This window comes from Mariniflexile sp. (genome assembly GCF_041583155.1).
In the GTDB taxonomy this organism is placed as follows: Bacteria; Bacteroidota; Bacteroidia; order Flavobacteriales; family Flavobacteriaceae; genus Mariniflexile.
The window spans coordinates 1-53,831 of the sequence record NZ_JBFHGK010000027.1 but is presented as its reverse complement, the minus strand read 5'-3'; the positions used below and the strand labels follow the sequence as shown (position 1 = coordinate 53,831).

Below are 53,831 nucleotides of genomic sequence, written 5' to 3'. Positions count from 1 at the left end.
GTGTAAAAACCGATAGCGAGCAGCTATGACTTAAGGTGGTTATAGCGACGGGGCTCACCTCTTACCATTCCGAACAGAGAAGTTAAGCCCGTTAGCGCCGATGGTACTGCATTGTGGGAGAGTAGGTCGTTGCCTTTTTTGGAAGCCCTTCATTAAAAAATGAAGGGCTTTTTTGTGCTTGTATGTTTCTGGGATTGCTTGGTTCTGAAGGAGAGATTTGAGAATGACTTCTGTATTCTTTCTAATTTGAAATCAATTGGAATAAATTAAGTTCTTTGAGTCGAAGCCTTAATATTTATTGGTTTTCTTTAAAAGTAGTAGGGGATTAATCTCAATTTTTGCATAAACACAACAATTGAGATTGATCCACGATTGATCCAAAGTAAATGAATAAACGTAGGAATATTATAAAAACAAAAAATCCCGTAAACATTGAAGTTTCGGGATTTTTTTGTGGTATCTCCAGGAATCGAACCAGGGACACAAGGATTTTCAGTCCTTTGCTCTACCAACTGAGCTAAGATACCTTGCCTAAGCGGATGCAAATATATGTCCCTTTTTGTTATTCACCAAATGAAATATGGAAAAAATTACATTAAATTTTTATTATAGGCGTTGTAGTACTATATGTGTTTTGTAATCAATATAATAAGTTAAATTCAATTAATTATTATTTCACATTTTGTAAATTGGCGCATTAAAATACATGATGAATTTAATAATTGATGTAGGGAATACCTTTGTGAAGTTGGCCGTTTTTAATAATGCTATACTAATTCATAAGGAAGTTGTTGAAATAGGTTCTATATTAACACATATACAATCCATTAAAGAAGAGTTTCAGCCTATTAGGAAGGTGATACTGTCTTCAGTAGGGAAATTAGGGGAATTCGAAGTTGCTTTTATTAAATCAAATTTTGATTTGTTAATTTTAGATTCTGAAACCAAATTGCCATTTTCGAATCTTTACGAAACGCCTAAAACTTTGGGAGTTGATAGAATAGCACTTGTTTGTGCTTCCGTTAAGGAGTTTCCAAATAAGAACGTACTTATTATAGATGCAGGAACATGTATAACATACGATTTTGTAAATGCTAAAAATGAATATTTAGGAGGAGCCATCTCACCTGGACTTGGCATGCGTTACAAATCGCTACATAATTTAACGGCAAATTTGCCGTTATTAGATATTAATAGGCCAACGACCATTACTGGGAACTCTACAAATACATGCATTCATTCTGGTGTTGTTTATGGAGTTTTAAAGGAAATCGATGGTGTTATAGAAGATTATAAATGTAATTATTTAGATTTAACAGTTATTTTTACTGGAGGAGATAGTAATTTCTTGTCTAAACAATTAAAAAGTAGCATATTTGCGACTTCTAATTTTCTATTAGAAGGACTAAACTTTATTTTACAATTTAATTCAAACGAATGATTAAAAAACTTGTATTAGTTTTTATTGCCGCTTTTTCAGTTAGCGCATACGCACAAGAAGGTACAGCCTCGCCTTATTCTTTTTATGGTATTGGAAGTTTAAAATTTAAAGGGACAGTTGAAAATAGAAGCATGGGTGGTTTAAGTATATACACCGATAGTATTCATGTTAATTTACGCAATCCGGCCTCCTATGCTGGGAAGAACTTAGAAATGTTGAATGGCGAAAGCAGGCCAGTTAAGTTTACGGTAGGTGGAAGCTATTCTAGTTTAAACTTAAAGAGTGATTCTGGGAGTGCCAATGCCAATGCTACAACATTTGATTATTTAGCAATATCTATTCCAATGGGGAAATTTGGCTTCGGATTTGGCTTGTTGCCATATACTTCTGTTGGCTATAAACTGGAGTCACAAGATAGCGACAACAATAATAGAGTTTCTAAAAGATTTAGAGGCGAAGGTGGATTAAATAAAACGTTTATCGGCTTTGGATACCAACTTTCCAATAGTTTAAGCTTGGGGTTTGATGCACAGTATAATTTCGGTAATATTCAGAATAGCACTGTTGCTTTTGGATATGATGATGATGGGATTATGACGCAATTACAAACCAGAGAAAATAATAGATCGGATTTAAGTGGCTTAAATATTAATTTAGGTTTATCATATAAAGCCATGCTTAATGAAAATTTAGAATTTGTTTCCGGACTAACCTATACGCCTAAAAGTAGTTTAGTTTCTAACAATGAGCGGTCTATTTCAACGATTATAGTGTCGTCTACAGGTTCTGAATCTGTTTATAGAACGATTGATGCAGATTTAGCAGCTTCAGGTTTAGATGAGTCCGATTTAATTTTGCCTTCAAAATTCTCCATAGGTGCAGGTATTGGAAAACCTAGAAAATGGTTTGTTGGTGTAGAATCAGAATTTCAGCAAACAAGTCAATTTTCAAACGAATTGTACACAAGTAGTGCTGTTACTTACGAAAATTCATCGCGCTTGTCTCTAGGAGGTTTTTATATTCCACAGTATAATTCATTTACAAGCTATTTTAAACGTGCTGTTTATAGAGCAGGTTTACACTATGAGAATACAGGCTTAAATATAGAAAATGAGTCGATTAAAGAGTTTGGCATGTCTTTTGGTATAGGTATACCAGTAGGGAGTTTTTTTTCCAATGCTAATTTAGGTTTAGAGCTTGGGCAGAGAGGAACTACGAACAGCAATTTAATACAAGAGAATTTTATAAATTTCCAAATAAGTCTATCTTTGAACGATAGATGGTTTCAAAAACACAAATTTCAATAACAGGACCTATAATTTAATTATCATGAAAACAAAAATTACATTATTATTAGCAGCATTATTTATTGGCCTTAATATAGGGTTTGCACAGCAGGATGAAGAATGTATGACGAAGCTTTCTATATTCCATGAATATGTAAAAGCTAAAAATTTTGATGCAGCCTACCAACCTTGGATGGATGTTAGAACAAAATGCCCTCAATTTAATAACGCCATTTATATTGATGGAGAGAAAATTTTAACCGATAAGATTGAAAAATCTACTGGAGCTGATAAAGTAGCAGCCATCAACGATTTAGTAAAATTGTGGGAAGAAAGAGGTGTTAATTTTCCTGAAAAAACACCGAAAGGCGAATATGGTGCACAATCTTGTCAATTATTATATGATAACCGTGCTATATTAAATAAAACAAACGAAGAATTATACGCTTGTTTTGATGCCGCTTATCAAGCAGATAAAGCAACATTTACAAACCCACAAAGTTTGTACACTTATTTCTCTTTAATGGTAGATTTATTTGATGCTGGTAAAAAACCTGCCGAAGATTTATTCAATAAGTATGATGACATTAATGAGAAGATAGAGGAAGAAGTTAAAAACTATTCTGAAAGCTTAAACGTACTTATTGAAAAAGAAACTGCTGGTACTGAGTTAACAAGTAGAGAAAATCAATACAAAGCTTATTATGAAAGTTATTTAGCTGCTTACGATCAAATTGCAGCAGGTACTGACGAAAAAATGGGGACAAGAGCAAATTGTGATATTTTAATTCCTTTATACACAAAGAACTTTGAAGCTAATAAAGAAAATTCAGTTTGGTTACAAAGAGCAGCTGGTAAAATGTCTGAAAAAGAATGTACTGATGATCCATTATTCTTTAAGTTAGTTAATGCGTATCATGAATTAAGCCCATCAGCTAACTCTGCGTTTTATTTAGGTATATTGAAGGATAAAGAAGGTAAATCAAATGAAGCGATTTCTTTCTATAAACAAGCCATTGATTTAGAAACTGATAACTTCAAAAAATCTAATTTAAATAACAGAATAGCTTTGAAGCTTAAATCTAGAGGTAGTTATTCACAAGCTAGATCATTCTTTAGAGAAGCATTAAGATTGAACCCTTCAAATGGTCGTCCGTATTTATCAATAGCAGCTATGTATGCGGCAAGTGCTAATGATTGTGGTGATACTAACTTTAATAAAAGAGCTGTGTATTGGTTAGCTGCCGATGAAGCTCAAAAAGCGGCAAGAGTGGATCCTAAATTAGCTGGTGCAGCAGCGCAATCTGCAGCAAATTACCTAGCTAAGGCACCTCAAAAAGCTGAGATATTCAGTGCAGGTAATTCTGGTCAAGTTATTAAAATTTCTTGTTGGATAGGTGCACAGGTAACTGTACCAAAAATGTAATGAAACAACAAAGTTTATATAAAACCATTAACATAGTCATCATATTTATGATGACTATGTTTTTTTCATGTAATGACAGTTTTAAGCAAGTTCAAAAAATAGGTGTTTCAGAAAATGAACCTATAGGAATTGCAGAAAATATCAATTTGAAGCATACCGATTCTGGTCGTGTTACTGCAAATTTGTTAAGTCCAAAAATGTTGGAATATACTAACAGGGATTTTCCGTATAGGGAATTTCCAGAAGGCATTGTTTTGAATTTATATGATGAAGAAAATAAAAAAAGTGTAGTTGTTGCCGATTATGCTATTGTTTACGACAAAACCGATTTGCTAGATTTGCAAGGTAATGTTGTTATAACTACAAACGATAACCGCGTCTTAAAAACTGATCAGCTATTTTATGACCAAAAGAAGGAATGGTTATTTACAAATAAGCCTGTGTCATTCAAAACAGAATCAGATATTATAAATGGTACCGGATTCGATTCTAATTCTAAATTTACCAATGCTGAAGTTCTTGAAGTAACTGGCATTATAACCGTGGAAGATTAAAACTTTTTTCGTGGTTTAAATTTTAAATACACTTCTTCAAATTTAATTATCTTTACACGATATTTTACAAACAAATAATATTCATGAAATATTCTAAATTTTTCCAATACGCTTATTTGGTTTTTGCAGCCTTGTTTTTATACGATGGTATAACGAAATGGAATGCGGGCATTAGCGGTGCCTACCTATCTATTGGTTTAGCTGCGCTAGCTATTTTCATGTTTTTTTTCAGAAGAAAATTTACAAAAAAATACGATAATAGTGATAAATCAAACTAAATGAGTGTTGATGTTGTCATCATTATTGCTTCCCTATTATTATCTGCTTTTTTTTCGGGCATGGAGATTGCCTACATTTCTTCCAATAAAATTCATATTGAAATAGAAAAGAAACAAGATGGAACTATCTCTAAAGTTTTAACAAAGCTAACGGCGAAGCCTTCCAAATATATTGCAACCATGCTTATAGGTAATAATATTGCATTGGTTATATATGGGTTTTTTATGGGCGATTTGTTGGTTGAATGGTTTTTAACTTTCATGCCAACTCCTTATGGGTTTTTAAATGCCATGCTAACCGATTTTAGTTTGTTAACACAAACAATTATTTCAACATTGGTTATTTTAATTACTGCCGAATTTTTACCTAAAGTTTTTTTTCAAATATACTCCAACACGCTTATAAAAGCATTGGCTATTCCGGCTTATGTGTTTTATCTTCTATTTTCAGTTATCTCCGATTTTGTTATTTGGATTTCCGATTTTGTATTGAAGCATCTTTTTAAAACGGAAGGAGACCAAATTCAACTTGCTTTCACAAAAGTTGAGTTAGGGAATTATATTAGTGAACAAATGGAATCGGTAGAAGCGCATGACGAAGTTGATTCTGAAATACAAATTTTTCAAAATGCCTTAGAATTTTCAGAAGTAAAAGCGCGTGAAGTGATGGTGCCAAGAACCGAAATAACGGCTATAGAAATAAATGATTCTATTAAATCGCTTAGTGCCCTTTTTACAGAAACAGGTTTTACTAAAATATTGGTTTATAAGGATACGATTGATGATATTTTGGGATACGTTCACTCTTTTGAATTGTTCAAAAAACCCAAAAATATTAAATCGATGATGCTTCCTGTGGAATTCGTGCCAGAAACAGTACTTATTAAAGATGTACTAAGTGTACTTATAAAAAAGCGAAAAAGTATGGCAGTTGTTTTGGACGAATATGGAGGAACAGCAGGTGTTATGACCGTGGAAGATATTGTAGAGGAACTGTTTGGGGAGATTGAAGATGAGCATGATACCATTGATTTAATTGAAGAAAAAATAGGTGATGATACTTATACCTTTTCTGCTAGACTAGAGGTAGATTACATAAATGAAACCTATAAGCTGAACTTGCCTGAAAGTGAAAATTACGAAACACTTGGTGGTTTAATTGTAAATCATACAGAAGAAATTCCTGAACAAAATGAGGTGGTGAGAATTGATGAATTTGCCTTCACTATTTTACAGGTTTCAACAACTAAAATTGACTTGGTAGAACTTAAAATTATAGGGGAATATTAGGTTTCTTCTATTCAACTTTTAATAATATTATCAAGATTTATTAGTTTCTGAAATTGGTGGTTAAATACTTCTTAGTTGATAAAGTTTTGTAAATTGATATAGTTAGAAATTGTGTTTTCCAATTCAAAAAATGTAATTCGAAAATCGAAAGCATAAATAGATAATAACACTTTTATTATTAAATAGAAAATAGTATTTTCGCCCACGATATTTTTGTCAGGCAAAACCTGGCAACCAACTTAACAAATTAAATCTTAACAATAGGTTTTTTATAAAACATAATTTCAAATGGCAGTTTTAAATAAGATTAGACAACGTTCACTATTTTTAATCGTAGTTATAGCATTAGCGTTATTTTCTTTTGTGTTAGCAGATTTGTTTAAAAACGGTAATGCGTTTTCGGCAAAATCTCAAAACATAGTAGCAACAATAAACGGGAAGGATATTAGTCGAGAAGAGTTTATGCAAAAGGTTGAAGCAGCTCAGCGTCAAGCGGGATCAAATGCTACAAGTTCACAAGTTATTAATCAGGTTTTTGAACAGGAAGTAAGGCAGGCCATCATGGAAAACCAGTTTGAAAAACTAGGTATTTCTATTGAGAAGGACCAGATGAGAGATTTGTTAAAAACGGCATTGGCTTCAAGCCCAGAATTTTTAAATGAAGCTGGAATGTTCGATGAGAATAAACTAAATGAATATATTGCTAATTTAAAAGAAACTTCGGCTGAAGGTTATCAAGGTTGGGTAAACTACGAAAAATCTATTGCCGCAAATGCATTACAGCAAAATTACTTCAATATGGTGAAAGCTGGTTTAACAGCAACGTTAAAAGAAGGTGAATTGGAGCATAAGTTGGATGGCAATAAAGTGGATATAACGTATGTTCAAATTCCTTACACATCAATTGATGATGCTAAAGTGAAAGTTGAAAAGTCAGATATTTCCAATTATATTGAAAAACATAAAAAACAATTTGAAGTTGAGGCTTCAAGAGATATTAAATTTGTTCAGTTTAATGAAGTAGCGTCAGATGCTGATGAAAAAGCAATTAAAGAAAGTTTAAAAAGTCTTTTAAAAGATAAGGTAGAGTACAATGAAGTTTCAAAAAACAATGAAGCTATTGTGGGCTTTTTAAATACGGATAATAATGAAAATTTTATCAACTCAAATTCGGATATTAAATTTGATAGCCGTTATTTGTTTAAATCGGATTTACCAGCTAGTGTTGCCGACAGCATTTATAATTTAAATGTTGGTAAAACCTATGGCCCTTATAAGGATAATGGTTATTTTAAAATATCTAAAGTTTTAGCTGTTAAACAAATACCAGATTCAGCAAAAGTAAGACACATTTTAATCCCATTCTTGGGTTCTCAAAGTGCTAGTCCAGATGTTGTACAAACGGAGGCTCAAGCAAAAGCAACGGCAGATAGTTTGTTGGCTGTTTTAAAAACAGATCGTAGTAAATTCTCTGAGTTTGTAACTGCGTATTCTTCAGATCAAGGAAGTGTGAACAATGAAGGTCGTTACGATTGGCATCCTTATAATTCTATGGTTCCTGAATTTAATGATTTTGAATTTGAAGGTAAGACTGGAGATTTAGGAGTTGTTAAAACGGTATTTGGTTTTCATATTATAGAAATTGAAGGTCAAAAAAATAGTAAAAAAGCCATTCAGGTAGGAACAATTGCCAGAAAAATTGAGCCATCGGAAGAAACGGTTGATAAAGTCTTTAGAGATGCTTCAAATTTTGAAATTGCTGTAGAAAGCAAAAGTTTTGAAGCAGCAGCCAAAGAGAAAAAATATGAAGTGCGTCCAGTTAATAAACTTAAAATTTTAGACGAGAATATTCCAGGAGTTGGTAGCCAAAGACCAATTGTACGTTGGGCATTCGAAGAAGATTCTAAAGTAGGAGATGTAAAACGTTTCAATGTTACAAATGGTTATGTGATAGCACAATTAGTTGCTAAACATAAAGAAGGACTTATGTCGGTAGAAGATGCATCCATTACAGTTACTCCAATAATTCGCAAAGAAAAGAAAGCTGAGATGATTAGAAAGCAAGTAACTGCTACTAGTCTTGAAGGGGTTGCTAAAGCTAAGAATCTTACTGTTCAAACAGCAACTGGTCTTAATATGAAAAACCCAACCATTTCGGGAGCTGGAAGAGAGCCATTAGTTGTAGGTGCTGCTTTTGGATTGAAAGAAGGGAAAACTTCAAAATTAATTGACGGTGTTAATGGCGTGTATATGATTAAAGTTACAAAAGTTGAGCCAGCTGTTAAATTAGATAGTTATCAAGCTGTAGCTAATAGAGTAGAGCAACAAAAATTAAATGTTGTAACTTCTAAACTTTATGCAGCATTAAAAGAAGCTGCTGAGATTGAAGATAACAGAGCGAAAAATCAAATTCAATAAGAATACGATTTTGATATACTAAAAAAGGAGCAAATTTAATTTGCTCCTTTTTTTTTGATTTATAATAAAGAGATGACATTAGAATTGAAGGATCATCTTATTATACGGAACTAAGGTGTTGAATCCTTTGTCTTTAAAATAAGATGTTGGATCTTTCTTAGAAGCTACTAAAACAAAATCACCACCCCAAGCCCCTAAACTTTTAACGCTGCCCTTAAAGTCTTTAAATATCATGTCTTTTACGGTTGGCTGCTTGGTGATTTTAGAAATGATCATTTCGTGATGGCTTATCAAATTCTCAAAATCTTCTAAAGTAGTAGCGTTAATTACTTGGTTTGTTATGTCGCTAATTTCAGAAACAACCGAAGTAATATTTTGTTTGTTTGCATTGTATGTTGCTATGCCTTCTCTACTGTTTTGTTTTTTGTTTAAATATATAAAGTATAAATGCTCTTTAAATTCAGGATCGAAATCGACCTTTTTTATGTTTATACTTTTTTGAGAGTCCCTCAAAGTATCTATTTGGTACGTAATTGGATTACTATTTTGAGCACATGCAATATCATAACCACTACCTCCAAAGGTAAGTTTTAATAAATCAAAAGGATTTACATTAGCCCATTGAGCCAGATTATTTAATAATGTAGAAGAACTTCCTAAACCCCAATTTTTAGGAAAGGTAAGTTTAGTTGAAATTTTATAACCATGGTCTGAATTTAAAAACTCTGGATTCAATGTTTTTGCAGCCTTAAATATTTCAATCACTCTTTTTGAAATCTCGTTAAGTTCGTTTTTAGAGTTTGCATTAAAATCAGTGAGAGAAAAACTGTCTTCAAACCAAACAGAATCATCACTATTAAAACTTTTCCAAAAAATTTCTTTTTCTGCTATAGGTTCAACATTTAACGATTGTCCAAATATTGTAGGTAATGCGAGTGATAGAGCTCCATCAAGTACTACATACTCGCCAGTAATTAATAGCTTCCCGTTACTATAATAATTAGTCATTATTAATTTATCATTCTTAATTGATTGATAGCTTCAACTACTGCACTATGTGTTACTACTTTCGATTTAAAATGTTCCGTTAAAGCTGATTTTTCAATTTCATTGGCTCCAAACTGATTCAAAATATTCATTAAATGCATTTTCATATGTCCTTGTTGAATACCTGTTGTGGTTAGTGAACGAAGTGCAGCAAAATTTTGTGCTAACCCAGCTACAGCAACAATTTGCATCAATTCTTTTGCAGTTGGATGATGAAGTAATTCTAAAGAAAGTTTTACTAAAGGATGTAAACCTGTTAGCCCACCTATAGTACCTAATGCAAGTGGAATTTCCATCCAAAAACTAAATATATCATTTTCAATTTTTGCATGCGAAAGGCTACTGTATTTTCCGTTTCTTGAAGCATAGGCATGTATGCCAGCTTCTACAGCTCTAAAATCATTACCAGTGGCTAAAACAACAGCATCTATACCATTCATAATCCCTTTATTGTGTGTTACGGCTCTAAAGGGTTCTACTTCAGCAATATTAACTGCTTGAATAAATTTTGTTGCAAATTCTTCGCCGGAAATTGAAGCATCGTCACTTAACTCATCAACTTTACAACTTACTTCAGCACGTACCAAACAATCTGGGACATAGTTGGAAAGAATACTCATTATTATTTCAATATCCCTTTCTTCTTCAGTGAAGGCATCAAAATGCAATGCTTCTCCTTTGAATGTTTTTGCAAATTGTTCTAAACAAGAATTTATAAAATTGGCTCCCATCGCATCTAGTGTTTCAAATGATGCATGCAATTGATAATAGCCTTTTATATCATCCGTTTTATCACGAAGTTCAATATCTAAAATGCCTCCACCACGCTTTTCCATATTCTTGGTTATTGGTTTAGCATCATGAATAAGCTGGGGTTTGATATGATTAAAGTAACTTTTTAACGTTTCAGGATTACCATAGTATATAAAATGTACTTGACCAATTTTAGTTGTAGAAATTACTTTTGTTTTAAAACCACCTCTATCCATCCAAAATTTAGCTGCTTTACTGGCAGCTGCAACTACCGAACTTTCTTCGATAGCCATTGGTATGGTATATAATTTTCCGTTAATTGAAAAATTTGGGGCAACCCCTAATGGTAAATAGTAATTGGTTATTGTGTTTTCAATAAACTCATCATGAAGCTGTTGTAGTTTATCATTAGTGTTCCAATATTGTTTCAAAATGCGTTTGGCATCTTCAGCATTAGAAAAATAAGTTTGAACTATCCAATCAATTTTTTTCGATTTCGACAATTTAGAGAAGCCAGAAATAGATGCGCACATTATTTTTAGATTTAAAAAACACAAAGATACTACATCCTTTTTTTATATGAACTAAGGCGGATTTAATTGTTAATATTTGGTGTTTTTTGAAGAAATTTTAGTAAACTTGAAAACTTTTAAAAAAACCGCAAGGATTGATTGAAATTGGCAAGATTATTTAAACTTTAAACAGTTTTTGTCAATCTGGTTTAATAATACTTTTACTACAAATACATGGCATTAAGCACATTAAAACCACATCAAAAAGAACTTTGGGGACAACCAATAGGATTATACATTTTATTTTTAACAGAAATGTGGGAACGCTTCTCATATTATGGAATGCGTGCCTTATTGGTTTTGTACATGACAACCTCCGCTTTAGGTGATGATCCTCGTGGTGCTGGCTTAGGATGGACAAGTAAAGAAGCATTGGCTCTTTACGGCTGGTATACTATGTTGGTTTACGTGATGTCCATTCCTGGAGGTATGATTGCAGATAAACTCATTGGTCAAAAAAAGGCAGTTCTTTTTGGAGCAATTATTTTATGTATTGGTCATGGCGTGTTAGTTCTTACAGATATTTGGGCGTTTTACACTGGTTTAGGCTTAGTTATTTTAGGTGTTGGTCTTTTAAAACCTAATATTTCTACAATGGTGGGTGGTTTGTATCAAACAGGCGATATTAGAAGAGATAAAGGTTTTAGTATTTTTTATATAGGAATAAATTTGGGCTCCTTATTAGCAACTTTAATGGTTGGTGGTGTTGTAGCAAAATGGGGTTGGCATGCTGGTTTTGGACTTGCAGGGATAGTAATGGTATTAGGATTGATTAATTATGTTTTTGGTCAGAAATATTTGAAAGAAGTTGGCAATTTTGTGCCAAATAGCAACGATGAAAATGAAGTTTCCTATGGGAAATTGTATTCAGATTTATTTAAATCACCAAAGCAACTTCTAATAGTTGCTGTGTTGTTATTAGCTTCCATTTATGGTTGGTTTACCTTGGATTGGGGCTATGGAATGCTTTTTATATTTTTAACGGCAATAGCAGCTTTATTAATTATGATATATAAGGAATTAGATACTCAAGTTTATAAAGACCGCTTTTTAGTGCTTTTATTGTCTTTCATAATGGTAATTATTTTCTGGGGTGCTTTTGAGCAAGCTGGAGGTTTAATGAACTTATACACGGATACTAAAACGGATAGGGTTTTATTTGGTTGGACCATACCTACAGTAATGTTTCAAAGTTTAAATGCAGGATTTATAATAATTTTTGCAACTATAGTTGCTAGTATTTGGGCAAAACGAAAGTTGAAAGGTAAGGAAGCCTCGTCTTTATTTAAAATGGCTTTAGGAATAATCATTATGGGATTTGGCTTCATTTTTATGGTGTTTGCAGCCATGGAATTTCAAAAATCTGGTACATCAAGTATGGCTTGGTTGGTTTTGGCCTATTTGTTTCATACCATAGGAGAATTATGTTTATCTCCAGTAGCCTTATCATTTATTACAAAATTAGCTCCGGTAAAATATGCGTCGTTAATGATGGGGGTTTATTTTGCCGCATCAGGTTTAGGAAATAAGGTTGCAGGTATAATTGGAGAATCGGCTTCAGATTTTGGTGAATATGCTGTTTTTTCAGGCATTTTAATATTTACCGTAATAATAGGAACCTTGTTTATAATTCTATTAAAACCTTTAAAAAGATTAACTCACGGTGCTGAGGATAATGAACGCGTAATGCACTAATATTTCAATATTCAATATTTTTTCTAAAATTCTAATAATGAGTGAGAATTCAACTGATCAATTTTTTAAAAGTACCGTATTAGGTCATCCTGCAGGATTATTTGTTTTATTTTTTACTGAGATGTGGGAACGTTTTTCTTTCTATGGAATGCGTTCTTTATTAGTATTGTTCTTCATGGCTTCTTTTGTTGATGGTGGTTGGGGTTGGGATCAAGCCACAGCATCATCATTATTTGGGTCTTACGTAGGGTTGGTGTATCTATCAACTATGTTGGGCGGATATTTTGCTGATAAAAAAATAGGCTATCGATGGGCGGTTGTTATTGGGGCTTTGTTAATGACCTTAGGCCACTTTTCTATGGCATTTGAAACCCAATTTACAATTTATTTAGGATTGGTTTTGTTAGTTTTTGGTAATGGCTTTTTTAAACCAAACATGACTTCCATAATTTCTGAAATGTATAGAGATAGACCAGAAAAGAAAGATGGAGCTTATACCATTTTCTATATGGGTGTAAATGCAGGTGCATTTTTTGGGATTTTATTGTGTGGTTATTTAGGTGAAAAAGTAGGTTGGGGATTTGGATTTGGACTTGCTGGAATATTTATGTTTTTGGGCTTAGTTCAGTTTTGGTTGTCTCAAAGCATTTTTGGAGATATTGGAATTAAACCTGTTAAAAAGAATCCCGTAGAAGAACTTAAACTTGATAATGATAAAAGAGTGCCATTTTCTGCTTGGCAATTGGGATTAATTGCTGTGTCTATTATTTTGGGCTTGCTTTGGATTATAAATGCCCCAGTAACAAAAATTTCAAAAGGAGCAGTTAATGTGTTTAATTTTGAGATTTTTGGATTGTCCGGTAACAGTTTTGCCATTCTTACCGCATTAATACTTTTTGTTATATTGTTGGTTTATAGATTAATGCAGTATTCTAAAAATACAAGAGAGAAATTAATTGCGGTTACGTTTTTTGCATTTATAACCATATTTTTCTGGGCAATTTTTGAACAGTCTCCGAATAGTTTAACTGTTTTTGCTGAAAAGTACACAAATAGGATATTAACGGGTAATTCAAGTCTTATCTTTTTGATAGTTAATTCATTAATGACAATTGTACCTTTGCTAATTATTAACTGGGTAATGTATTTGTTATTTAAACAAACTTTTAAAAAGTATTCAATAGCAAACATAACATTGTCCATTAGCTTTGTTATAGTATGGGTAATCGCACTTTGGATGTTGGTTAAAGATTATTATACTGCTGGTTTATTAGATTTATCAGATTCCACTTTGGCATTTTTAAAGATTGAAAAAACAACAGTAGCCCTAACGGAAGTTCCCGCAACATGGTTCTCCACATTAAATTCATTATTCATAATTACTTTAGCTCCATTATTTTCGAAAGTTTGGGAAAGTAGATTTAATCCTAATGCTAACGTAAAATACGGTATTGGAATGTTTTTATTAGGCCTAGGAATGGTAGCAGTGGCGTTTGGATCTAATGGAATTGCTCCTGGAGCAGAATCTGCTAGTGTTAGTATGATTTGGTTAATTCTAGTGTTTTTATTCCACACCATGGGCGAATTATGTATTTCGCCTGTAGGACTTTCTTATGTTAGTAAATTAGTGCCAGCACGTATGATTGCTTTTATGTTTGGTGTTTGGTATTTAGCTGTTGCCATTGGTATGAAAGGAGCTGGTATGTTTGGAGAAGAAGTGGAAGTGATTGCAAACGAGAAGGGAATTAGTTACTTCTTTTGGATGTTGGCAATTGTGTCTTTTGTGCTTGCAGCCTTCTCTGTGTTAATGTCTCCAGTTATTAAAAAGCTAATGCACGGTGTTCGTTAATCTTAAAAAAAGTTAAATTGATAGTAAATGCGCCATTTTTGGCGCATTTTTTGTAAGTTCGATATTCGTATTACAACAAAGTGAATTATGAAGAAATTAGTATTTTTATTAATGTTAGCTGTTTTAACCTCAGTTAGCATCAATGCACAAGAGATTAATTGGGTAACGCTTGAGAAGGCCATTGAGCTTCAAAAGAAAAATCCTAAAAAAATAATGATGGATGTTTACACCAATTGGTGCGGACCATGTAAAATGTTAGACAAGAACACGTTTCAAAATCCTGATGTAGCAAAATACGTTAACCAACATTATTATGCGGTAAAATTTAATGCTGAAGGGAATGAATCGGTAAATTATAAAGGTAAAACGTATACCAATCCAAATTATAAAGCAGAATTAGCTAATAGACGTAATTCGGCACACCAATTGTCTAGTTATTTGCAAATTCAAGCTTATCCAACCATTGTTTTTTTAGATGAAAAGGCAGATGTTATTGCGCCAATTAGAGGGTATCAATCACCTCCTCAATTGGAGTTGTATTTAAAGATGTTTAAAGCCGATGACCATAAAACTTTAGATACTCAGGAAAAATTTAACGTTTATTATACAGCATTCAAACCTGAATTTAAAGGTTAAATGAATCTTAACAAAAGGTTCGTCTAGAACTAATAATTAATAATGAAAGCTCCTTTTTTACCAGTTGGGTAAAAAGGGAGTTTTCGTTTTTTACACGTACTTTCCCATTGCTCAATGGATGATTTGTAGTTGCTGCCATCTGCAATTATATATTTGGGTTGGATGGAATCAATCAATCTGTTCAAATTTATTTTTGGTGATTGTCGCAATAAAACATAATCTGGTTTAAATGATTTTATATTGTAAACTCCTAAACTGTCAATCACCAATAACTTTTTTGAATTTAGTATATAAACCGATTGCAATCGGTCTTCTTTTATGGTTTTAATGTGGTTTCCAACGGTATAGTCGGTAATGATTTTTGTTTTTCGTTTTGTTATGCTGTCTAAATCGCTAGCTACGGAAATGCTCTTGTTTGATGTGTTTCCTAATAAGGTATTTCTACTTTTATGAAATACAATAAATTGATTTTCTGGTGAATTGTTTGAAGTGTAAATAATGGAAGATTGTACAATTAAAACACTTATTAAAAGCCATTTTAGAGATGTATAGTTCCGTTTAATACAGTAACGTACAAGTGTAATCGTGAAGATGTAAAAAGCAAAGACATACAGTAGATTAAAAGGGATATCTTTGAAAAGAAAAGCTTCTTGTCTTGAAACCCAACCTATAAACCAATTCATTGCCCAAATAACATGCCCGTATGCAGTTGCTATTATTTGTGGTAAAACATTTAAAACGGCTAATAACATAACTGCTAAACCAAGCCCTAAAATAATCCCTAAAATAGGAATGATTACTAAATTTGAAAGAAAAAATAATCCTGGAAATTGGTGAAAATAATATAGGCTCAAAGGAATAATTCCTAATTGAGCAGATATTGTAACCGTTAGTGTGTGCCAAAGTTTGTCTGGAAGCCAATACTTTGTTTTCCATAATCTATATAATAATGGATCGATAGCTACTATCGCAAAAACAGCCAAATAACTTAACTGAAAGCCTACATCAAATAAAAACAGCGGTTTAAAAAGTAGTATTACAAGCATGGAAATAGCGAGCGTATTGTAAATATTGGTAGGTCGGTTTAAGTTTTTTGCAATAGCCACCACGCTAAACATAGTAACTGCTCGTGTTACCGAAGCCGACAGACCAGCAATGATAGCAAAACTCCATAAAATGCTTAGGAGTAAAATGGCATTCAATAATTTTCCGTTTTTTATGTAGGTTATTGGCTTAAAAATAAACTCTAATATCAATAAAATAAGGCCAATATGTAAGCCGGAAATGGCTAGAATGTGTATGGCGCCCGCATTGGTGTAATTAAGGTAAACTTCCTCGCTTATATCTTGACGTTGACCCAATAAAAGAGCATTTATTATGCTTAATTCATCAGGATTAAAGTGATAAGGTTTTAGTTTTTCATTTATGTGATTTCTTATAGCATTCGCAATACCAAAAAGTGTTTGTGATTTTGATTGTACTTGAAATAGAGAACCTTCAAAAATGAATATTTGATGATAAATGTATTTTTTTTCTAAGTAAGATTTGTAATTGAATTGATTTGGATTCAACGGATTAATTATGTCCTTAAAAATGGTTTTACTTATATAAATTTCATCTACTTTCAATGGTTTTGTAGTGGCGTCTTTTTCAATGTTTAATAAAGACTTACCTATTACTTTTTCATTGTCTACTTCTAATAAGTCAATAATGTATTTGTCATAATAGTTTCCAGATTTTAAAATTTCTCTAACCCTAAACGTAATGGTCTTTAATGAATCGGTTTTGTTTGAAATTTGATTTGTGTAATGTTTTAAATTGTTTTTTTCATTATGAATGTTGGTTGTTAAAATTCCAACTAAAACCATGGTTGTAAAAACAGAAATTCCAAACCAGATAGTTTTAATAAATCGGTTTCTATCGATAAAATAAAAAGTGGTAACAAATAGAAAAGCTATAGCAGTTAAAAGTAAATTTAACTGCAGTGGAATGTTAAAACCATGACCAATACCTATGCCTAAAACAAAGCAAAACGTGAGTTTGATAATAGTGAAATTGAGTAGTTTCATAACCACTCTAATATATGAAATATCTTATAACATTCTACGTGCTTCAACAAAGGCGTTATCCCAATAAGTTTCTGAAAGTTTAGAAACTATAACCCCGGCACGAGTAGTGGAATGAATGAATTCAACATCGCCATTTTTAGCGTTTACTACAAGTCCTACATGGCTAATGTCATTTCGCCTGTTCATGGTTTTAAAAAATAATAAATCACCTTCTTGGGTATTGTTTAAAGTAATTTTATCTCCCATTTTTGCCATGTCTCTGGAACTACGAGGCAAAATAATATCAAATGCCCTAAACGATTCAAAAACCAATCCTGAACAATCCATTCCTTCCTTTGTTGTTCCTCCAAATCTGTATTTTACACCGCTGAACTGTTTGGCGTAATCAACAATATTAAATGCTTTTGATGCTTCTTTGGTAGATTTACCATTATCATCTTCATTGCTCTTTTTAGCATCGTAGGCTCCGTTGGTTTTTATTAAGCTAACTTCTGTTTTCGGAGTTGAAATCACTTTTTTTGAGGTCGATTTTTTTACAACGGTTGTTTTTGAAGATTTACAGCTACTTAAACTAACAGCTATTAGCATTAGGATAATAAATGGTCTCATAAATAAATTTAAGCTTTGATTGATTTGTAAATTAATTTCGCAGTTTTTTCACTAGCGCCCTTGCCTCCTAAGGCTTTTTCTAGTTCGTAATAATCAATAAATATTTTAGAACGTTCCGATTCGTTTAAAATTTTGTCAAATTCCTTTTTTAAACGTTTTGGATTAAAATCATTTTGGATTAGTTCAGTAACCACTTCTTTATCCATAATTAAATTTACTAATGAAATGAATTTTAAAGTTACAATCCGTTTGGCAATTTGATAAGAAATGGCACTACCTTTATAACAAACTACCTGAGGAACCTTAAATAAAGCGGTTTCTAGGGTGGCAGTTCCCGAGGTTACTAATGCAGCGTACGATACACTTAATAAATCATAAGTTTTGTTTGAAATGAATTTAACGTTCGCAGAGTTTATAAACGGTTTGTAAAACGCATATTCCTGACTCGGAGCTCCTGCTATTACGAACTGGTAGTTTGGATATTCATGAACCAAACTAAGCATAACGGAAAGCATATTTTTTATTTCTTGCTTTCTACTTCCTGGTAATATGGCAATGATAGGTTTATCGCTTAGTACATTTTCGGTTCTAAATTGATAGGGATCCACTTGCCTTCTATTGGAAATAGCATCAATTAAAGGGTGGCCAACAAAAGTAACTTTATAATCGTATTTTTTGTAAAATGCTTCAACGAAAGGCAATATAACGTACATGGCATCAATATCCCGTTTTATGTCTTTTACACGTTTCGCTCTAGAAGCCCAAACTTGTGGCGATATATAATAATTAGTTTTAAAACCTGCTTGTTTAGCCCATTTTGCAATACGTAAATTAAAACCAGAATTGTCAATAAAAATGATAACATCAGGCTTAAATTCCTGAATATCACGCTTACAAAATGAAATATCTTTAAAAATGGCAGATAGGTTCATGATAACTTCTGCAAAACCCATAAAGGCACGCTCTTTATAGTGTTTTACTAAAGTGCCACCAACGCCTTGCATAAGGTCGCCACCCCAAAACCTGAAATTTGCATGCACATCTTCGTTAAGTAGTGCTTTCATTAGGTTGGAGCCGTGTAAATCGCCTGAAGCTTCGCCTGCTATAATATAATATTTCATTTTTATTGTTAGGTCGAGTGCAGTCGAAACCTAATTATTGTTTATTTAAAGCCTCTCGACTGCACCCGAGTAGACAAGGTAATTGAGTTAAAAGAGTTTAAAAATAAATGTAAAAACAGCTATAAAAATAGTTATTAATAGCACGCCTCTCGCATGATAATCTTGTCGTTTTCTTATAAAAATAAAAAAAGCAATTAAATTTAAAATAGCCCCCAAACTAATAAGTTTACCCAAAAAACCTTCTTTGGCAGCTGCCTTAATAACAGTTATAAAATCGTCTCCTTGCCCTAAAAATGTGGCAACTAAAAATAGGCCTATACAATTAGCTATTAAACCTACAAGAATGCCTATTATAATGTTTTTTTTAATCATTTAAATTCCAGGTGTTTAAATTTTGAATGTAATGATGTGCAGTTAAATCAAACTGAATAGGTACTAAGGAAATAAAGCCGTTTTCTAGAGCCCACTCATCCGTATCTTCCCCACCATCTAAATTAACAAATTTTCCTGTAAGCCAATAGTAGTCTCGGCCTTGTGGTGTTTTTCTTTTATCGAATTCTTCCACCCAATTTGCCTTGGCCTGTCGGCAAATTTTAATGCCCCTTATTTTTTCCTTTGGTAGGTTTGGAATATTCACATTTAAAACAACACCATTAGGGATGCCTTGTTTTAAAACGTTTTCTGTTATGGTTTTTACAAAACTTTTGGTTGCTTCAAAATTAGCACTCCAAGCATAATCTAGGAGTGAAAAACCAATGGCTGGAATGCCTTCAATACCTGCCTCAATTGCAGCACTCATGGTGCCAGAGTAAATAACATTTATTGAGGAATTCGACCCATGGTTTATACCGGAAACGCAAATATCAGGTTTTCGCTCAAGTTTTTCTCTAATAGCAAGTTTCACACAATCTGCTGGAGTACCAGAACAACTGAATTCAATTTGAGGTCCATCATCAATAAAAACCTGTTCAACATAAAGTGTGGAATCAATAGTGATGGCGTGTCCCATGCCACTTTGTGGACTGTCTGGAGCCACAACAACAACATCTCCAATGGTATTCATTACAGAAATTAAAGTTCTTATACCAGGCGCATTAATGCCATCGTCATTGGTAACTAAAATAAGTGGTTTTACTGTCATTTTGTACTTAAAAAAGGGTATAGCAAAAATACATAAATTCAGCAGGAAATGGGCTATTTCTTCAGTTTAACAAAAAATTAGTAGCACATTACTCTAAATGGCATAGTTTTTTCTTTATTTTAGTAAAAAAATGCTGGGCGCATGACGGGCCATAGATTATAAAAGGAATGAAAAAAATTATGAAAAGGAATTATAAAGTGCTAGTATTATCATTATTACTTGCCTTTGCTTCGTGCAGTTTTACAACGAAAAAGTTTAGTAATCCGGATAAAGATAAATTGTTAATTCAGGTTATCACGTTTGTTTTGGAGCAAGGTCATTTTGATCCTTTAGTGTTAGATGACACGTTTTCAGAAGAACTATTTAAAGATTATTTAGAAATTATCGATCCCGTAAAAAGATATTTTTACGAATCGGATTATAAAGATTTTGAAAAATTCAAAACTACGATTGATGATCAGTTAAAAGCAACTGATATTACATTTTTTAATGTGGTACACGACCGCATGATTAAAAGAATTGAAGAAGCTAAAGAAATTTACAAAGAGGTGCTTTCAGAGCCATTTGATTATACTCTTGATGAAAGTTTCAATACAGATTATGAACACAGTTCATATGTGAAAAATAGAAAAGAACTAAAAGATCGTTGGAGACAACAACTTAAATTTTCTACACTTTCTAATTATCACGATTTATTAATGCAAGAAGAGTTGGCCAAAAAGAATGATCCTTCCTACGTAATGAAATCTGAAAAAGAAATTGAAAAAGAGGCTCGTGAATCTACCTTGAAATCAATCGATGTCTATTTCAATGACAATATTGATGATTTACAACGTGAAGACTGGTTTGCAATTTATATAAATACCATAGTTGAAGAGTTTGATCCTCATACCTATTATTTGGCTCCTAAAAGTAAAGAGGATTTTGACCAACGTATGTCTGGGAAATTAGAAGGCATTGGTGCGCGTTTACAAAAGCGTATGGATCATATTAAAATTGTAGAACTAATTTCTGGAGGTCCTGCGTGGAGAAGTAAAGAGCTTGAAGTTGAAGATGTAATTTTGAAAGTAAAACAGGAAAACGAGGCGTTTCCTGTAAATATTGTAGGAATGCGTATCAACGACGCTATCAAATATATTAAAGGGCCAAAAGGAACTAAAGTAACTTTAACCATCAAAAAAGTAGATGGTACCATACGAGATGTTACCATAACCAGAGATGTGGTTGAATTGGAAGAAACTTATGCAAAATCATCTGTGATTAAAAAGGACAATGCAACTTTTGGAATTATCGATTTGCCGTCTTTTTATGTTGATTTTAAAGATTATAAAAACGTAAATGCTGCCAAGGATGTGAAAGCGGAAATAGAGAGATTAAAGGCAGAAGGCATTCAAGGTTTGGTTTTGGATTTACGAAATAATGGCGGTGGATCGCTACCTGCTGTAGTAGAGATGGCTGGTTTATTTATTAAAGAAGGTCCTATTGTTCAAGTACGCTCTACTGGAGAAGCGAAAGAGGTGTTGAGTGATAAGGATAAATCTATTTCTTGGGATGGGCCTTTGGTTATTTTGGTAAATGAAATATCAGCCTCAGCATCCGAAATTATGGCAGCTGCTATGCAGGATTATAAACGAGCCATTATTATTGGTGGAAAACAAACATATGGAAAAGGAACAGTTCAAAATGTTATAAACCTAAATAATATGTTAAGAAGTAATACGAGTGGCGATTTAGGTGCATTGGCTCTTACAACTCAAAAGTATTATAGAATTAACGGAGGTTCTGTGCAATTGGAAGGCGTAAAAAGTGATGTAAATGTACCTGGACGTTTTAGTTTCATAGAGGTAGGTGAAAAGGATAAAGATAATCCATTACCTTGGGATGAAATTGATGCAGCCGATTATTCACCATGGGATAATTATTTTGATTACGATACCACTATCAAGAACAGTAAGGCGCGTATGAGTAACAATACACAACTTAAACTTATAGAGGAAAATGCAAAATGGGTAAAAAGTAAAATTGATGAAACCATTGTGCCTTTAAATTACAAGAAATATAAAGCTGGTTTAGATTTAAATGAAGAGGAAGCGAAACGTTTTGATGCTTTAACAAATTATAAAACCAATTTAACTTTTGATTCAACTAAATACGAAAAAGCACTTTTTACAAAAGATACAACCGATCTAAAAGAGAAGCGCACGCGTTGGCATGAAACTTTAAGTCAAGATATTTACGTTGAAGAAGCAGTTAATGTTTTGGAAGATTTGAAAATTTCTTACCCTATAAAAAAGGTAGCGGCAGCCACAAAAAAATAAATATTACATGAGTCAAACATCAAGCTCATTAAAACAATTAGCGCTCCAAAAGTTTAAAAAGAACTTTTGGGGCGTTTTTAGTTGTTGTTTCATTATTTTGGTAGGAATCGTTTCTGTGTTTGCGTATTTATTAGCGCCTGATAATTCACAATATGCAAATCAAATGCATTTGACGATTCATTCTAAGAAACCGGGGTTTAAGGTGCAAATGCTTACCATTCCCACCGATTTAGAAACCGAACAAAGTGTATTCGATAAATTGTTTTTTGGAAATGAAAATGCAGATACTGAAATTCCTATTACGGCATATAGTATTCAAGGGGATATTTTAAATTATAAAGAATATGCTTCCGATGGCTTGGATGGGGTTGAAAAAAGCTTGTCACTAAGCGTATTTCCTAATGGAGAGGTTACTAACTTCATAAAAGAAAAAAGCTTTCTTTTTGGGACCGACAAGTATGGCCGGGATTTACTAAGTAGAGTATTGGTGGGTGCTAGAATATCCTTTTTTATTGGTTTTGTGGCTGTTTTTATATCATTGGTTGTTGGTATTTTTATGGGAAGTATCGCAGGTTATTTTGGAGGTAAAGTAGATGCACTCATTATGTGGATAATCAATGTAACTTGGTCTATCCCAACCTTATTATTGGTTATTGCAATTACCTTGGCCTTAGGAAAGGGTTTTTGGCAAGTGTTTATAGCCGTTGGGCTTACCATGTGGGTTGAAGTTGCTAGGGTAGTACGCGGACAAATAATTAGTGCCAAAGAAATGCAGTATGTAACAGCCGCAAGAGCTTTGGGATTTAACGATTTTAGAATTATTACTAAACATATATTGCCCAATATTATGGCGCCTGTTATTGTTATTTCGGCAGCCAATTTTGCGGCAGCCATTTTAATTGAAAGCGGGCTAAGCTTTTTGGGTATAGGGGCACAACCGCCCATGGCAAGCTGGGGAGCCATGATAAAAGATCATTATAATTATATTATTTTAGGCAAGCCCTATTTAGCCATCATACCTGGACTTTGTATAATGAGTTTGGTTATGGCCTTTATGCTTATTGGAAATGCATTACGAGATGCACTTGATGTTAAGGGTTGATTTTTGTTGGCTCTAAAAAGTAATGCTTAACAGTTTTATATAACCAGTATTTTTAATTTATTTGTGAGTATATACGCCATTAAAAAGAACGATTCTCCATTTGTCAGGGTCTTCATAGGTTTGACTTTTATCTATCCAATAAGGGTTTATAGGTTCTACTTGATTTATTCCCATTTGCAATAAACGCTCATTTGCCTTTGTGTATTTTTCTACCGTATCAAAATATAGAACAAGAAGATTCTCCTTTGTTGGAGGTGGTAGTTGTTCTCCGTCTTTATGTGTGGTAAATTCAAGGTGGTATTGGCTATTGGGAAAGCCTAACATTATTCCACTATAGCCTTCATGTTCAGTGAAAGAGCCTATTTCCTTAAAACCTAAACCTTCTATGTAAAATATCTTGATTGCAGCGAGTTGATTTGTTGGCCTTGCAATTCTAAATTGAATGGCATTTTCGATTAGGTTAAAGCTCATTTTTTTGTAAGTTTCATTTTGTGTTCGGCTAATTTGCTTCAAATACAAAAAGCAGAACAAGTATATACTCTTAATTCACGTTATGCTAATGTTTGTTTTTCAGTAATTGTCATAATATGTCTCAATAACTTAAGTAAAAATTGATGTGATATTTTATATAGGACCTTAAATGAATTTAGTCAGTTTTTTTGCTAAATCAATTTTGGTGGTTATTAGGATGAAGAAAGATGGTTTTAGAAAGAATCTAAGTTCATATTATTGTTTAGTTCATCAATATAGCTCAAAACATCATCTTTTCCAGCTTCGTTACTGGATGAGGTTATAAAGTATTTGGGCATTTCTTCCCAAGTTTCTAGAAGTACTGTTTTATACTCTTCAACGTGTCTTAAAATGGCATTTGGTTTAAGTTTGTCTGCTTTTGTAAAAACAATGGAAAACGGTACGCCATTTTCACCTAACCACTGCATAAATTCTAAATCGATGGGTTGGGGTTTGTGTCTAACATCTACTAAAACAAAGGCCGTAACCAATTGTTCACGTAAACCAAAGTACTCCGTAATAAATTTTTGAAATACTTTTTTCGAGCTTTTAGAAACTCGAGCATAGCCATACCCAGGTAAATCTACCAAATGCCAATTTTCATTTATTAAAAAATGATTGATAAGTTGTGTCTTTCCTGGTCGTCCAGATGTTTTAGCTAAACTTTTTCGGCTAGTTAGCATATTTATAAGAGACGATTTTCCAACGTTACTTCTACCAATAAATGCATATTCGGGGAGTTGTCCTTTGGGGCATTTCGCCACATCAGAATTACTCATTACAAACTCAGCAGATTTAATATGCATTACTAGTTATTTTTATTTCCAAAAAGATGGAAATCTTAATTAATTGAAAATTATATATTCCCAATATGGGATTTTTCTATATAAGACCTCGTTTCTGTAACCAAGAATCCATGATTTGATTAAATTCTTCAGGATGTTCCATCATGGCAGCATGCCCACATTTATCAATCCAAAACAACTCAGAATCTGGTAATAGTTCATCAAATTCCACTGCAACTTCAGGAGGTGTTACATTGTCATTTTTTCCCCAAATTATACAGGTTGGAATATTCATTTTTGGTAAATCTTTTGCCATATTATGGCGAATGGCACTTTTTGCTATAGCCAAGGTTTTTATAAGTTTATTGCGGTCGTTTACGGTTTCATAAACCTCGTCTACAATTTCTTTAGTAGCAATTGCAGGGTCGTAAAAAACATCTTGAGCCTTCTTTTTTATAACTTCATAGTCACTGCGCTTGGTGTAACCACCGCCCATGGCACTTTCGTAAAGACCTGAACTTCCTGTGATTATAAGTCCTTTTATTTTTTCAGGATGTAATTTGGTGTGATATAAACCTATGTGGCCGCCTAAGGAGTTGCCTAATAAAATAACTTCGTTAAAGCCTTTGAATGTTATAAAGTCATTCAGGTATTTAGCAAAGCTTTTAACGTTGGTTTTAAGAATAGACATGGTGTAAATAGGTAACTCGGGAATAATAACCTTGTAGCCTTTTTGACTAAAGTGTTTTATTACCGCATCAAAATTACTCAAGCCTCCCATTAAGCCGTGTAAAACGATAATGGGTGTGCCTTCACCGGCTTCAATGTAGCTGTAATTTTTCTCTTTTTTTAATCGATGCGTCATTAATCAGTTGGTCATTGCTTTGAAACAAATATAGTTATTTCATTCAAATTTCAATGACTTTATTAAGGCTCTATATTAAAATTTCATCACAGAGATGTTAACAATTCTGATATTATAAAATGATAGACTTTAAAGTATTGATTTTTAGTGTCTATAAGTGTTAGTGTTGGATGAATGGGATTTTTAATATCAGATAATCGAAAATTTATTAACAATGTGGTAGAAAGTGGTAAAAAGTGGTAAAATTTCAATATATTTGAATCACAAATACTCAAATTTTTTCAAACTGCATTGGACTTATTAACAGGAACATACGATTGTAAAGTGGATGCTAAAGGCAGGTTAATGATGCCTTCTCTGCTTAAAAAACAGCTGTCTTCGGTTTTGGAGGATGGTTTTGTTCTGCGTCGTTCGGTGTTTCAAAAGTGTCTGGAATTGTATCCTATGGGTGAATGGCAGGTTCTTATGCAGAAAATTAATAAGCTTAATAAGTTTAAAAAGAAGAATAATGATTTTATCCGTCGCTTTACTGCTGGGGTTAAAATGGTGGAAGTGGATACGAATGGACGCTTATTGATACCAAAGGATTTGACGGTATTTGCGAATATTTCAAAAGATATAGTGATTACTTCGGTGGTAAATATTATTGAAATATGGGATAAAGATTTATATGAACAAGCCATTGATGATGCTACTGTAGATTTTGCAGATTTAGCAGAAGAGGTGATGGGACAAGATGACGATGATTATGGAATATCATAACCCGGTATTATTAAAAGAAACTGTTGATGGATTAAATATAAATCCGGATGGGATATATGTGGATGTAACTTTTGGTGGGGGCGGCCATAGTAAAGAGATATTAAAGCGGCTTGGTGATAAAGGAAGATTGTTTGCTTTTGATCAGGATCAAGATGCTCTTGAGAATGTTATTGATGATTCCAGGTTTGTCTTGATAAACGAGAATTTTCGATTCATAAAACGTTTTTTGAGATTTCATGGCGTGAGACAGGTGGATGGGATTTTGGCGGATTTTGGAGTGTCTTCTCATCAATTTGATGTTGCTGAACGTGGTTTTTCAACTCGTTTTGAGGCTAATTTGGATATGCGTATGAATCAGCAAAATAACTTATCGGCTTTTCATGTGGTAAATAAATATGATGAGGAGCAACTGAAACAGGTTTTTTTGCAGTATGGAGAATTAAGGGCTGCACCTGCAATGGCGAGATTGATTGTGGAAAGTAGAGAGGTTGAGCCAATTGTTACTAGTGAGCAGCTTAAGAAGGTGCTTAGTAGGTTTTTGCCTCCAAGGCATGAGAATAAGGTGTTGGCTCAAATATATCAGGCTATTCGCATAGAGGTAAACCAAGAGATTGAAGCGTTAAAAGAGTTTTTGTTGCAAACGCCAGAGATTTTAAAAGAACATGGGCGTTTGAGTTTTATCTCCTATCATTCTTTAGAAGATAGGTTGGTGAAACGCTTTATAAGAAATGGTCTTTTTGAAGGTGAACCCGAGCGTGATATGTATGGAAATTTTGAAGTGCCATTAAAAAAAGTTGGCGGCTTGATAGTGCCTTCTAAAGCTGAAATAAACGCAAATAGTAGGGCGAGAAGTGCAAAGCTTCGCATAGCCGAAAAAATATAATTAGAGGTGACTAATTGGTGTTAAAGCCGAAGGTAAATGATATGAAGACAAATATTTATAAACTGTTGAAAGGTACTTTTTTGGTAAGTGACGACTCTTTTAAAAATTGGAGGTTTATCATTTTTATTTCGGCTTTAGCTATCATCATGATTGCGAGTTCGCACAGTGCTGACAAAAAGGTGTACGAAATAGCGCGATTGAAAAATGAAGTAAACGAAATGCGTTCTGCCTTTATTGATGGTCGTTCAAGGTTGATGAAACTTAAAATGGAATCCAATGTTGTAGAGGTTATGTTAAAAAAAGGCATAGCGCCGTCGGTAATTCCGCCAAAAAAAATAAAGGTAAAAACACAAGAGTAAAGAATACTAAGTGGTAAACGAAAAGAAAATATTGCATAGATTGTATTTTATAGCTGGATGTATGTTCGTCTTCGGGCTTGCTGTTGCATTTAAGCTGGTGAGTATTCAATTCATGCAAGGTGATAAATATAAGGCATTGGCAAGCGAACGTGTTGTAAAGAATGTTATTATCCCTGCTAATAGGGGTAATGTGTATTCTGTGAAGGGAAATTTGCTAGCAACCTCGGTGCCTAAATACGATATTAGGTTTGATGCTGTTACTCCGTCTTCTAAAATCTTCGAAAAATATATTAAGCCACTAAGTGATTCGCTTTCAAGATACTCAGGTAAATCTTCAAGTCATTTTCAAAATGAATTAAGAAAAGCTCGGGCTCTTCGAAATCGTTATTATTTAATAGCGAGAAATGTGGGCTATTCAGAATACATCCGGTTACGTAATTTTCCAATGCTTGAATTAGGAGCTTTTAAAGGTGGTTTGATTGTGGAGCAAACTACAAAACGCGAACATCCAATGGGAGGTATTGCGCAACGAACTATTGGTTATGAGCGTATTGATGAAAATGGAAACGTTACAAGACCTGGAATTGATGGTGCTTTTGGTGTGAAATATCTAAGGGGGGTTGATGGTCAGCGTAAAAAACAACAGATAGGAAAAGGGCAGTGGAAACCTTTGAATGATGCAAATGAAATTGATCCGAAAAATGGCTATGATGTATATACAACTATCGATGTGAATATTCAAGACATCGCACATCATGCGCTTCTGGAACAGTTAGAAAAGTATAAGGCAGACCATGGTTGTGTTGTGGTTATGGAAACTAAAACGGGCGAAATTCGCGCTATTTCAAATCTGGGAAGAAATAGTGAAGGCTTGTATTACGAGCGTTTGAATTATGCTTTAGGCGAGTCTCACGAGGTGGGATCTACCTTTAAGTTAATGGCTTTAACCGCGGGTATTGAAGATAAGGTGATTGATACAAGCGATGTTGTTGATACTGAAAAAGGGATTATTTGGTTTTATGGAAAACCGGTTAGGGATTCGCATCATGGTGGTTATGGTAAAATAACACTCTCTAAAGCTTTTGAAGTGTCGTCGAATACTGGAATAGTGCGTGCTATTGATAAAGCTTATGGAAAAACACCGAGTAAATTTGTGGACAGGCTTTACGCAATGAATCTTCATAACGATTTGGAACTTCCAATTATTGGAGAGCCAAAACCGGTAATTCCAGATCCGAGAATTAAAAACGGCCGCTGGAGCGGAATAGCACTGCAATGGATGGCATATGGGTATGGGGTGTCGTTTACACCTTTACAAACTTTAACATTTTATAATGCCATTGCTAATGGTGGTGAAATGGTGAAACCTCAGTTTTTAAGAGAGGTGAAAGAGTTTGATGAAGTTATTGTGCCATTTAAGAAGGAGGTAATTAACGAACAAATTTGTTCGAAGGAGACTATTGCTAAAGTACAACAACTACTTAAAAACGTAGTTGAGAAAAAGCATGGTACAGGGCATAGGTTGTATTCCGAGAATTTTTCAATGGCTGGAAAAACAGGAACCTGCCAAAAAGATTATGCAAATAAGGATAAGTTGAGTTATATCTCTTCGTTTGCAGGGTATTTTCCAGCTGATAATCCTAAATATTCATGCATTGTGGTTATTCATGAGCCCGATAAAAGTGTGGGTTATTATGGTGCCGATGTATCAGGGCCTGTTTTCAAAAAAATTGCTCAAAAAATATTTACGGATACACCTATTTTAAATGAAGTGAAATCGTTAGATGTAAAAATTGCTTCTGTAGAAAAGGAGTATAATAATTTCTATAAAATAGCCCAATTACATAAAACTATCATGCCAAATGTGGTTGGTTTGCCTGCTATGGATGCCTTGGCTTTACTTGAAAATATGCAAGTGAAGGTGAAAGTGAAATTGGAAGGCAATGGTATTATTAAAAAGCAATCTATTGCACAAAATATAAAATTAAAGAATAACCAAATCGTAGTATTAACCGCATCATGATAGCATTAAAAGATATATTATATAAAGTAACCATTAACGCTGTAGTTGGTACTACAAATGTTAAGGCGACTGCTATCGATTTTGATTCAAGAAAAATCAAAAGCGGTTATGTTTTTGTAGCTATTAGAGGAAGTGTTTCTGATGGACATAAATACATCGATGTTGCTGTAAAGCAAGGTGCTGTTGCTGTTGTTTGTGAGGAAATCCCTGAAAACACAATTGATGGTGTAACTTATGTGGAAGTAGATAATTCGAATAAAGCTTTAGCAATTATGGCTTCGAATTTCTATGAGAATCCTTCGGGAAATTTAAAACTAGTAGGTGTAACTGGAACCAATGGAAAAACAACCGTGGCGAGTTTGTTGTATCAACTATTTAAAAAAGCAGGTTATAAAGTGGGCTTGTTGTCAACAGTGAAAATTATGGTTGACAATACAGAATTTAAAGCAACACATACAACTCCCGATTCTTTAACAATTAATAGTTATTTGCAAAAAATGAATGCAGAGGGTGTTGAGTTTTGCTTTATGGAAGTGAGTTCGCATGGCATTCATCAGTCAAGAACCGAAGGGTTGCATTTTCAAGGGGGTATCTTTACGAATTTAACACACGATCATTTAGACTATCATAACACGTTTGCGGAATATCGCGATGTAAAAAAAATGTTTTTTGATGGATTGTCAGACAAAGCATTTGCGCTTGTAAATGTTGATGACAAGAATGGAATGGTTATGTTGCAAAATACAAAGGCACGTAAATATACTTATGCATTAAAAAGTTATGCAGACTATAAATCTCAAATTTTAGAAAATCAATTTGGAGGTTTATTGTTAAAAGTAAATGATGCAGAGGTTTGGACACGGCTAATAGGAAATTTTAATGCCTATAATATTTTGGCTATTTATGCTACCGCAGAATTATTAGGGCTTGAAAAAGTAGAAATATTGCGTTTAATAAGCGAATTGGAAAGTGTTAGTGGACGTTTTCAATACATAATTTCGAATAGTAAAATTACGGCTATTGTAGATTACGCTCATACTCCAGATGCTTTAAAAAATGTGTTGGAGACCATAAATAGTATTCGTACTAAAAATGAGGAATTAATAACCGTAGTTGGGTGTGGTGGTGATAGAGATAAAACCAAGCGTCCAAAAATGGGACATATTGCTTCGGCATTAAGTACTAAAGTGATTTTTACGAGCGATAATCCCCGTAGTGAAGAACCGGAAATAATTTTAAAAGAGATTGAAAAAGGGGTGGAGCCTCAAAATTTCAAAAAAATATTAACTATCACTGATAGGTTGCAAGCTATAAAAGCTGCCTGCCAAATGGCGCAGCCAAACGATATTATTTTAATAGCAGGAAAAGGTCATGAAACCTATCAGGAAGTTAAGGGTGAACGAACTGATTTTGATGATTTTAAAATCGTTCAAGAATTATTAAAACAATTGAATAAATAAATATTAAAGTTAAACCTGTTTTGGTGGAGTTGTTTAGTCGATTTCACAACTAAGGAACAAACAACTTAACAACAAATTAAAGAATGTTATATTACCTATTTGATTATTTAGAAAAGCAATTCCAAATTCCTGGAGCCTCTCTTTTTGGGTTTATTACCTTTAGAGCAGCTTCAGCCATGATTTTGTCGTTGTTAATTTCTACCATATATGGAAAACGCATTATTCTTTTCCTTCAAAAACAACAAGTAGGCGAAACTATTAGAGAATTAGGCTTAGAAGGACAACAAGAAAAAGCAGGAACTCCAACCATGGGAGGTATTATTATCATCCTTGCCACACTTATTCCTGTGCTATTATTGGCCAAATTAAGCAACGTTTATATTGTATTGCTTATTGTTACAACCATTTGGATGGGAACGATTGGGTTTATTGACGACTATATTAAAAAATTTAAAAAAGATAAAGAAGGCTTAAAAGGGCGTTTCAAAATATTAGGGCAAGTGGGTTTAGGTATTATTGTTGGGACTACCCTGTATTTTAGCCCGTATGCCACTATAAAAGAGAAATTGCCAGTTGAAGTTCGTCAACAAATGGTTGCGGAAAATCCTAACGTATCACCTACAAAGTTTTTTAAAGCGGAAGCCAAATCAACTAAAACAACCATTCCATTTGTGAAGGGTAACGAATTTGATTATGCGGATATCATTACTTGGATCAGTCCAACACTTAAGGATTATGGTTGGATTATATTTACAATAATCTCCATTTTTATAATCACAGCAGTTTCAAATGGTGCTAATCTTACGGATGGTATTGATGGGTTGGCTGCAGGAACTTCTGCCATAATTGTGCTTACACTAGGCATTTTTGCATGGGTATCTGGAAACATTATTTTCTCCGATTACCTAAATATTATGTATATCCCGAGGGTAGAAGAAATTACTATTTACATCGCTGCTTTTGTTGGAGCCTTAATTGGGTTTTTATGGTACAATACCTATCCGGCTCAAGTGTTTATGGGTGATACAGGTAGTTTAACTATAGGAGGTATTATAGCAGTAATTGCTATTGCAGTTCGAAAAGAATGGTTGATTCCGGTGCTTTGCGGTATATTTTTAGCAGAAAATTTATCGGTTGTTATGCAAGTGAGCTGGTTTAAATATACCAAGAAGAAATATGGTGAAGGACGTCGTATTTTCAAAATGTCGCCGTTACATCATCACTATCAGAAATCTGGATATCACGAAAGTAAAATTGTAACCCGTTTTTGGATTATAGGCATTTTGTTAGCCATTCTTTCTATCGTGACATTGAAAATTAGATAGATGAAAAGATTAGTTGTTCTTGGGGGAGGCGAAAGTGGAGTAGGAACTGCACTTTTAGGAAAAGCAAAAGGCTTCGGTGTTTTTGTTTCCGATAAGGGGAAAATAAAAGAAAAATACAAACAAGTTCTTATACATAATGAGATTGATTGGGAAGAGGAAATGCATACGGAAAGTAAAATTCTAAATGCGGATATCGTAATGAAAAGTCCTGGAATTCCTGATAAAGCACCTTTGGTAAAACAAATTAGAGAAAAGGGGATTTCAGTGGTGTCAGAAATTGAATTTGCCTCAAAATTCACCACAGCGACCATAGTGGGTATAACGGGAAGTAACGGGAAAACAACTACGTCAACTTTAACGCATCATCTTTTGAAACAAGAGTTGGAAGTGGGGTTAGCAGGCAATATAGGTGACAGTTTTGCAAAACAGATTCTGGAAAAAGACTATGCAAACTATGTGTTAGAAATTAGTAGTTTTCAGTTAGATGATATTGTTGACTTTAAGCCTCACATAGCAGTTATAACAAATATTACACCCGATCATTTAGATAGATATGATTACAAATTTGAGAATTATATCGCTTCAAAATTCAGGATAGCAAAAAATCAAACAAAAGATGATTATTTGATTTATGATGCTGATGATGAAGTTTTAACTAAATGGTTATTCGAACGCCCAGTTCAATCAACATTATTGCCATTTTCATTGGTGAAAACAATAGAAAACGGTGCGTATTTAGACAAAGAAAATATTATAATAACAATAGATAACAATAAAATAATTATGCCAACATCAAGCTTAACATTAGAAGGAAAACACAATATTAAAAATGCTATGGCAGCTTCTACTGTGGCGCATTTGCTAAAAATTAGAAAGCAAACCATTCGCGAAAGTCTTGAGAATTTTCAAGGTGTAGAACATCGCTTAGAACAAGTACTTAAAATTAATAAAGTGCAGTATATAAACGATTCGAAAGCAACAAATGTAAATGCTACATATTACGCTTTGGAAAGTATGGATGCTCCTACGGTTTGGATTGTTGGTGGTGTTGATAAAGGGAACAACTATGAAGAATTGTTTTCATTCGTAAATGAAAAAGTAAAAGCAATAATCTGCTTAGGTGTTGATAATGCAAAACTTTTAAATGCATTTGGGAACATGGTCGATGTTATTGTTGAAACTCAATTTATGAGTGAGGCAGTTAAAATAGCTTATAAATTGGCAGAATCAGGAGATAATGTGTTATTGTCGCCTGCTTGTGCTAGTTTCGATTTGTTTGAAAATTACGAAGATAGAGGTCGTCAATTTAAAGAAGCTGTTAGAAATTTATAGAATCCTGATGTGTGAGCAAAAGGAGTACAAAGTCAAAGTTTAACGAAGTAAAATTCGTTTGTATTAAAAGTAACCATTTAAAATAGATTTGCGCAAGTGCGGAAATAAACCATGCAAACAGTATTAAATAACATAAAAGGTGATAAATTAATTTGGGCCATAGTAGCATTGTTGGCTATTGTGTCCTTTTTGCCTGTTTATAGCGCTGCGAGTAATTTGGCATACAGAACTGTTGGTGGAAATACATTCACTTTTTTTATTAAGCATTTAGTGCATTTGGCTTTAGGTTTTGCCATTATGTATGGAGTTCATAAAATACCATACCGTTATTTCAAAGGTTTATCGTTAGTTATGATTCCAATTGTGTTGGTTTTGCTTGGTCTTACCATGTTGCAAGGTACAACTATTGAGGGTGCTAGTGCTAGTAGATGGATTCAAATACCAGTTGTTGGGGTGTCGTTTCAAACATCAACTTTAGCATCGGTGGTTCTTATGATTTATGTAGCAAGATATATGTCTAAAATACAAGATAAAACAATTACGTTTAAAAGTTCTCTTTGGCCACTTTGGGCACCTGTATTTTGTGTTTTGGCATTAATTTTACCGTCCAATTTTTCAACAACCGCTATTATGTTTTTAATGGTTTTAATTGTTGTGTTTATTGGTGGGTATCCATTAAAATATATTGGAATAATATTAACCATGGGTCTGATAGGTTTGATTGTTTTTATAGGTATTGCCAAATTAACAACAGGCCCGTTAAATGTTAAAGTGCAAACTTGGCAGAATAGAATCATAAACTATTCCAATGACGAAGATACCGAAGCCGATTATCAAATAGAGAAAGCGAAAATTGCAATTGCAACTGGAGAAGTATTGGGTGTTGGCCCCGGAAAAAGTATTCAAAAGAATTTTTTACCACAATCTTCGTCCGATTTTATTTTTGCAATTATAATTGAGGAGTATGGGTTGCTTGGAGGTTTTTTTATTATGGTGTTGTATATGTGGTTTCTGTTTAGAATTGTAATAGTATCTCAAAAAGCCGACACTATTTTTGGAAAGTTAGTAGTTTTGGGAGTAGGGTTGCCTATCATTTTCCAGGCGTTAATAAATATGGCGGTAGCAGTAGAGTTGTTTCCGGTTACGGGGCAAACTTTGCCTCTAATTAGTAGTGGAGGAACTTCTATTTGGATGACGTGTTTGGCAATAGGGATTATTCTAAGTGTTAGTGCCAAACGTGAAGAAATTAAAGAGCAAGAAAGTGTTGAAGATAATCCATTAGAAATTTTGTCTGAAACAATTTAAATAATAAGTGTAGAAAGTATTAAAAATATAAGTTTAACTAAATGTCGCAAGAAGTACTGGAAAAGTACTTAATGAAAAAATAAGGTGAGCAATAAAGACAAAACATATAAAATAATATTATCTGGCGGTGGAACAGGTGGTCATATCTATCCGGCAATTGCTATTGCAAACGAGTTGAAATTGCGATTTCCAAATGCTGAATTTTTATTTGTAGGAGCGGAAGATAGGATGGAGATGGAAAAAGTCCCACAGGCAGGATATGATATAAAGGGACTTTGGATTTCAGGTATTCAGCGTCAATTGACTTTGAAAAATTTAATGTTTCCTTTTAAATTGGTAAGTAGTCTTTGGAAGGCAAGAAAAATAATAAACTCGTTTAAGCCAGATGTTGTTATTGGTACAGGTGGTTTTGCAAGCGGGCCTTTATTGCAAATGGCAGCATCAAAAAAAGTGCCTTGTTTAATTCAGGAGCAAAATTCATTTCCAGGAATTACTAACAAAGTTTTGGCTAAAAAAGTCCAAAAAATATGTGTAGCCTATGATGGCTTGGAACGTTTCTTTCCAAAGGAGAAGTTGATTAAAACAGGGAATCCTGTAAGAGAAAGTTTGTTGGATATCGACTCTAAAACTGTGGAGGCTAAAGACTTTTTCAATTTAAAGCATGGAAAATTAACACTATTAATTTTAGGTGGTAGTTTGGGGTCTAGACGAATTAATCAGTTAATTGAAAAGGAATTGGAATTTTTGCAAATGCAAAATGTTCAAGTTGTTTGGCAATGTGGTAAGTTGTATTATCAACAATATAAAATATATAACCACACCAAAGATGTGCAGGTTTATGAGTTTTTAAATAATATGGATTTTGCTTACGCTGCTGCCGATATAGTTATTTCGCGTGCAGGAGCAAGTTCGGTGTCTGAGCTTTGTATTGTGGGGAAACCCGTAATTTTTATCCCTTCGCCAAACGTTGCTGAAGATCATCAAACTAAAAATGCCATGGCCATTGTGGATAAAAATGCAGCATTAATTATAAAAGAAGAAGATTTGGATGTAGATTTTGAAAGTAAGTTTTCAAAATTAATAGCTTCGTCTGAAAGACAGAAGGAATTAGGAATGAACATAAAAAAGTTGGCATTGGTTAATGCAACAAGTCAAATTGCCGATGAGGTTGAAAAGCTGTTAAAAAGTTAATGGATTTAAATGCTATACATAACGTTTATTTTGTTGGTATCGGTGGTATCGGTATGAGTGCTTTGGCACGCTATTTTGTTGCCAATGGAAAACGTGTTGCCGGATACGATAAAACACCAAGTGATATTACAGATAGTTTAAAAGATTTGGGTGTTGAAGTGCATTTTGAGGATGCTGTAAAGCATATTCCGTCAGTATTTTTAAATTCAGAAACCACTTTAGTTGTTTATACGCCAGCAATTCCAACAGGGCATTTGGAATTGGAATATTTTAAAATGAAAAATTTTCAAATTTTAAAACGTTCTAAAATATTGGGGTTAATTACCGAGAATACATTCTGTTTAGCTGTAGCGGGTACGCATGGCAAAACAACTACAACTAGTATCCTGGGACATTTGTTGAATGAGTGTGATGTGCCTTTAACTGCATTTTTAGGAGGGATTTGTGAAAATTATAATTCCAATTTAATTATAAATGGAACCGAGGTTTCTGTGGTTGAGGCTGATGAGTTTGATCGTTCCTTTTTAACATTGTCTCCAAATTTTGCTGGAATTACTTCTATGGATGCTGATCATTTGGACATTTATGGAGACGCTTCCGAATTAGTTAAGTCCTTTGAAGACTTTTCTAAAAGAGTAAAACCTAACGGTAAATTATTTGTTAGAAATGGTCTGCCTATTCAAGGAATTACATATGGTATTGAAGATGATTCCGATTATTCGGTTCAAAATTTAAAAATAGAAAATGGCACCTATATTTTTGATGTAAAAACACCATCAACGGTGCTTGAAGGTTTGCAATTTAACCTACCAGGTAGACATAATTTGTCTAATGCGCTAATAGCTTTGGCAATGGCTGTAGAATATGGTTGCTCTCACCAACAGCTTGCTAAAGCTTTAGCGTCTTTTAAAGGTGTGAAGCGTCGGTTTACCTATCAAATAAAAACGGAAAGTTTCGTTTTTATTGATGATTACGCACATCATCCAGAAGAAATTAATGCGGTTCATCAAGCGGTTCGAGAAATGTATTCAGATAAAAAAGTCTTGGCAATTTTTCAACCACATTTATTTAGTAGAACCCGCGATTTTATTGACGATTTTGCAAAAAGTTTATCTCAGTTTGATGAAGTATTATTGCTTGATATTTATCCCGCACGAGAATTGCCTATGGAAGGAGTAAACTCGGAATGGTTATTAAGTAAAATGACAAATAAAAATAAGCAGTTAGTTAGTAAGGAACAATTATTGCAAAAAATCCACGAGAGTGAAGCGAAAATTGTATTAACAATTGGTGCAGGAGATATAGGAGAAGAAGTAAAACGTATTAAAAAAGAGTTTAGCGTTGAAAATTAACTGGAATTACATAAAAATGATTGTTTTAATGGGGGTAGTGGTGTTTCTTTTTGCCTTTTCATCGCATAGAAATGCCGTTAGATATGTAACCGCTCCAGACATTACGTTTATTGGGGAAAGTAGTCCGTTTATAACTAATCAGAATGTTAGTAAATTGTTAATACAAAATTTTAAAGGAGTTAAAAATGTTCCTAAAGAAACTTTAGCTTTGAATGAGTTAGAAGTAGCCCTGAAATCTAACCCTTTAATAAAATCGGCTGAAGTGTATGTAGCTGTAAATGGAACACTTAAGGTTGAAATTGAGCAGAAAACACCTATTGCAAGAGTAAGTACAAACGCCTCTTTTTACATAGATGCTGACGGTTTTTATATGCCATTGTCAAGTAATTATGCAGCTAGGGTGCCTCTTGTTACGGGGAATGTTGATAAAAATAATTTAAAAAGCATCCATTTAGTAGCTGATAAAATTAAGAATGATGAATTTTTAAAAACAAATGTTATAGAAATTCATCGCGGAAATAACGGGATGATGTATCTGAAGTTACGTCAATGCCAATTTTTAGTGCAATTAGGAAGTACTAAAAATTTAGATAAGAAAATTAATAACCTGAAAGCGTTTTATCAAAAAAACCTAGAAGAGAAAACGCTTGGGAATTATAGTAAAGTGAATTTGCAGTTTGATAACCAAGTAGTATGTACCAAAATATAAGACATGGAGCATAATTTAGCAGTAGGATTAGACATAGGAACCACAAAAATTGTGGCTATGATTGGGCGTAAGAATGACTACGGGAAGTTAGAAATTTTAGGTATTGGTAAATCTAAAAGTTTGGGTGTTCATCGTGGTGTGGTAAATAATATTACTCAAACCATTCAATCCATACAACAAGCAGTACAAGAAGCAGAAGCTGGATCTGATATAAAAATTGATGGCGTAACTGTTGGTATCGCTGGGCAACATATTCGTAGTTTACAACATAGCGATTATATTACCAGGTCCAATTCAGAAACGGTTATTGATGAGGAAGATATTGATAGACTAATCAATCAAGTACACAAATTGGTGATGCTTCCTGGTGAAGAAATTATCCACGTGTTACCACAAGAATATAAGGTTGATGGACAAGCCGAAATTAAAGAACCAATTGGTATGTATGGAGGTCGTTTGGAAGCGAATTTTCATGTTGTAGTTGGTCAAGTATCCTCAATCCGAAACGTAGGAAGATGTATCCAAAGTTCTAACCTGAATTTAGAAGGCATCACCTTAGAGCCTTTAGCATCAGCAAATGCGGTGTTAAGTCAGGAAGAAAAAGAAGCGGGAGTTGCGCTAATTGATATTGGTGGCGGAACTACCGATTTGGCTATTTTCAGAGATGGCATTATTCGTCATACCGCAGTTATTCCATTTGGCGGAAATGTAATAACTGAAGATATTAAAGAAGGTTGCTCAATTATTGAAAAACAAGCGGAATTACTAAAAATAAAATTTGGTTCTGCATGGCCAGGTGAGAATAAAGACAATGAAATTGTTTCTATTCCAGGGTTGCGCGGAAGAGAACCAAAAGAGATAACCCTTAAAAATCTCTCAAAAATAATTCATGCGCGTATCGTTGAAATTATAGAGCAAGTGTATGTAGAAATAAAAAACTACGGACACGAAGAACAAAAGAAAAAACTAATTGCAGGTATTGTTTTAACAGGTGGTGGAGCACAATTAAAGCATTTAAAACAATTAGTAGAATACATTACAGGAATGGATACCCGAATTGGATATCCCAATGAACATCTAGCGGGAGATAGTGATGAAGCCATCACCAGCCCATTATATGCAACAGCTGTAGGTTTGGTTTTAGATGGTTTAAAACGTAACGAAAGGAAGAAAATTGAACAACAAGAAATTATTGAAGATTCGAAACCTGAAGTCGTAGAAAATATAAAACCAGAAGAAGAACCTATAGAAAAGCCTAAAAAGGAACGTCGTTCTTTTTTAGATAAGTTAACCGAGCGTGTTAAAGATTTTTTAGACAACGCCGAGTAGTAGAAACATCCATTGAACAAAAAGTAATTTAAAAGTATAATACCAGTAAAACAGAATTTATGAGCAGCAAAAACGAATTCGCAAGTATCGCATTTGATTTACCCAAAAATCAATCAAATGTTATTAAAGTTATTGGTGTTGGCGGTGGCGGCAGTAATGCTATTAACCACATGTTCCAACAAGGCATTAAAGGAGTCGATTTTTTCATTTGTAATACAGATGCACAAGCACTTCAAAATAGTGGCGTACCAAATAAAATCCAATTAGGTTTAAATTTAACCGAAGGGTTAGGAGCCGGAGCAAACCCTCAAGTGGGTGAAGAATCTGCAGTTGAAAGTTTCGAGGAAATTGCAAATATGCTCGATACTAATACTAAAATGGTTTTTATCACCGCTGGTATGGGTGGTGGTACTGGTACCGGAGCAGCACCTATTATTGCTAAAATGGCTAAAGATTTAGACATTTTAACTGTAGGTATTGTAACAATGCCTTTTCAGTTTGAAGGAAAAATGCGTATTGAACAAGCTCAAATTGGTATTGAAAACTTAAGAAATGTAGTTGATTCTTTAATTGTAATTAATAATAATAAACTTCGTGAAGTATATGGAAATCTTGGATTTAAAGCAGGATTTTCCAAAGCAGATGAAGTGCTATCTACAGCTGCTCGTGGTATAGCCGAAGTAATTACACACCATTATACACAAAACATCGATTTACGTGATGCTAAAACGGTATTGAGCAATAGCGGTACAGCAATTATGGGATCTGCATTGGCATCAGGTAAAAGTCGTGCGCAAGATGCCATTCGTAAAGCATTAGATTCACCACTTTTAAATGATAATAAAATTACAGGAGCTAAAAATGTATTGCTGCTAATAGTTTCTGGTACTCATGAAATTACCATTGATGAAATTGGTGAAATCAATGATCATATTCAAAGTGAAGCGGGACATGGAGCTAATATTATCATGGGTGTTGGTGAAGATGAATCATTAGAAGAATCAATCGCTGTAACTATCATTGCTACGGGTTTTAATATTGAGCAACAAGATGAAATTTCTAACACAGAAACCAAAAAAGTAGTTCATTCTCTTAGCGATCATTTAGATGTTGCTCCCAAAGCAAAAGAACCAGTAATTATTGCGCCAGTAATAGAATTAGAAACAAAAAAGGAAGAACCAAAGATTGTTAAGCATACTTTAGATTTTGATATTGAGGAACCTGAAGCAAAAGCTGAAGTTAAGAAAGAAGTAAAACCAGAGCCAAAACCTGAGGCTAAAATTGAGGTAACTAGACCATTAGCGGATATTGATTTAATTCCTACTTCTGAACTTATAAGAAATATTAAAGTAGTTTATGAAGAAGTAACCGCCTACGTGGAGGATGAAGATGATTTTATCATCAAACCTGTTACACGAATGACTAAGTCGGACAAAGATATTGCTGATATAGAAGTAGTTTCGGATTATATAGAAGAAGAAAAACAAATTACACTAACGTTTGATTTGCCTTCCTCAGAAAAAGAACAAAAATCAGAGGATGTTACTTTGTTTCATTTGGATGACGAAGTAAAAGATATATCAGTAAAAGATTATGTTGAGTTAATTCCGGTTAATGAATCAAATGAAAAAGGAGACGTGCGTCGTTATGCTTTAGAAGATTTTATTGAGGTGGAATCTTCAATGAACAAAAAACAACCAAAAGTAAATGAAACTCCAGATCCTTACGACCAAGAAATTGTTTTTGAAAAGAAAGTATCAACTCCAGCTGCTGCTTCTGCTCCAGAAGTAGAAGAAGAAATAGACCCAATGAATAGTCCTATTTCAGATTTATTGAAGGAGCGTGCAGAAGAGCGTAGACGTAAAATGAAGGAGTTCAACTATAAGTTTAATAATGCCAAAATAGATGATATAGAACGAGTGCCTGCATACAAGCGTCAAGGTATAAATTTAGATGATGCTAAACATTCGTCGGAAACGGATTTTTCTAGATCTAGCGTTGGTACAGATGATAATGATGAAATTCAAATAAGAAGCAACAACTCGTTTTTACACGATAATGTAGATTAAAAAGTTTACTAGCCTTACTTAGTTATGAACCCGATAAGTTTCCCTCAGCTTATCGGGTTTTTTATTCCAATGAAGCCAAGAATCGCACAGATTTAAAGTTTAAAAACTAATCGAAAACTAAGAGATTTTACTCCTAACTTTTTTTTATCTTCGCACTCTAATAAAATTTTAAAATGAGTTTACAACAAGATATCATGTCGGCGCTAAAAGAAGCCATGAAAGCTAAGGATCAAACAGCATTAACAGCTTTACGAGCAGTAAAATCAGCTATTTTATTAGCTCAAACAGAAAGTGGGGCAAAAGAAGAATTAACAGAAGAACAAGAACTTAAAATACTTCAAAAACAAGTAAAGCAACGTAAGGATAGTGCGGCAATTTATATTGATCAAGGTCGTGAGGATTTAGCAGCACCAGAATTAGCTGAGGCGGAAGTAATCAATCAGTTTTTGCCAGAAGCAATGAGTGAAGAAGCAGTTGCTAAAATTGTAGAAGATACCATTAAAAAGTTAGGTGCAGAAGGCATGAAAGATATGGGTAAAGTTATGGGTGTTGTTAGTCAGGAACTGGCAGGTAAAGCCGATGGTAAAACCATTTCTAATATTGTTAAAGCAAAATTATCTTAAGATAACTTATTTCTGCTTCGGCGGAATTTAATGGCCACGTAGCTCAGCTGAATAGAGCACTGGATTTCGGCTCCAGCGGTCGGGGGTTTGAATCCCTCCGTGGTCACGACATTGAAATGCAACAATCTGAATATAGTTTGTTGCATTTTTTTTGTCATAATGTTCATAGGAAATTAACCTTATCAAAATCGTTCATCGTTTTTCAAAATGTAATTACTAGGAGGATTTAAATTCAATTAAAAATGTAAATAGTTTCTATCTTCGCAATATGAAGCAAGTAGATTACATTATTGTTGGAATTGGGTTAGCTGGTATTAGTTTTTGCGAACAATTAAGAGCAAATAATAAAACCTTTGTGGTTTTTGATAATACTTCTCAGCAATCTTCAACAGTAGCGGGCGGGCTGTATAATCCTGTGGTTTTAAAACGATTTACGCCCGTATGGATGTGTAAGGAGCAATTAAATATTGCCTTGCAAATGTATGCTAATCTGGAAGTAGCATTAAAGGTGAAGTTGGATTATAAAATTCCTGTATATAGAAGGTTTGCCTCACTCGAGGAGCAGAATGATTGGTTTACAGCTTCAGATAAACCGATACTTTCAGAATATTTGGCATCTAAAATTATCAAGAATAGTAACCCCGCTATTGATGCTCCCTTCGGTTTTGGTGAAGTTTTAGAAACAGGCAGAATTGACGTAAAAGTACTTTTAGATGCTTATAAAAGCTATCTGAAGGAAGAAGCATTACTTTTTGAAAATGTTTTTAATTATGAGGATTTGAAAATTGAAATGAATTCGGTTTATTATGCTTCTATTGAAGCAAGGCATATCGTTTTCGCAGAGGGTTTTGGAGTCATCAAAAATCCTTATTTTAACAATTTACCCTTAGTGCCTGCAAAAGGAGAGTTACTCACAATACATGCGCCAAATTTAAATATAGATTACGTTTTAAAAGCAGGTGTTTTTTTAATTCCGCTTTCAGGAGATTTCTATCTAGTAGGAGCTACTTATGAATGGAAAGATTTAACAAATTCGGTTAGTGAAGCAGCAAAAGAAGAACTTTTAAGCAAACTTAATAAACTAATAGCGTGTCCGTTTGAAGTGGTAAATCAGGTGGCGGGAGTAAGACCAACAGTTAAGGATCGCCGTCCATTAGTTGGAGGGCATGAAAATTTTAAAAATTTGTATGTTTTAAACGGCCTTGGAACACGGGGTGTGATGATTGGTCCATATGTAGCCCAGCAATTATTTGATTTCATTGAAAAAGGGCAGTCCTTAGACGAAGAGATTAATATAGCTCGTTTTGTTAATTAAATAGTTTTTGCTGTTTATTAGTTCTTTTCACCTAGAATAAAACGAACGCCTTAGTCTTGATAATTGTTAACTTTTAATAGTTTTTAACGAATGTTTAATGGGTTTTCTTTGCCAACTTTTTGTCGTAATGCATAAAAAAGTTAATCCAAATATTTCTTGAAAGGCGCATGATTATTGGCATAAACACAACAAGGGTTGCGATAATAGAAAAGAATAATTCATGAATGCTGGCATTAAAAATTACATAAGAAATTACAAATGCAGCAACAGCAAAAGCAATACCTACGGCATAACTAACATACATAGCGCCGTAAAAAAAAGAGGGCTCTATTTTATACTTGGTACCACAATTGCTGCAGGTTTCGTGCATGCTTAATGCTTCGCTTAAGATGTACGGGTTTTTGTTTTTGTACATAGATTCTTCATGGCATTTTGGGCAAGAACCTGTAAAAATACTATATAATTTTGAGCCTTTTTTAAACATATTATTTAATGTACTTTTGCAATCTCATTTACAGAACAAAAATACGCTTTTAATAAATAAGGTTCTGTAGCATAAGTTACATTTCTATGATGAATATTCATAATTTATCCATTTCTTTTCAAGGCGAGTATCTATTTGAAGATATCACGTTTAAACTTAGTAATGGCGATCGAGTAGGGTTAATTGGTAAAAATGGGGCAGGTAAATCTACCATGCTTAAAATTTTATCGAAAGAAATGGAGCCTGATACTGGACAAATAGCAACAGATAAGGAGCTTAAAATTGGTTTTTTAAAACAGGATATTGATTTTGTTTTAGGTAGAACAGTTCTTGAGGAAGCATATGAGGCGTTTACCGAAATTAAAGATTTAGAAGCAAAAATGGAAGCTGTTAATACCCAAATGGCTGAACGCACGGATTATGAGAGTGATGGTTACCATCAATTAATGGTTGATATTAATGAGCTTCAACATCAATATGAAATTTTAGGAGGTTATAATTACCAAGGCGATACTGAAAAAATTCTTCAAGGTTTAGGATTTAAACGTAAAGATTTTGATAAGCTAACCGATACGTTCTCAGGGGGTTGGCGTATGCGAATTGAATTAGCTAAATTGTTACTCCAAAATAATGATATTTTATTACTGGATGAGCCAACGAATCACTTGGATATTGAATCTATTATTTGGTTAGAAGGCTTTTTGAAAAATTATACCGGTGCGGTTGCAATTGTGTCGCATGATAAAATGTTTTTAGACAACGTAACGAATAGAACTATTGAAATTTCATTGGGTAGAATTTATGATTACCCAAAACCATATTCAAAATACTTGGTGCTTCGTGAAGAGTTAAGAACACAGCAATTGGCTTCACAAAAAAATCAGCAAAAACAAATAGAGCAAACAGAAAAGCTAATTGAGAAGTTTAGAGCCAAGGCATCAAAAGCAACCATGGCCCAATCTCTTATTAAAAAACTTGATAAAATTGATAGGATTGAAGTTGATGAAGATGATAATAGTGTAATGACACTTAATTTTCCTGTGTCAATAACGCCGGGGAAAGTAGTTGTGGAAATTGAGAAAATATCGAAAAGTTACGGACATAATCAGGTTTTAAAAAATGTAAGCTTATTAATTGAGCGTGATAGTAAAACGGCATTTGTTGGTCAAAATGGACAGGGAAAATCGACGCTAGCTAAAATTATAGTTGGTGATATAAAATATGAAGGTCACTTAAAGTTGGGGCACAACGTTCAAATAGGGTATTTTGCCCAGAATCAGGCTGAATATTTAGACGGAAACAAAACCGTATTGGATACCATGATTGATGCTGCTAACGAAACTAATAGAAGTAAAGTTCGTGATATTTTAGGATCGTTTTTATTTAGAGGTGAAGAAGTAGAAAAATATGTGCGAGTGCTTTCTGGAGGTGAACGCAACCGTTTGGCTTTGGCAAAGTTAATGTTGCAACCATTTAATGTACTAATCATGGATGAGCCGACAAACCATTTAGATATTAAGTCTAAAAATGTTTTGAAAGATGCCCTTAAAAGGTTTGAAGGAACTTTAATTTTGGTATCCCATGATCGTGATTTCCTTCAGGGTTTAACTAATAGCGTATATGAGTTTAAAGATCATAAGCTAAAAGAGTATTTAGGAGATATTGATTATTACTTAGAGCAACGAAACGTTGAAAGTTTACGTGAGGTTGAAAAACGTACTGTTGTTAAAGAAATGCCTAAGGAGAAAAAGCAACAATCGTACGACGACCAAAAGAAACTGAAGTCCTTAAATAACAAGTTAAGTAATGTGGAAGCCCAAATAAATAAGCTAGAACGGGACATTAAAAAAATAGATTTAGAATTAGAGGCTAATTACGAAGAAGTCTCTTCCAGACCTAATTTTTTTGATAAGTATCAGAAATTAAAGACGGATTTGCAAGAGGCTATGACTAAATGGGAGGAAATTCAGCTAGAGCTTGAAAGCTATGGGTAGTTTTATTTTAAGGTTTTTTTAACTTTTGTAAGATTCTTAATAGGTAATTTTACGCATTTACTTTAATCTTCAATACATGCGAAAAATTTTACTTTCAGTACTTGGTGTTGTTTTAATTGTGGCATCCATCTTAGTTGCAAAAACCTTAATAGCTAATAAAAACAAGCCTAAACCGGTTTTAGATAAAGTTGTAAAGACTGTTTTTACGGATACAGTAAATAATCAGGACGTTAAAATAATTATTCCAGCAAATGGAAGTTTAGTAGCAAAGCGTCGTGTGGAACTATATTCTGAGGTTCAGGGTATTTTTAAGTCCGGTAATGTGTTGTTTAAGGCGGGGCAAAAGTATAACGCGGGTCAAGCCTTAATTCGTATTGATGCTTCTGAATATTATGCCAGTGTACAATCTTCAAAAAGTGCATTGTATAACTCCATTGCGGCTATTATGCCAGATTTAAGGTTGGACTTTCCTGAGGTATATCAAAAATGGCAAAATTACTTAAACGCCTTCGATTTAAATAAAACTGCTCCAAAATTACCAGAGATGGCTTCAGAGAAGGAAAACTATTTCATAACTGGAAGAGGTATCGTTTCAAATTATTATAATTTAAAAAACTTAGAGCAACGCTTATCAAAATACGTGATTTCGGCTCCTTTTTCTGGGATTTTAACCGAGGCTTTGGTTACAGAAGGTACTTTAGTTAGAAACGGACAAAAATTGGGAGAATTTATTGATCCTACTGAATATGAAATGGAAGTAAGTATTAGTAAAACTTATGCAAATTTGTTAAAAGTAGGAGAGCAGGTGTCTTTAAATAATTTAAATAAAACTGAAAGTTATGAAGGCAGCATATCTAGAGTAAATGGCAGTATAGACAAAACCACGCAAACTATTACTGTTTATATAGATGTTAAAGATCCGAATTTGAAGGAAGGGTTGTACTTGGAAGCCAATATTATGGGTGAAACAGTTAAAGACGCTATAGAAATTGATAGGAATTTGTTGTTAGAAGACCAACAAGTTTTTGTGATTAAAAATGGCATGTTGGATACCATGCCAGTAACTCCTGTTTATTTTTCAGACACCAAGGTGATTTTAAAAGGATTACCTAACGGTGTTGTTTTACTTAAAAAACCAGTGCCTGGGGCATACGCAGGTATGTTAGTAAAACCGTTTAACACCAAAGAAACAATATAAGGCATGAGAAAAATAATAGCCTATTTTATTAGATATCATGTTGCGGTAAACGTATTTATTTTAGCTTTTTTTGTATTCGGAGTTATTGGCTTATTGTCATTAAAATCCTCCTTTTTCCCTTTAACTGATTCTAAAATAATTACAATTAGTATCGCCTATCCTGGGGCATCTCCACAGGAAATAGAAGAGGGTATCGTGCTTCAAATAGAAGATAATTTAAAAGGACTTAAAGGAATAGATAGAGTAACCTCGGTATCAAATGAGAATAGTGGTACCATTACCGTTGAAATTCAAAAAGGTGAGAACATAGATTTCATGCTTCTTGAGGTTAAAAATGCTGTAGATAGAGTACCTTCTTTTCCTGTAGGAATGGAGCCTTTAATTGTAGCAAAACGCGAGGAAGTTAGAGAGACTATCTCCTTTGCTGTAAGTGGTGAAAATATTTCATTAGCTACTTTAAAGCAAATTGCAAGGCAGGTTGAAAATGATTTACGAACTATTGAAGGCATCTCGCAAGTAGAAACTTCAGGTTATCCTGAAGAGGAAATTGAAATAGCAGTTAATGAAATTAATTTATTGGCATATGATTTAACCTTTAACGACGTAGCTAATGCTGTTAGTAAAGCTAATATTTTAGTTACAGGTGGTAATATTAAAACAGATGCCGAAGAATATTTAATACGAGCCAATAACCGTAATTATTATGGTGATGAACTTTCAAATATAGTTGTTAAAGCATCAAATGATGGGAAAACCGTTCGCTTAAAAGATGTTGCGATTATTCGTGATCGTTTTGCAGAAACCCCTAATGCAAGTTATTTTAATAAGAAACTTTCGGTTAATATTTCTATTACAAGTACTAATAATGAAGATTTGGTGTCTTCAGCAGCTAAAGTAAAACAATATATTGAAGATTATAATCAGAAGTATAATAATGTAGAACTTAATGTAGTTCGAGATTTATCAATAACGTTAAATCAACGTACCCAGTTACTTGCCGAAAATGCTATTGTTGGTATGTTGCTAGTGTTGTTCTTTTTATCATTATTTTTAAATACGCGTGTTGCCTTTTGGGTTGCCTTTGGTCTCCCAATTTCATTTTTGGGAATGTTCATTTTTGCAGGTCAGTTTGATGTTACAATAAACGTATTGTCCCTTTTTGGAATGATTATCGTAATTGGTATTTTGGTAGACGACGGAATTGTTATAGCCGAGAACATTTATCAGCACTATGAAAAAGGTAAAACCCCAATTCAGGCAGCTATAGACGGTACTATGGAAGTGCTCCCTCCAGTTGTTTCAGCTATTGTTACAACCCTATTAGCCTTTTCATTATTTCTGTTTTTAGAAAGTAGAATTGGCGAGTTTTTTGGAGAAGTTGCGGTTATTGTTATTTTAACTCTTGCTATATCTCTCATAGAAGCACTTATAATATTGCCAGCGCATTTAGCACATTCTAAAGCACTTAGAAAGGCAGTAGTGGAAGATAATCCTTCAAAATTAAAACAATTTTTTGCTAAAATGCGGGAGATTAATAAAATTGGGGATCGTTTTATGGGTAGGTTACGTGATAAGCTGTATAGTCCAGCTATAACGTTTATACTTAAATTTAAAGTATTATCGCTCGGTATTTTTGTGGCACTTCTAGTTTTAACCTTTGGAGCTGTGGGCGGCGGTATAATTGGAGTGACATTATTTCCTTCTATAGCAAGTGATTCGGTTTCAATTGAACTTGAAATGCCTAACGGAACTAATGTGAAAGTTACCGATTCTATCATTTCAATGATCGAAGAAAAGTCTTTTATAGTTAATGAAGAGTTTACTCAAAAATACTTAAAAGGAACCAATAAAAAACTTTTTGAGAATACCATATTAACGCTAAATAGTTCTTCGAGTGCCAGGTTGCAAATAAATTTACTACCAGGGGAAGAGCGTCCGGATGTGATAAGCTCAAACCTGGTAGCCAATAGACTTAGGGAATTGGTTGGTCCAGTAATAGGAACCGAGCGTTTAATTTTTGGTTCAGGTGGTAATTTTGGAGGAAATCCTATTTCTGTTTCATTATTGAGTAATAATATTTCAGAATTAAAGGCTGCCAAATTAGAATTAAAATCTGTTTTAGAAACTAATCCTTTATTAAAAGACGTTGCTGATAATGATCCGGCAGGTATTAAAGAAATTCGATTAGAATTAAAAGAAAATGCATATCTGTTAGGGTTAGATTTGCAAACCGTTATGAGCCAGGTGCGAGCAGGATTCTTTGGAGCCCAGGCCCAACGTTTTCAACGAGGACAGGATGAAATTAGAGTTTGGGTGCGGTATGATAGAAGTAATAGAGAGTCTATAAGTAATTTAGACGACATGCGCATTGTTACTCCTTCTGGAACCCGTGTAACTTTAAAGGATATCGCAATTTATAGTATAGAAAGGGGAGATGTTTCTATTAATCATTTAGATGGAAGACGAGAAATTCAAGTGTCGGCCGATTTAAAAGATCCTAGCACCAGCGCTACAGATATTATAGATGATATTAAAACCACTATACTTCCTCAAATACAATCAAAATATCCAACAATTGCGGCATCATTTGAAGGCCAAAACAGAGAGGCTACAAAATTATCGCGTTCATTAAAAAGTGCAGGAGGAGTTATTTTATTGCTAATTTATATTACAATAGCCTTCACGTTTAGAAGTTACAGTCAACCAATTTTATTAATTTTATTAGTGCCATTTAGTTTAACAGCTGTAGCTTGGGGGCATTGGTTATTAGGGTTTCCTGTAAATATTTTGTCTTTACTCGGAATCATTGCCCTAATAGGTATTATGGTGAATGATGGGTTGGTTTTGATAGGGAAATTTAATACCAACTTAAAAGCAGGAATGTTATTTGACGATGCGCTAATTGATGCAGGTAAATCACGTTTTAGAGCTATCTTCTTAACGTCCTTAACTACAATTGCAGGTTTAGCACCTTTATTACTTGAGAAAAGTAGACAAGCACAATTTTTAAAACCTATGGCAATTTCTATTTCTTTCGGTATTGCTTATGCCACCGTGCTAACGTTGCTTTTATTGCCATTATTTTTATCTTTTAGCAACGAAATTAAGAAAAACAGTAAATGGTTATTTACAGGAAAAAAAGTAACGAAAGAAGAAGTTGAACGCGCCATTAAAGAACAAATTGAGGAACATGAATTATAAGGGTTTTCTTTTGATAATATTATTTGTTGTAACCGATTACACCTTGGCTCAACAAAAAACTATTTCAGCTAATGAAGCTGTTGCACTAGCCTTAGAGCATAATTATGGTATTAAATTGGCTAGTAATGAGCTAGCCGTAGCTGAAAATAACAAGAGTGTTTTAAATTCAGGCTATTTGCCCACTCTTGTTGGAAATGCAGGATCTGCTTTTAATATTGATAATACAGAAGCTGAATTTTCTAACGGAAGTTCTACCGTTTTAAATGGTGCTGAAAGTTCAAGGTATAATGCTTCTATAAATTTAAATTACACACTATTTGATGGCCTGGGAAGAAGTTATAATTACAAACAGTTAAAATTACGCTATCAATTAAGTGAACTTGAAGCTAGAGAAACTATTGAGAATACAGTTTTTCAGCTATTCACAATTTATTATAATGTAGCTCAATTAACTGAAAATACTTCAGCTTTGAAACAAACATTGCAGATTACAAAGGACCGATTGCTAAGGTCTGAATATCAATTTGAATATGGACAAAATACAAAGTTAGCAGTTTTAAACGCTGAGGTGGATATCATTAATGATAGTATTAATCTTATTAATACTAAGCAGGAGCTTATCAATATTAAGCGCGATTTAAATGTTGTTTTAGGAAATACATTAACAGATAATTTTAGTGTAGATACTGAAGTTGATTTCAATAATTTATACAGTAAAGCCGAGCTTTTTGAAAAGGCAAAGTCTAGGAACGTGGCATTATTGCAAATTGAAAAGAATATTAGTATTTCGGGTTTGGATGTAAAATCAGGGAAATCGGCTTATTTACCAACTGTTGGTTTAACTGGAACTTACGGATGGAATAAAAACAATAACAATGCGGCTTCATTTGTTGCTGTATCCACAAGTACTGGTGTTTCTGGTGGTCTGAATTTATCCTGGAATTTATTTGATGGTGGTAGCACTATTACACGTGTAAAAAATTCTAAAATAAATTTAGAGAGTCAACTGCTTCAAAAGGAGCAGTTAGAAATAGGTTTGCAGCGTGATTTTAACAACGCTTGGGATGCCTATCAGAATGCATTGAATATTTACCAGATGCAAGAATCGAATATAGTAACGTCTAAAAACAATTTTGATAGAACAGAAGAAAAATTTAAAATTGGGCAGGTTAATTCTATAGAGTTTAGGCAAGCACAGATAAATCTATTAAATGCAGAATTGAGTAGAAATCAAATGAAGTTTGAAGCGAAATTGGCCGAATTACAATTGCTTCAATTATGTGGAGAACTTTTAAATGTTGAGTTTTAATTTGGTTTTTTTTCATGAACGGATGAAATTGTGTTGTTTGTCGAATGTTAAATGTTAAAATTTTAAGCGTTTCAGCGAATAAAATAGTTATTTGTCGGGTTCTAGGTTATCTTTGATCTAGAATTGATCCCAAATTTATTCGAACATGAAAACTTTTAAACTTTTAGCGCTTACTTTATTTATGTCAGTGTATTCATTTGCAAATGTTTCTACAAATGAAAAAGATGCTTTAATTGCAATTTATAATGCTACAAAAGGTAGTGAATGGAATTCAACATGGAACTTGGATGAACCAATTAATTCCTGGTACGGTGTTAAAGTGGAAAACGGAAAAGTAGTTGAAATTAATTTACAATTTAATAATTTGGAAGGCTCCCTGCCACAGGAAATTGGCGATTTAGTTAATATACAGAAAATTAATTTAGGATTCAATAAGTTGTCTGGCCAGTTACCTTCATCCATCAAAAATCTACAAAACTTAAAGTCTTTAGAATTATTTATGAATCGTTTTGAAGGTGTTATTCCTTCAGAATTGGGTAGTTTAAAGAACTTAGAATATTTGGCACTTTATAGTAATGAATTTGAAGGCGATATTCCACAGTCATTAATGGGATTAACTAATTTAAAAGAACTTTTATTAGGAAGTAATTTTTTAACAGGAACAATTCCATTAGAAATTAGTGCCTTAACAAAATTAGAAAAATTAAGCTTAATGGATAATAAACTTGAGGGGCAAATTCCTGTTGAGTTAGCGCAATTAACAAACTTAGAAGAGTTAATTTTATCTACAAACCAATTAACAGGCGATTTACCATTGGCCTTAATTAACTTAAGAAATTTAAATACTATCATGGTTAGCGATAACCAATTAAATGAAGAGTATGTAAGTATTTCAGGTAAAAATCCTCCAAGCATTATTCAAATACAAATGGATAATTCTACAGCGATTCTAGATATTGAAAAAGATTAAATAATTTTATAAGTTTATATTTGAAAAAACAGCCAACATGATTGTTGGCTGTTTTTTTGTATTAAATTTAAGCTATGCTAGAACATTTTTTTACATGTCCCTATTGCTGGGAATCCATATCTGTGCTTTTAGATACGTCGGTGTCAAAACAGGTTTATATTGAAGATTGTGAGGTTTGTTGTAATCCCATTCAATTTTCGATTAAATTTTTTAATTCGGAATTAGTGGAATTTCAAGCAGATAGCATTGAGCAATAATTTTTTTTGTAATTATGCTTGCAGGATCGAAAAAGCATTGTATATTTGCAATCCGAAACAGCACGGTCGGCATTATGAACCGAAAGTTAAAAGCTAAGAATGTTGTTTTGATTTAAAATCGCGGGATAGAGCAGTAGGTAGCTCGTCGGGCTCATAACCCGAAGGTCACTGGTTCGAGTCCAGTTCCCGCTACAAAGAGAAAATCCTCTAAAATCAACGGTTTAGTTCACTCTAAACCGTTTTTTTATGCAAAATATTTTAGATTTACTTACCTTGGAGGTTCAAAAAGAACACGATTTGGAACACGATTTGGAACACAAAGCAAAATTTTCAGAACCAAAAATTTATGATGCTGACGGCGACCTATCCAAGCGTTGGTATGTTTATTTTTCATTTCAAGACCCTAAAACGGGAAAACTTAAGCGGATGAAAAATATTTACGGAAAAACCAATCGCTATAAAACGAAGGAATCTCGGATCAATCTCAATTGTTGTGTTTATGCAAAAATTGTAATTAATCTGTAAAGAAAGAATTCTACATTTTTAACACCTCTAAACTGTGCCCTAAAGGCTTTAATTTTTGCATTGAATGCTTCGGCCGAAGCATTTGTACTTC

General features: G+C 33.6%; 46 protein-coding genes, 3 tRNA genes and 1 rRNA gene. 37 read left to right on the top strand and 13 right to left on the bottom strand.

The window, feature by feature from the left end; all coding sequences use genetic code 11:
• Window positions 1-31 precede the first annotated feature (31 nt).
• Window positions 32-138: ribosomal RNA gene (gene rrf / locus ABYI63_RS11065) — 5S ribosomal RNA — on the top strand.
• Window positions 139-454: 316 nt separating this feature from the next.
• On the opposite strand, the gene ABYI63_RS11060 is transcribed toward rrf, so the two are convergent.
• A tRNA-Phe gene (locus ABYI63_RS11060) sits at window positions 455-527 on the bottom strand.
• 182 nt (window positions 528-709) lie between these two features.
• Between ABYI63_RS11060 and ABYI63_RS11055 the strand changes: the two genes are divergently transcribed.
• The 7 genes from ABYI63_RS11055 to ABYI63_RS11025 all read left to right on the top strand — a co-directional run bounded on the left by ABYI63_RS11055 (window position 710) and on the right by ABYI63_RS11025 (window position 8,693).
• Entirely contained in the window at window positions 710-1,441 is a 732-nt protein-coding gene (locus ABYI63_RS11055; protein WP_372756411.1) for a type III pantothenate kinase, read from the top strand.
• Entirely contained in the window at window positions 1,438-2,748 is a 1,311-nt protein-coding gene (locus ABYI63_RS11050) for a hypothetical protein (RefSeq protein WP_372756409.1), read from the top strand. Before ABYI63_RS11055 ends, ABYI63_RS11050 begins: the two co-directional genes overlap by 4 nt.
• A gap of 22 nt (window positions 2,749-2,770) precedes the next feature.
• The gene (locus ABYI63_RS11045) at window positions 2,771-4,153 is read left to right on the top strand and encodes a tetratricopeptide repeat protein (protein WP_372756408.1); all 1,383 of its coding nucleotides are present in this window, start codon (window positions 2,771-2,773) and stop codon (window positions 4,151-4,153) included.
• The gene (lptC, locus tag ABYI63_RS11040; protein ID WP_372756407.1) at window positions 4,153-4,707 is read left to right on the top strand and encodes an LPS export ABC transporter periplasmic protein LptC; all 555 of its coding nucleotides are present in this window, start codon (window positions 4,153-4,155) and stop codon (window positions 4,705-4,707) included. Before ABYI63_RS11045 ends, lptC begins: the two co-directional genes overlap by 1 nt.
• An 83-nt stretch (window positions 4,708-4,790) precedes the next feature.
• Window positions 4,791-4,985 carry a hypothetical protein gene (locus ABYI63_RS11035; protein WP_372756406.1) on the top strand — a complete coding sequence of 65 codons (195 nt, stop codon included), beginning with the start codon at window positions 4,791-4,793 and terminating at the stop codon, window positions 4,983-4,985.
• The gene (locus tag ABYI63_RS11030; protein WP_372756405.1) at window positions 4,986-6,275 is read left to right on the top strand and encodes a hemolysin family protein; all 1,290 of its coding nucleotides are present in this window, start codon (window positions 4,986-4,988) and stop codon (window positions 6,273-6,275) included.
• Between the two features lie 288 nt (window positions 6,276-6,563).
• Entirely contained in the window at window positions 6,564-8,693 is a 2,130-nt protein-coding gene (locus ABYI63_RS11025) for a SurA N-terminal domain-containing protein (RefSeq protein ID WP_372756404.1), read from the top strand.
• Window positions 8,694-8,771: 78 nt separating this feature from the next.
• Here the strand turns inward: ABYI63_RS11025 and ABYI63_RS11020 are convergent, their stop codons facing one another.
• On the bottom strand, window positions 8,772-9,701 hold the full coding sequence (locus tag ABYI63_RS11020) for a GYDIA family GHMP kinase (RefSeq protein WP_372756403.1): 930 nt from the start codon (window positions 9,699-9,701) through the stop codon (window positions 8,772-8,774).
• A 2-nt stretch (window positions 9,702-9,703) separates the two neighbouring features.
• Complete coding sequence (locus ABYI63_RS11015; RefSeq protein WP_372756402.1) at window positions 9,704-11,026, bottom strand: hydroxymethylglutaryl-CoA reductase, degradative; 1,323 nt, start codon at window positions 11,024-11,026, stop codon at window positions 9,704-9,706.
• Between the two features lie 213 nt (window positions 11,027-11,239).
• Here ABYI63_RS11015 and ABYI63_RS11010 point away from each other — a divergent pair, with 213 nt between their 5' ends.
• The 3 genes from ABYI63_RS11010 (at window position 11,240) to ABYI63_RS11000 (ending at window position 15,245) form a co-directional block, all read left to right on the top strand.
• A complete protein-coding gene (locus ABYI63_RS11010; protein WP_372756401.1) occupies window positions 11,240-12,760 on the top strand; it encodes a peptide MFS transporter in 1,521 nt (506 codons plus the stop codon).
• A 37-nt stretch (window positions 12,761-12,797) separates the two neighbouring features.
• Entirely contained in the window at window positions 12,798-14,609 is a 1,812-nt protein-coding gene (locus ABYI63_RS11005; RefSeq protein ID WP_372756400.1) for a peptide MFS transporter, read from the top strand.
• An 87-nt stretch (window positions 14,610-14,696) separates the two neighbouring features.
• Entirely contained in the window at window positions 14,697-15,245 is a 549-nt protein-coding gene (locus ABYI63_RS11000) for a thioredoxin family protein (RefSeq protein WP_372756399.1), read from the top strand.
• A gap of 29 nt (window positions 15,246-15,274) precedes the next feature.
• Here the strand turns inward: ABYI63_RS11000 and ABYI63_RS10995 are convergent, their stop codons facing one another.
• The 5 genes from ABYI63_RS10995 to surE all read right to left on the bottom strand — a co-directional run bounded on the left by ABYI63_RS10995 (window position 15,275) and on the right by surE (window position 20,185).
• Complete coding sequence (locus ABYI63_RS10995; protein WP_372756398.1) at window positions 15,275-17,314, bottom strand: ComEC/Rec2 family competence protein; 2,040 nt, start codon at window positions 17,312-17,314, stop codon at window positions 15,275-15,277.
• Between the two features lie 24 nt (window positions 17,315-17,338).
• Entirely contained in the window at window positions 17,339-17,923 is a 585-nt protein-coding gene (locus tag ABYI63_RS10990) for a C40 family peptidase (RefSeq protein ID WP_372756397.1), read from the bottom strand.
• 8 nt (window positions 17,924-17,931) lie between these two features.
• A complete protein-coding gene (gene lpxB / locus ABYI63_RS10985; protein WP_372756396.1) occupies window positions 17,932-19,044 on the bottom strand; it encodes a lipid-A-disaccharide synthase in 1,113 nt (370 codons plus the stop codon).
• Between the two features lie 87 nt (window positions 19,045-19,131).
• On the bottom strand, window positions 19,132-19,416 hold the full coding sequence (locus tag ABYI63_RS10980) for a hypothetical protein (protein WP_372756395.1): 285 nt from the start codon (window positions 19,414-19,416) through the stop codon (window positions 19,132-19,134).
• On the bottom strand, window positions 19,409-20,185 hold the full coding sequence (gene surE / locus ABYI63_RS10975) for a 5'/3'-nucleotidase SurE (protein ID WP_372756394.1): 777 nt from the start codon (window positions 20,183-20,185) through the stop codon (window positions 19,409-19,411). Before surE ends, ABYI63_RS10980 begins: the two co-directional genes overlap by 8 nt.
• Before the next feature lie 179 nt (window positions 20,186-20,364).
• Here surE and ABYI63_RS10970 point away from each other — a divergent pair, with 179 nt between their 5' ends.
• Window positions 20,365-22,503 (top strand): carboxy terminal-processing peptidase, encoded by a 2,139-nt coding sequence (locus ABYI63_RS10970; protein WP_372756393.1) that lies wholly within the window; start codon window positions 20,365-20,367, stop codon window positions 22,501-22,503.
• A gap of 7 nt (window positions 22,504-22,510) precedes the next feature.
• Window positions 22,511-23,605, top strand: a complete 1,095-nt coding sequence (locus tag ABYI63_RS10965; RefSeq protein ID WP_372756392.1) for an ABC transporter permease — start codon at window positions 22,511-22,513, stop codon at window positions 23,603-23,605.
• 57 nt (window positions 23,606-23,662) lie between these two features.
• Here the strand turns inward: ABYI63_RS10965 and ABYI63_RS10960 are convergent, their stop codons facing one another.
• The 3 genes from ABYI63_RS10960 to ABYI63_RS10950 form a co-directional block, all read right to left on the bottom strand.
• On the bottom strand, window positions 23,663-24,076 hold the full coding sequence (locus tag ABYI63_RS10960) for a VOC family protein (RefSeq protein ID WP_372756391.1): 414 nt from the start codon (window positions 24,074-24,076) through the stop codon (window positions 23,663-23,665).
• A 233-nt stretch (window positions 24,077-24,309) separates the two neighbouring features.
• Entirely contained in the window at window positions 24,310-24,921 is a 612-nt protein-coding gene (gene yihA, locus ABYI63_RS10955; protein ID WP_372756390.1) for a ribosome biogenesis GTP-binding protein YihA/YsxC, read from the bottom strand.
• A gap of 76 nt (window positions 24,922-24,997) precedes the next feature.
• Window positions 24,998-25,765 (bottom strand): alpha/beta fold hydrolase, encoded by a 768-nt coding sequence (locus ABYI63_RS10950; protein ID WP_372756389.1) that lies wholly within the window; start codon window positions 25,763-25,765, stop codon window positions 24,998-25,000.
• 291 nt (window positions 25,766-26,056) lie between these two features.
• Here ABYI63_RS10950 and mraZ point away from each other — a divergent pair, with 291 nt between their 5' ends.
• The 16 genes from mraZ to ABYI63_RS10870 all read left to right on the top strand — a co-directional run bounded on the left by mraZ (window position 26,057) and on the right by ABYI63_RS10870 (window position 43,802).
• The gene (gene mraZ, locus ABYI63_RS10945; protein WP_372756388.1) at window positions 26,057-26,527 is read left to right on the top strand and encodes a division/cell wall cluster transcriptional repressor MraZ; all 471 of its coding nucleotides are present in this window, start codon (window positions 26,057-26,059) and stop codon (window positions 26,525-26,527) included.
• Window positions 26,514-27,410: a 16S rRNA (cytosine(1402)-N(4))-methyltransferase RsmH gene (rsmH, locus tag ABYI63_RS10940; protein ID WP_372756387.1), complete on the top strand. Its 897-nt coding sequence runs from the start codon at window positions 26,514-26,516 to the stop codon at window positions 27,408-27,410. The genes mraZ and rsmH overlap by 14 nt, the downstream gene beginning before the upstream one ends.
• Before the next feature lie 41 nt (window positions 27,411-27,451).
• Window positions 27,452-27,769, top strand: coding sequence for an FtsL-like putative cell division protein (locus ABYI63_RS10935; RefSeq protein WP_372756386.1), 318 nt, complete (start codon window positions 27,452-27,454; stop codon window positions 27,767-27,769).
• Window positions 27,770-27,830: 61 nt separating this feature from the next.
• A complete protein-coding gene (locus ABYI63_RS10930) occupies window positions 27,831-29,792 on the top strand; it encodes a penicillin-binding protein (RefSeq protein ID WP_372756385.1) in 1,962 nt (653 codons plus the stop codon).
• Entirely contained in the window at window positions 29,789-31,252 is a 1,464-nt protein-coding gene (locus ABYI63_RS10925) for a UDP-N-acetylmuramoyl-L-alanyl-D-glutamate--2,6-diaminopimelate ligase (RefSeq protein WP_372756384.1), read from the top strand. Before ABYI63_RS10930 ends, ABYI63_RS10925 begins: the two co-directional genes overlap by 4 nt.
• An 83-nt stretch (window positions 31,253-31,335) precedes the next feature.
• On the top strand, window positions 31,336-32,577 hold the full coding sequence (gene mraY, locus ABYI63_RS10920; protein ID WP_372756383.1) for a phospho-N-acetylmuramoyl-pentapeptide-transferase: 1,242 nt from the start codon (window positions 31,336-31,338) through the stop codon (window positions 32,575-32,577).
• Window positions 32,578-33,909: a UDP-N-acetylmuramoyl-L-alanine--D-glutamate ligase gene (gene murD / locus ABYI63_RS10915; RefSeq protein WP_372756382.1), complete on the top strand. Its 1,332-nt coding sequence runs from the start codon at window positions 32,578-32,580 to the stop codon at window positions 33,907-33,909.
• A gap of 111 nt (window positions 33,910-34,020) precedes the next feature.
• Entirely contained in the window at window positions 34,021-35,214 is a 1,194-nt protein-coding gene (locus tag ABYI63_RS10910) for an FtsW/RodA/SpoVE family cell cycle protein (RefSeq protein ID WP_372756381.1), read from the top strand.
• 84 nt (window positions 35,215-35,298) lie between these two features.
• Entirely contained in the window at window positions 35,299-36,405 is a 1,107-nt protein-coding gene (murG, locus tag ABYI63_RS10905; RefSeq protein ID WP_372756380.1) for an undecaprenyldiphospho-muramoylpentapeptide beta-N-acetylglucosaminyltransferase, read from the top strand.
• On the top strand, window positions 36,405-37,757 hold the full coding sequence (gene murC, locus ABYI63_RS10900; protein WP_372756379.1) for a UDP-N-acetylmuramate--L-alanine ligase: 1,353 nt from the start codon (window positions 36,405-36,407) through the stop codon (window positions 37,755-37,757). Before murG ends, murC begins: the two co-directional genes overlap by 1 nt.
• On the top strand, window positions 37,747-38,466 hold the full coding sequence (locus ABYI63_RS10895; protein WP_372756378.1) for a cell division protein FtsQ/DivIB: 720 nt from the start codon (window positions 37,747-37,749) through the stop codon (window positions 38,464-38,466). Before murC ends, ABYI63_RS10895 begins: the two co-directional genes overlap by 11 nt.
• A gap of 3 nt (window positions 38,467-38,469) precedes the next feature.
• Entirely contained in the window at window positions 38,470-39,795 is a 1,326-nt protein-coding gene (gene ftsA, locus ABYI63_RS10890) for a cell division protein FtsA (RefSeq protein ID WP_372756377.1), read from the top strand.
• 59 nt (window positions 39,796-39,854) lie between these two features.
• The gene (gene ftsZ, locus ABYI63_RS10885; RefSeq protein ID WP_372756376.1) at window positions 39,855-41,864 is read left to right on the top strand and encodes a cell division protein FtsZ; all 2,010 of its coding nucleotides are present in this window, start codon (window positions 39,855-39,857) and stop codon (window positions 41,862-41,864) included.
• A gap of 173 nt (window positions 41,865-42,037) precedes the next feature.
• The gene (locus ABYI63_RS10880) at window positions 42,038-42,487 is read left to right on the top strand and encodes a GatB/YqeY domain-containing protein (protein ID WP_372756375.1); all 450 of its coding nucleotides are present in this window, start codon (window positions 42,038-42,040) and stop codon (window positions 42,485-42,487) included.
• 32 nt (window positions 42,488-42,519) lie between these two features.
• Window positions 42,520-42,593 (top strand) — tRNA-Arg (locus ABYI63_RS10875).
• Window positions 42,594-42,755: 162 nt separating this feature from the next.
• Window positions 42,756-43,802 carry an NAD(P)/FAD-dependent oxidoreductase gene (locus ABYI63_RS10870; protein ID WP_372756374.1) on the top strand — a complete coding sequence of 349 codons (1,047 nt, stop codon included), beginning with the start codon at window positions 42,756-42,758 and terminating at the stop codon, window positions 43,800-43,802.
• Window positions 43,803-43,896: 94 nt separating this feature from the next.
• On the opposite strand, the gene ABYI63_RS10865 is transcribed toward ABYI63_RS10870, so the two are convergent.
• The gene (locus ABYI63_RS10865) at window positions 43,897-44,286 is read right to left on the bottom strand and encodes a DUF983 domain-containing protein (RefSeq protein ID WP_372756373.1); all 390 of its coding nucleotides are present in this window, start codon (window positions 44,284-44,286) and stop codon (window positions 43,897-43,899) included.
• An 86-nt stretch (window positions 44,287-44,372) separates the two neighbouring features.
• Here ABYI63_RS10865 and ABYI63_RS10860 point away from each other — a divergent pair, with 86 nt between their 5' ends.
• From ABYI63_RS10860 to ABYI63_RS10825, 8 genes are all read left to right on the top strand, one after another.
• Window positions 44,373-46,280 carry an ABC-F family ATP-binding cassette domain-containing protein gene (locus ABYI63_RS10860; RefSeq protein WP_372756372.1) on the top strand — a complete coding sequence of 636 codons (1,908 nt, stop codon included), beginning with the start codon at window positions 44,373-44,375 and terminating at the stop codon, window positions 46,278-46,280.
• A 76-nt stretch (window positions 46,281-46,356) separates the two neighbouring features.
• Window positions 46,357-47,478, top strand: coding sequence for an efflux RND transporter periplasmic adaptor subunit (locus ABYI63_RS10855; RefSeq protein WP_372756371.1), 1,122 nt, complete (start codon window positions 46,357-46,359; stop codon window positions 47,476-47,478).
• A 3-nt stretch (window positions 47,479-47,481) separates the two neighbouring features.
• Complete coding sequence (locus tag ABYI63_RS10850) at window positions 47,482-50,679, top strand: efflux RND transporter permease subunit (RefSeq protein ID WP_372756370.1); 3,198 nt, start codon at window positions 47,482-47,484, stop codon at window positions 50,677-50,679.
• The gene (locus ABYI63_RS10845) at window positions 50,669-51,988 is read left to right on the top strand and encodes a TolC family protein (RefSeq protein ID WP_372756369.1); all 1,320 of its coding nucleotides are present in this window, start codon (window positions 50,669-50,671) and stop codon (window positions 51,986-51,988) included. Before ABYI63_RS10850 ends, ABYI63_RS10845 begins: the two co-directional genes overlap by 11 nt.
• A 145-nt stretch (window positions 51,989-52,133) precedes the next feature.
• Entirely contained in the window at window positions 52,134-52,958 is an 825-nt protein-coding gene (locus ABYI63_RS10840) for a Two component regulator three Y domain protein (protein ID WP_372756368.1), read from the top strand.
• 74 nt (window positions 52,959-53,032) lie between these two features.
• Window positions 53,033-53,215 (top strand): CPXCG motif-containing cysteine-rich protein, encoded by a 183-nt coding sequence (locus ABYI63_RS10835; RefSeq protein ID WP_372756367.1) that lies wholly within the window; start codon window positions 53,033-53,035, stop codon window positions 53,213-53,215.
• Between the two features lie 119 nt (window positions 53,216-53,334).
• Window positions 53,335-53,407: transfer RNA gene (locus tag ABYI63_RS10830), tRNA-Met, on the top strand.
• A 54-nt stretch (window positions 53,408-53,461) separates the two neighbouring features.
• Entirely contained in the window at window positions 53,462-53,740 is a 279-nt protein-coding gene (locus ABYI63_RS10825) for a hypothetical protein (protein WP_372756366.1), read from the top strand.
• Here ABYI63_RS10825 and ABYI63_RS10820 read toward each other — a convergent pair.
• Complete coding sequence (locus ABYI63_RS10820) at window positions 53,713-53,793, bottom strand: hypothetical protein (protein WP_372756410.1); 81 nt, start codon at window positions 53,791-53,793, stop codon at window positions 53,713-53,715. The two genes, ABYI63_RS10825 and ABYI63_RS10820, sit on opposite strands and share 28 nt — an antisense overlap.
• Window positions 53,794-53,831 lie beyond the last annotated feature (38 nt).

Excerpts from the sequence above, each read along its gene's own strand:
- ABYI63_RS11055 (WP_372756411.1), top strand. The coding sequence starts at position 710 with ATGAATTTAATAATTGATGTAGGGAATACCTTTGTGAAGTTGGCCGTT.
- ABYI63_RS11050 (WP_372756409.1), top strand. The coding sequence starts at position 1,438 with ATGATTAAAAAACTTGTATTAGTTTTTATTGCCGCTTTTTCAGTTAGC.
- ABYI63_RS11045 (WP_372756408.1), top strand. The coding sequence starts at position 2,771 with ATGAAAACAAAAATTACATTATTATTAGCAGCATTATTTATTGGCCTT.
- lptC (WP_372756407.1), top strand. The coding sequence starts at position 4,153 with ATGAAACAACAAAGTTTATATAAAACCATTAACATAGTCATCATATTT.
- ABYI63_RS11035 (WP_372756406.1), top strand. The coding sequence starts at position 4,791 with ATGAAATATTCTAAATTTTTCCAATACGCTTATTTGGTTTTTGCAGCC.
- ABYI63_RS11030 (WP_372756405.1), top strand. The coding sequence starts at position 4,986 with ATGAGTGTTGATGTTGTCATCATTATTGCTTCCCTATTATTATCTGCT.
- ABYI63_RS11025 (WP_372756404.1), top strand. The coding sequence starts at position 6,564 with ATGGCAGTTTTAAATAAGATTAGACAACGTTCACTATTTTTAATCGTA.
- ABYI63_RS11020 (WP_372756403.1), bottom strand. The coding sequence starts at position 9,701 with ATGACTAATTATTATAGTAACGGGAAGCTATTAATTACTGGCGAGTAT.
- ABYI63_RS11015 (WP_372756402.1), bottom strand. The coding sequence starts at position 11,026 with ATGTGCGCATCTATTTCTGGCTTCTCTAAATTGTCGAAATCGAAAAAA.
- ABYI63_RS11010 (WP_372756401.1), top strand. The coding sequence starts at position 11,240 with ATGGCATTAAGCACATTAAAACCACATCAAAAAGAACTTTGGGGACAA.
- ABYI63_RS11005 (WP_372756400.1), top strand. The coding sequence starts at position 12,798 with ATGAGTGAGAATTCAACTGATCAATTTTTTAAAAGTACCGTATTAGGT.
- ABYI63_RS11000 (WP_372756399.1), top strand. The coding sequence starts at position 14,697 with ATGAAGAAATTAGTATTTTTATTAATGTTAGCTGTTTTAACCTCAGTT.
- ABYI63_RS10995 (WP_372756398.1), bottom strand. The coding sequence starts at position 17,314 with ATGAAACTACTCAATTTCACTATTATCAAACTCACGTTTTGCTTTGTT.
- ABYI63_RS10990 (WP_372756397.1), bottom strand. The coding sequence starts at position 17,923 with ATGAGACCATTTATTATCCTAATGCTAATAGCTGTTAGTTTAAGTAGC.
- lpxB (WP_372756396.1), bottom strand. The coding sequence starts at position 19,044 with ATGAAATATTATATTATAGCAGGCGAAGCTTCAGGCGATTTACACGGC.
- ABYI63_RS10980 (WP_372756395.1), bottom strand. The coding sequence starts at position 19,416 with ATGATTAAAAAAAACATTATAATAGGCATTCTTGTAGGTTTAATAGCT.
- surE (WP_372756394.1), bottom strand. The coding sequence starts at position 20,185 with ATGACAGTAAAACCACTTATTTTAGTTACCAATGACGATGGCATTAAT.
- ABYI63_RS10970 (WP_372756393.1), top strand. The coding sequence starts at position 20,365 with ATGAAAAGGAATTATAAAGTGCTAGTATTATCATTATTACTTGCCTTT.
- ABYI63_RS10965 (WP_372756392.1), top strand. The coding sequence starts at position 22,511 with ATGAGTCAAACATCAAGCTCATTAAAACAATTAGCGCTCCAAAAGTTT.
- ABYI63_RS10960 (WP_372756391.1), bottom strand. The coding sequence starts at position 24,076 with ATGAGCTTTAACCTAATCGAAAATGCCATTCAATTTAGAATTGCAAGG.
- yihA (WP_372756390.1), bottom strand. The coding sequence starts at position 24,921 with ATGCATATTAAATCTGCTGAGTTTGTAATGAGTAATTCTGATGTGGCG.
- ABYI63_RS10950 (WP_372756389.1), bottom strand. The coding sequence starts at position 25,765 with ATGACGCATCGATTAAAAAAAGAGAAAAATTACAGCTACATTGAAGCC.
- rsmH (WP_372756387.1), top strand. The coding sequence starts at position 26,514 with ATGGAATATCATAACCCGGTATTATTAAAAGAAACTGTTGATGGATTA.
- ABYI63_RS10935 (WP_372756386.1), top strand. The coding sequence starts at position 27,452 with ATGAAGACAAATATTTATAAACTGTTGAAAGGTACTTTTTTGGTAAGT.
- ABYI63_RS10930 (WP_372756385.1), top strand. The coding sequence starts at position 27,831 with ATGTTCGTCTTCGGGCTTGCTGTTGCATTTAAGCTGGTGAGTATTCAA.
- ABYI63_RS10925 (WP_372756384.1), top strand. The coding sequence starts at position 29,789 with ATGATAGCATTAAAAGATATATTATATAAAGTAACCATTAACGCTGTA.
- mraY (WP_372756383.1), top strand. The coding sequence starts at position 31,336 with ATGTTATATTACCTATTTGATTATTTAGAAAAGCAATTCCAAATTCCT.
- murD (WP_372756382.1), top strand. The coding sequence starts at position 32,578 with ATGAAAAGATTAGTTGTTCTTGGGGGAGGCGAAAGTGGAGTAGGAACT.
- ABYI63_RS10910 (WP_372756381.1), top strand. The coding sequence starts at position 34,021 with ATGCAAACAGTATTAAATAACATAAAAGGTGATAAATTAATTTGGGCC.
- murC (WP_372756379.1), top strand. The coding sequence starts at position 36,405 with ATGGATTTAAATGCTATACATAACGTTTATTTTGTTGGTATCGGTGGT.
- ftsA (WP_372756377.1), top strand. The coding sequence starts at position 38,470 with ATGGAGCATAATTTAGCAGTAGGATTAGACATAGGAACCACAAAAATT.
- ftsZ (WP_372756376.1), top strand. The coding sequence starts at position 39,855 with ATGAGCAGCAAAAACGAATTCGCAAGTATCGCATTTGATTTACCCAAA.
- ABYI63_RS10880 (WP_372756375.1), top strand. The coding sequence starts at position 42,038 with ATGAGTTTACAACAAGATATCATGTCGGCGCTAAAAGAAGCCATGAAA.
- ABYI63_RS10870 (WP_372756374.1), top strand. The coding sequence starts at position 42,756 with ATGAAGCAAGTAGATTACATTATTGTTGGAATTGGGTTAGCTGGTATT.
- ABYI63_RS10865 (WP_372756373.1), bottom strand. The coding sequence starts at position 44,286 with ATGTTTAAAAAAGGCTCAAAATTATATAGTATTTTTACAGGTTCTTGC.
- ABYI63_RS10860 (WP_372756372.1), top strand. The coding sequence starts at position 44,373 with ATGATGAATATTCATAATTTATCCATTTCTTTTCAAGGCGAGTATCTA.
- ABYI63_RS10855 (WP_372756371.1), top strand. The coding sequence starts at position 46,357 with ATGCGAAAAATTTTACTTTCAGTACTTGGTGTTGTTTTAATTGTGGCA.
- ABYI63_RS10850 (WP_372756370.1), top strand. The coding sequence starts at position 47,482 with ATGAGAAAAATAATAGCCTATTTTATTAGATATCATGTTGCGGTAAAC.
- ABYI63_RS10845 (WP_372756369.1), top strand. The coding sequence starts at position 50,669 with ATGAATTATAAGGGTTTTCTTTTGATAATATTATTTGTTGTAACCGAT.
- ABYI63_RS10840 (WP_372756368.1), top strand. The coding sequence starts at position 52,134 with ATGAAAACTTTTAAACTTTTAGCGCTTACTTTATTTATGTCAGTGTAT.
- ABYI63_RS10835 (WP_372756367.1), top strand. The coding sequence starts at position 53,033 with ATGCTAGAACATTTTTTTACATGTCCCTATTGCTGGGAATCCATATCT.
- ABYI63_RS10825 (WP_372756366.1), top strand. The coding sequence starts at position 53,462 with ATGCAAAATATTTTAGATTTACTTACCTTGGAGGTTCAAAAAGAACAC.